At 43.2% G+C, this 56205-nt stretch carries 61 protein-coding genes and 1 pseudogene (1 of these 62 only partly in view); 36 read left to right on the top strand and 26 right to left on the bottom strand.

Annotated elements, in window-relative coordinates:
* On the top strand, positions 1–349 hold the 3' portion of the coding sequence (locus CBI30_RS04130; protein ID WP_088527064.1) for a VOC family protein. 74 nt of this gene lie to the left of the window's left edge; only the last 349 of its 423 coding nucleotides appear in the window; its start codon lies beyond the left edge, outside the window; it ends in the stop codon at positions 347–349.
* A 19-nt stretch (positions 350–368) separates the two neighbouring features.
* Here the strand turns inward: CBI30_RS04130 and CBI30_RS04125 are convergent, their stop codons facing one another.
* The 3 genes from CBI30_RS04125 to CBI30_RS04115 are packed head-to-tail and all read right to left on the bottom strand — an operon-like array spanning position 369 to position 3137.
* Positions 369–1559, bottom strand: coding sequence for a 50S ribosomal protein L11 methyltransferase (locus tag CBI30_RS04125; protein ID WP_088527063.1), 1191 nt, complete (start codon positions 1557–1559; stop codon positions 369–371).
* 3 nt (positions 1560–1562) lie between these two features.
* Positions 1563–2114, bottom strand: coding sequence for a carboxymuconolactone decarboxylase family protein (locus CBI30_RS04120; RefSeq protein WP_088527062.1), 552 nt, complete (start codon positions 2112–2114; stop codon positions 1563–1565).
* Between the two features lie 9 nt (positions 2115–2123).
* A complete protein-coding gene (locus CBI30_RS04115; RefSeq protein ID WP_088527061.1) occupies positions 2124–3137 on the bottom strand; it encodes a tripartite tricarboxylate transporter substrate binding protein in 1014 nt (337 codons plus the stop codon).
* 89 nt (positions 3138–3226) lie between these two features.
* Between CBI30_RS04115 and CBI30_RS04110 the strand changes: the two genes are divergently transcribed.
* A complete protein-coding gene (locus tag CBI30_RS04110; protein WP_088527060.1) occupies positions 3227–3994 on the top strand; it encodes a sulfurtransferase in 768 nt (255 codons plus the stop codon).
* Here the strand turns inward: CBI30_RS04110 and CBI30_RS04105 are convergent.
* Positions 3991–4293 carry an antibiotic biosynthesis monooxygenase family protein gene (locus tag CBI30_RS04105; protein ID WP_088527059.1) on the bottom strand — a complete coding sequence of 101 codons (303 nt, stop codon included), beginning with the start codon at positions 4291–4293 and terminating at the stop codon, positions 3991–3993. The genes CBI30_RS04110 and CBI30_RS04105 overlap by 4 nt on opposite strands.
* Before the next feature lie 83 nt (positions 4294–4376).
* On the opposite strand from CBI30_RS04105, the gene CBI30_RS04100 reads away from it, so the two are divergent.
* Genes CBI30_RS04100 through CBI30_RS04085 form a run of 4 tightly spaced genes read left to right on the top strand, consistent with a single transcriptional unit; the run spans position 4377 to position 7379 of the window.
* Complete coding sequence (locus CBI30_RS04100; RefSeq protein WP_088527058.1) at positions 4377–5351, top strand: D-2-hydroxyacid dehydrogenase family protein; 975 nt, start codon at positions 4377–4379, stop codon at positions 5349–5351.
* Positions 5352–5356: 5 nt separating this feature from the next.
* Positions 5357–5896, top strand: a complete 540-nt coding sequence (locus CBI30_RS04095; RefSeq protein ID WP_088527057.1) for a chromate transporter — start codon at positions 5357–5359, stop codon at positions 5894–5896.
* Positions 5893–6414, top strand: coding sequence for a chromate transporter (locus CBI30_RS04090; protein ID WP_088527056.1), 522 nt, complete (start codon positions 5893–5895; stop codon positions 6412–6414). The genes CBI30_RS04095 and CBI30_RS04090 overlap by 4 nt, the downstream gene beginning before the upstream one ends.
* The gene (locus CBI30_RS04085) at positions 6411–7379 is read left to right on the top strand and encodes a Bug family tripartite tricarboxylate transporter substrate binding protein (protein ID WP_088527055.1); all 969 of its coding nucleotides are present in this window, start codon (positions 6411–6413) and stop codon (positions 7377–7379) included. The genes CBI30_RS04090 and CBI30_RS04085 overlap by 4 nt, the downstream gene beginning before the upstream one ends.
* Before the next feature lie 7 nt (positions 7380–7386).
* Here the strand turns inward: CBI30_RS04085 and crcB are convergent, their stop codons facing one another.
* The 4 genes from crcB to CBI30_RS11105 are packed head-to-tail and all read right to left on the bottom strand — an operon-like array spanning position 7387 to position 8913.
* Positions 7387–7764: a fluoride efflux transporter CrcB gene (crcB, locus tag CBI30_RS04080; protein ID WP_088527054.1), complete on the bottom strand. Its 378-nt coding sequence runs from the start codon at positions 7762–7764 to the stop codon at positions 7387–7389.
* A gap of 10 nt (positions 7765–7774) precedes the next feature.
* Entirely contained in the window at positions 7775–8554 is a 780-nt protein-coding gene (gene ygiD / locus CBI30_RS04075) for a 4,5-DOPA-extradiol-dioxygenase (RefSeq protein ID WP_088527053.1), read from the bottom strand.
* A 9-nt stretch (positions 8555–8563) separates the two neighbouring features.
* Positions 8564–8701 carry a hypothetical protein gene (locus CBI30_RS11160; protein WP_169711246.1) on the bottom strand — a complete coding sequence of 46 codons (138 nt, stop codon included), beginning with the start codon at positions 8699–8701 and terminating at the stop codon, positions 8564–8566.
* 44 nt (positions 8702–8745) lie between these two features.
* Positions 8746–8913 (bottom strand): hypothetical protein, encoded by a 168-nt coding sequence (locus tag CBI30_RS11105; RefSeq protein WP_161492270.1) that lies wholly within the window; start codon positions 8911–8913, stop codon positions 8746–8748.
* Between the two features lie 28 nt (positions 8914–8941).
* On the opposite strand from CBI30_RS11105, the gene CBI30_RS04070 reads away from it, so the two are divergent.
* Positions 8942–9604, top strand: coding sequence for a site-2 protease family protein (locus CBI30_RS04070; protein ID WP_088527052.1), 663 nt, complete (start codon positions 8942–8944; stop codon positions 9602–9604).
* Positions 9605–9695: 91 nt separating this feature from the next.
* Positions 9696–10148 carry a c-type cytochrome gene (locus tag CBI30_RS04065; RefSeq protein WP_088527051.1) on the top strand — a complete coding sequence of 151 codons (453 nt, stop codon included), beginning with the start codon at positions 9696–9698 and terminating at the stop codon, positions 10146–10148.
* Here CBI30_RS04065 and CBI30_RS04060 read toward each other — a convergent pair whose 3' ends face one another.
* The gene (locus CBI30_RS04060; protein WP_088527050.1) at positions 10149–10829 is read right to left on the bottom strand and encodes a cytochrome b/b6 domain-containing protein; all 681 of its coding nucleotides are present in this window, start codon (positions 10827–10829) and stop codon (positions 10149–10151) included. It abuts the gene before it with no gap.
* 44 nt (positions 10830–10873) lie between these two features.
* On the opposite strand from CBI30_RS04060, the gene CBI30_RS04055 reads away from it, so the two are divergent.
* Positions 10874–12079: an MFS transporter gene (locus CBI30_RS04055; RefSeq protein WP_088527049.1), complete on the top strand. Its 1206-nt coding sequence runs from the start codon at positions 10874–10876 to the stop codon at positions 12077–12079.
* A 22-nt stretch (positions 12080–12101) separates the two neighbouring features.
* Here the strand turns inward: CBI30_RS04055 and CBI30_RS04050 are convergent, their stop codons facing one another.
* Positions 12102–13043, bottom strand: a complete 942-nt coding sequence (locus CBI30_RS04050; protein ID WP_088527048.1) for a 3-hydroxyacyl-CoA dehydrogenase family protein — start codon at positions 13041–13043, stop codon at positions 12102–12104.
* Positions 13044–13127: 84 nt separating this feature from the next.
* Between CBI30_RS04050 and CBI30_RS04045 the strand changes: the two genes are divergently transcribed.
* From CBI30_RS04045 to CBI30_RS04035, 3 genes are read left to right on the top strand one after another with little or no spacing between them, the layout of a single operon-like run.
* The gene (locus tag CBI30_RS04045) at positions 13128–14057 is read left to right on the top strand and encodes a 2-hydroxyacid dehydrogenase (RefSeq protein ID WP_088527047.1); all 930 of its coding nucleotides are present in this window, start codon (positions 13128–13130) and stop codon (positions 14055–14057) included.
* Between the two features lie 12 nt (positions 14058–14069).
* Entirely contained in the window at positions 14070–14996 is a 927-nt protein-coding gene (locus CBI30_RS04040) for a dihydrodipicolinate synthase family protein (protein WP_088527046.1), read from the top strand.
* 30 nt (positions 14997–15026) lie between these two features.
* A complete protein-coding gene (locus tag CBI30_RS04035) occupies positions 15027–16778 on the top strand; it encodes a TAXI family TRAP transporter solute-binding subunit (RefSeq protein WP_088527045.1) in 1752 nt (583 codons plus the stop codon).
* Here the strand turns inward: CBI30_RS04035 and CBI30_RS04030 are convergent, their stop codons facing one another.
* From CBI30_RS04030 to CBI30_RS04010, 5 genes are read right to left on the bottom strand one after another with little or no spacing between them, the layout of a single operon-like run.
* Positions 16779–17393, bottom strand: coding sequence for a DUF2946 family protein (locus tag CBI30_RS04030; protein ID WP_088527044.1), 615 nt, complete (start codon positions 17391–17393; stop codon positions 16779–16781).
* 29 nt (positions 17394–17422) lie between these two features.
* A complete protein-coding gene (locus tag CBI30_RS04025) occupies positions 17423–17857 on the bottom strand; it encodes a YybH family protein (protein ID WP_088527043.1) in 435 nt (144 codons plus the stop codon).
* 29 nt (positions 17858–17886) lie between these two features.
* Positions 17887–18924: a lipopolysaccharide heptosyltransferase II gene (gene waaF, locus CBI30_RS04020; RefSeq protein WP_088527042.1), complete on the bottom strand. Its 1038-nt coding sequence runs from the start codon at positions 18922–18924 to the stop codon at positions 17887–17889.
* A gap of 45 nt (positions 18925–18969) precedes the next feature.
* Positions 18970–19161 (bottom strand): zinc-finger domain-containing protein, encoded by a 192-nt coding sequence (locus CBI30_RS04015; protein ID WP_088527041.1) that lies wholly within the window; start codon positions 19159–19161, stop codon positions 18970–18972.
* Between the two features lie 14 nt (positions 19162–19175).
* The gene (locus CBI30_RS04010; protein ID WP_088527040.1) at positions 19176–20099 is read right to left on the bottom strand and encodes a branched-chain amino acid transaminase; all 924 of its coding nucleotides are present in this window, start codon (positions 20097–20099) and stop codon (positions 19176–19178) included.
* Between the two features lie 211 nt (positions 20100–20310).
* Between CBI30_RS04010 and CBI30_RS04005 the strand changes: the two genes are divergently transcribed.
* The 7 genes from CBI30_RS04005 to CBI30_RS03975 all read left to right on the top strand — a co-directional run bounded on the left by CBI30_RS04005 (position 20311) and on the right by CBI30_RS03975 (position 27850).
* Complete coding sequence (locus CBI30_RS04005) at positions 20311–21522, top strand: phosphoglycerate kinase (RefSeq protein WP_088527039.1); 1212 nt, start codon at positions 20311–20313, stop codon at positions 21520–21522.
* A gap of 1 nt (position 21523) precedes the next feature.
* Positions 21524–22960, top strand: a complete 1437-nt coding sequence (pyk, locus tag CBI30_RS04000; protein WP_088527038.1) for a pyruvate kinase — start codon at positions 21524–21526, stop codon at positions 22958–22960.
* 59 nt (positions 22961–23019) lie between these two features.
* Complete coding sequence (gene fba, locus CBI30_RS03995) at positions 23020–24084, top strand: class II fructose-bisphosphate aldolase (RefSeq protein WP_015421964.1); 1065 nt, start codon at positions 23020–23022, stop codon at positions 24082–24084.
* Between the two features lie 7 nt (positions 24085–24091).
* Positions 24092–24988 (top strand): phosphoribosylaminoimidazolesuccinocarboxamide synthase, encoded by an 897-nt coding sequence (locus tag CBI30_RS03990; protein WP_088527037.1) that lies wholly within the window; start codon positions 24092–24094, stop codon positions 24986–24988.
* A gap of 81 nt (positions 24989–25069) precedes the next feature.
* The gene (gene purE, locus CBI30_RS03985) at positions 25070–25564 is read left to right on the top strand and encodes a 5-(carboxyamino)imidazole ribonucleotide mutase (RefSeq protein ID WP_088527036.1); all 495 of its coding nucleotides are present in this window, start codon (positions 25070–25072) and stop codon (positions 25562–25564) included.
* A 4-nt stretch (positions 25565–25568) separates the two neighbouring features.
* A complete protein-coding gene (locus tag CBI30_RS03980) occupies positions 25569–26753 on the top strand; it encodes a 5-(carboxyamino)imidazole ribonucleotide synthase (protein WP_088527035.1) in 1185 nt (394 codons plus the stop codon).
* 2 nt (positions 26754–26755) lie between these two features.
* A complete protein-coding gene (locus tag CBI30_RS03975; RefSeq protein ID WP_088527034.1) occupies positions 26756–27850 on the top strand; it encodes an L-threonylcarbamoyladenylate synthase in 1095 nt (364 codons plus the stop codon).
* Here CBI30_RS03975 and dacB read toward each other — a convergent pair.
* The 5 genes from dacB to CBI30_RS03950 all read right to left on the bottom strand — a co-directional run bounded on the left by dacB (position 27796) and on the right by CBI30_RS03950 (position 31675).
* Positions 27796–29355, bottom strand: coding sequence for a D-alanyl-D-alanine carboxypeptidase/D-alanyl-D-alanine endopeptidase (dacB, locus tag CBI30_RS03970; protein ID WP_206075564.1), 1560 nt, complete (start codon positions 29353–29355; stop codon positions 27796–27798). The two genes, CBI30_RS03975 and dacB, sit on opposite strands and share 55 nt — an antisense overlap.
* A 414-nt stretch (positions 29356–29769) precedes the next feature.
* Positions 29770–29973, bottom strand: coding sequence for a cold-shock protein (locus CBI30_RS03965; RefSeq protein WP_088527033.1), 204 nt, complete (start codon positions 29971–29973; stop codon positions 29770–29772).
* A 398-nt stretch (positions 29974–30371) separates the two neighbouring features.
* Entirely contained in the window at positions 30372–30905 is a 534-nt protein-coding gene (locus CBI30_RS03960; protein WP_088527032.1) for an RrF2 family transcriptional regulator, read from the bottom strand.
* Between the two features lie 264 nt (positions 30906–31169).
* Positions 31170–31448, bottom strand: coding sequence for a type II toxin-antitoxin system RelE/ParE family toxin (locus CBI30_RS03955; RefSeq protein WP_088527031.1), 279 nt, complete (start codon positions 31446–31448; stop codon positions 31170–31172).
* Positions 31448–31675, bottom strand: coding sequence for a ParD-like family protein (locus CBI30_RS03950; RefSeq protein WP_088527030.1), 228 nt, complete (start codon positions 31673–31675; stop codon positions 31448–31450). Before CBI30_RS03950 ends, CBI30_RS03955 begins: the two co-directional genes overlap by 1 nt.
* A gap of 800 nt (positions 31676–32475) precedes the next feature.
* Between CBI30_RS03950 and CBI30_RS03945 the strand changes: the two genes are divergently transcribed.
* Positions 32476–33558 carry an HD domain-containing phosphohydrolase gene (locus tag CBI30_RS03945; RefSeq protein ID WP_161492269.1) on the top strand — a complete coding sequence of 361 codons (1083 nt, stop codon included), beginning with the start codon at positions 32476–32478 and terminating at the stop codon, positions 33556–33558.
* 511 nt (positions 33559–34069) lie between these two features.
* Here the strand turns inward: CBI30_RS03945 and CBI30_RS03940 are convergent.
* Complete coding sequence (locus CBI30_RS03940; RefSeq protein WP_088527028.1) at positions 34070–34909, bottom strand: hypothetical protein; 840 nt, start codon at positions 34907–34909, stop codon at positions 34070–34072.
* Positions 34910–35547: 638 nt separating this feature from the next.
* On the opposite strand from CBI30_RS03940, the gene CBI30_RS03930 reads away from it, so the two are divergent.
* The 12 genes from CBI30_RS03930 (at position 35548) to CBI30_RS03875 (ending at position 46946) form a co-directional block, all read left to right on the top strand.
* Positions 35548–36534 (top strand): site-specific integrase, encoded by a 987-nt coding sequence (locus CBI30_RS03930; protein ID WP_161492268.1) that lies wholly within the window; start codon positions 35548–35550, stop codon positions 36532–36534.
* A gap of 228 nt (positions 36535–36762) precedes the next feature.
* Positions 36763–36870: a winged helix-turn-helix transcriptional regulator gene (locus CBI30_RS11430; protein WP_206075563.1), complete on the top strand. Its 108-nt coding sequence runs from the start codon at positions 36763–36765 to the stop codon at positions 36868–36870.
* Positions 36871–37254: 384 nt separating this feature from the next.
* Positions 37255–38094 carry a 3-deoxy-8-phosphooctulonate synthase gene (gene kdsA / locus CBI30_RS03920; protein ID WP_088527025.1) on the top strand — a complete coding sequence of 280 codons (840 nt, stop codon included), beginning with the start codon at positions 37255–37257 and terminating at the stop codon, positions 38092–38094.
* A gap of 139 nt (positions 38095–38233) precedes the next feature.
* Positions 38234–38941 (top strand): glycosyltransferase, encoded by a 708-nt coding sequence (locus CBI30_RS03915; RefSeq protein WP_088527024.1) that lies wholly within the window; start codon positions 38234–38236, stop codon positions 38939–38941.
* Positions 38942–38950: 9 nt separating this feature from the next.
* Complete coding sequence (locus CBI30_RS03910; RefSeq protein WP_088527023.1) at positions 38951–39928, top strand: KpsF/GutQ family sugar-phosphate isomerase; 978 nt, start codon at positions 38951–38953, stop codon at positions 39926–39928.
* A 14-nt stretch (positions 39929–39942) separates the two neighbouring features.
* Positions 39943–41199, top strand: a complete 1257-nt coding sequence (locus tag CBI30_RS03905; protein ID WP_161492267.1) for a lipid II flippase MurJ — start codon at positions 39943–39945, stop codon at positions 41197–41199.
* On the top strand, positions 41180–42130 hold the full coding sequence (locus tag CBI30_RS03900; RefSeq protein ID WP_088527021.1) for a class I SAM-dependent methyltransferase: 951 nt from the start codon (positions 41180–41182) through the stop codon (positions 42128–42130). The genes CBI30_RS03905 and CBI30_RS03900 overlap by 20 nt, the downstream gene beginning before the upstream one ends.
* Before the next feature lie 181 nt (positions 42131–42311).
* Positions 42312–43154, top strand: a complete 843-nt coding sequence (locus tag CBI30_RS03895; protein ID WP_143744355.1) for a hypothetical protein — start codon at positions 42312–42314, stop codon at positions 43152–43154.
* Between the two features lie 106 nt (positions 43155–43260).
* Positions 43261–44274, top strand: a complete 1014-nt coding sequence (locus CBI30_RS03890) for a hypothetical protein (protein WP_143744354.1) — start codon at positions 43261–43263, stop codon at positions 44272–44274.
* Positions 44267–45073: a hypothetical protein gene (locus tag CBI30_RS03885; protein ID WP_143744353.1), complete on the top strand. Its 807-nt coding sequence runs from the start codon at positions 44267–44269 to the stop codon at positions 45071–45073. The genes CBI30_RS03890 and CBI30_RS03885 overlap by 8 nt, the downstream gene beginning before the upstream one ends.
* Positions 45074–45127: 54 nt before the next feature.
* Entirely contained in the window at positions 45128–46174 is a 1047-nt protein-coding gene (locus tag CBI30_RS11050) for a hypothetical protein (RefSeq protein WP_143744352.1), read from the top strand.
* Positions 46175–46220: 46 nt separating this feature from the next.
* Complete coding sequence (locus tag CBI30_RS03875; RefSeq protein WP_088527016.1) at positions 46221–46946, top strand: glycosyltransferase family protein; 726 nt, start codon at positions 46221–46223, stop codon at positions 46944–46946.
* Positions 46947–47133: 187 nt separating this feature from the next.
* Here CBI30_RS03875 and CBI30_RS03870 read toward each other — a convergent pair whose 3' ends face one another.
* From CBI30_RS03870 to CBI30_RS03865, 3 genes and pseudogenes are all read right to left on the bottom strand, one after another.
* Positions 47134–47895: an EAL domain-containing protein gene (locus tag CBI30_RS03870; protein WP_276207143.1), complete on the bottom strand. Its 762-nt coding sequence runs from the start codon at positions 47893–47895 to the stop codon at positions 47134–47136.
* A gap of 48 nt (positions 47896–47943) precedes the next feature.
* Positions 47944–48249 (bottom strand): annotated as a pseudogene (locus CBI30_RS11355) (GGDEF domain-containing protein); the annotation flags it as partial.
* Positions 48250–48259: 10 nt separating this feature from the next.
* The gene (locus CBI30_RS03865) at positions 48260–48925 is read right to left on the bottom strand and encodes a TnsA endonuclease N-terminal domain-containing protein (protein ID WP_088527014.1); all 666 of its coding nucleotides are present in this window, start codon (positions 48923–48925) and stop codon (positions 48260–48262) included.
* Between the two features lie 697 nt (positions 48926–49622).
* On the opposite strand from CBI30_RS03865, the gene CBI30_RS03855 reads away from it, so the two are divergent.
* Positions 49623–50144 (top strand): hypothetical protein, encoded by a 522-nt coding sequence (locus tag CBI30_RS03855; protein WP_088527013.1) that lies wholly within the window; start codon positions 49623–49625, stop codon positions 50142–50144.
* Positions 50145–50310: 166 nt separating this feature from the next.
* On the opposite strand, the gene CBI30_RS03850 is transcribed toward CBI30_RS03855, so the two are convergent.
* A complete protein-coding gene (locus tag CBI30_RS03850; protein ID WP_088527012.1) occupies positions 50311–51165 on the bottom strand; it encodes a GIY-YIG nuclease family protein in 855 nt (284 codons plus the stop codon).
* Positions 51166–51308: 143 nt separating this feature from the next.
* Here CBI30_RS03850 and CBI30_RS03845 point away from each other — a divergent pair, with 143 nt between their 5' ends.
* The 3 genes from CBI30_RS03845 to CBI30_RS03835 are packed head-to-tail and all read left to right on the top strand — an operon-like array spanning position 51309 to position 55638.
* On the top strand, positions 51309–51617 hold the full coding sequence (locus CBI30_RS03845; protein ID WP_088527011.1) for a hypothetical protein: 309 nt from the start codon (positions 51309–51311) through the stop codon (positions 51615–51617).
* A gap of 33 nt (positions 51618–51650) precedes the next feature.
* Entirely contained in the window at positions 51651–53546 is a 1896-nt protein-coding gene (locus tag CBI30_RS03840; RefSeq protein ID WP_088527010.1) for an N-6 DNA methylase, read from the top strand.
* 22 nt (positions 53547–53568) lie between these two features.
* On the top strand, positions 53569–55638 hold the full coding sequence (locus CBI30_RS03835; protein ID WP_088527009.1) for an HsdM family class I SAM-dependent methyltransferase: 2070 nt from the start codon (positions 53569–53571) through the stop codon (positions 55636–55638).
* 194 nt (positions 55639–55832) lie between these two features.
* Here CBI30_RS03835 and CBI30_RS03830 read toward each other — a convergent pair.
* Positions 55833–56205 (bottom strand): IS30 family transposase (locus CBI30_RS03830; protein ID WP_143744351.1); only part of this gene is annotated, 373 nt, incomplete at its 5' end.

Genomic DNA, 56205 nt, shown 5'->3' with positions numbered 1-56205 from the left:
CACCTTAGGTTGTGCTGAGGGTCGTAGTTCCGATGAATGGATTGATTTTGATTTCTTTGGCCATCAACTGGTTGCTCACCTTGCCCCCCAAGAATGCGGCCATGCATCCTCAAATGAAGTTGACGGACATCAAGTTCCAGTAAAACATTTTGGAGTTGTATTAACAATGCCAGATTGGCATATTTTGGCTGATCGCCTAAAAAATAGCGGCATGAAATTCATCATGGAGCCACAAATACGATTTAAAGGAAAAGTGGGTGAGCAAGCCACGATGTTCTTTTTGGACCCGGCTGGCAATGCTCTCGAGTTCAAGGCCTTTGAAGATCCCACCCAGCTATTCGCCAAATAAAGGGGTCCGCTTTGAGTCTTTACTGAGATCCTAGGCGCCATAGAGAAGTAATTTCAGCAGCTCTTGCAAAGTGCAGCAAGTCAGACTCTTCATCTGATTTTGGATGCTTTGGCTTAGTATCCACGCGGCCCAATACCACCAAGCCTGCATTCTCAATCCAAGAAAGTAACTCATCTCGAGTTCGAAGACCAAGATACTCCGCCAGATCGGAAAGTATTAACCAGCCTTCACCATGAAGTGCCAGATGGTCTTTGAGACCACTCAAGAAGCCTTTGAGCATCTGACTGCTCGGATCATAGACGGCATGCTCTAAGGTAGAGCTAGGCCTTGCAGGCAACCAAGGTGGGTTGCAAACAATTAAAGATGCTTTCCCAGGCGGGAATAAATTAGCCTTTACAACCTCGATCTGAGACTCAAGATGTAAGCGCCCAATATTTTCCTTGGCGCATACAAGGGCTCGCTCATCTAATTCCGTGGCCACAATGTGCTGGACATCGCGCATCGCCAAAATAATAGATAACACTCCAGTGCCAGCGCCAATATCAAATGCAGTGGACTCTTGCTCCATTTGCTTTGGCAATGGCGTATTGCAAACCAATTCAATGTACTCACCGCGAATTGGCGAGAAGACGCCGTAATGTGGATGCACAAAAACTGGCTCTCCCTCACTATCAGCCAAAACAGGCACACCATTCTTACGCCACTCATGTGCACTAATCACGCCCAAAAGCTCACGCAAAGAGACAGCATAAGGCTCACTAACCACTCCGTAAGCCTCTCGACAAGCTAAAGATACATCTGGTGCACGTCGCAATGAAACAGTGTGCTCAGAATTACATTCAATTAAGAGCATCCCCAGAATGCGAGCACGTTGAGACTGAATTAAACGATGTTGATTGAAAATATCAACCGCAGTTTTCTGCGCACTTGTATCGCCAGCTTTATCCACTCGCTTACCAGCGCGCTTTGATTTCTTTGAGGGTTTATCAACCCTACGAACTAAGGCCTGTAGGAGTTGACGGGCGTTCTGAAAGTCGCCCCTCCAAAGAATCGCCGTACCCTCGCATGCCAAATGATAAGCATCATCAGCCGTAAGCAAGTCATCTCCAATAACTACTTTCTTATGGGGAACTATGCCATTTTCAGAATGCCAAATTGCCGAACATGCTTGACCACCCTCCTCCCAGTAAATAACGCTATCTTGGGTCATAACTTATTCAGGAGGATGCTCCTCTGGGTTGACATCTAAGGCAATTAAAAAGCGAGAGACCATGTTGTAGGCTGCAATGACAGTGACCAATTCAACTGCATCTGTATTGCCCAAGGCAACTTGCAGGCGCTTCATCAGGCCGCTATCTACTTTGATGTTGCGAGTCATCTGAAAAGTGAGATCAACCGCATCATTCTCAAGCGCAGAAAAAAGTGTCTGCGGAAAATTGGCTTGCCCAATCAACCGTATTGCTTGTACTTGTTCTTCGGTTCCGCCTGCCTTAATAAAGGGAGGGGCATGATGAAAGAATTCATATTCAGCGCCATTAAGAACGGCCACACCACACATCGCTAGCTCGCGTAGCTTTGGATCTAAAGAAAGATTGTTACGAATCTCTCCAATAAAGTGGTTCCAACCCTTGGCAATCGGAGTGCTATGCAAAAGCATGCGATCTAAATTAATAAACTGGCCTCCACGTCGCTTACGGATCGCAGCCACGAGGTCGGCCGGTTCAGCCAAGTCCATTGGCTGATAAGGAATTAAACGTTCTGACATAAATTTCTCTTACTGAGCATTCTCTTTAATGTTGTTTTCAATAACGAACTTGCCCCAAATTCCAATTTGCTTACCAATAAAATCTTGAGCAGCTTCCGGGGTGCCCCCAACAATTTGAATGCCTTGTGCTTTGAATTTTTCAGCAACCGCCGAGGTTTTCAATGCTTTATTCAAAGCCTTGTTCATCGCATCCACCACTGCTGGAGGTGTTTTACCAGGAGCCAATACCGCCCACCAAGCGGGCGCACTAAATCCTGGGAAGCCGCTCTCAGAAATCGTTGGTACATTTGGCAAGGATGGTGATCTTTTGGCCGTAGTAATTACCAACGGAATCACGCCACCGCTATCAATATGGGGTTTTACTAAAAACTCTGATCCTATTGCCAACTCAACTTGACTACCCAAAGCATCCTGCATCAATGGACCACCACCACGGTAAGGAACGTGATTCCAATCAAAGCTTGCTTGTTTTGCGAGGCGAGCCATTGCTAAGTGCCCCAAGCTTCCGACTCCGATAGAGCCGTAACTAAATTGCTTGCCTGTTTTAGAAAGATCTACCAACTGTTTAAAGCTGGTGATGCCTGATTTCTTACTCGCAACCAAGACCATGGGTGACGTGCCAATCAGAATGACGGGGGCAATATCTTTGATAGAGTCATAGGGAAGCTTATCTTTAAGGCTAGGATTCACGCCATGGGTATCGAATACCACCGCAAAGGTATAGCCATCTGGATCTGAGCGCGTCATTGCAGAAGTGCCAATCACTCCAGAGGCGCCGCCCACGTTCTCCACAATTACGTTTTGCTTTAATTCTGACTGCAAAGCCGGGGCCAATACACGAGCAACCTGATCAACCGAGCCACCTGGCGGAAATACCGCAATCAAACGAATCGGCTTTTGGGTGGGCCAAGTGCCCACGCCTGCATTTTGCGCCAACGCAAAACCACTGACTACCAAGACCATCACTGAGGCTAATAAACTGTTTTTAAAGGCTCTTTTGGCCATTTTTACTAAATCCTGCATGGGATTTGTCTCCTATAAATAAGAGCTCAAGATTAACACTCCTCAAGCCTATTTGCTCGATAATGCTGATCAAGCCTAATGAGAGAAAAATGAAGTCAATTCTAAATATTGCCGCCTATTTATTCGTCAGCCTTGATGATCTACCTGAGCTACGCGCCAAGATGCTTGATGAATGTAATTCTCGCCATCTGAAGGGAACTATTCTCTTAACTGGCGAAGGCATCAATCTATTTCTTGCGGGCAAGACTGATGCATTACGAGGCTTTTTAGATTGGCTACGCACCGACCCCCGCTTCAAACCACTTCAAGCAAAAGAAAGTTGGTCTGAAGATCAGCCGTTTAAAAAAATGCTGATCAAACTCAAAAATGAAATTATCCGGATGAATCATCCAGCGATTCGCCCAGAGGAGGGTCGAGCCAATTTCATTAGCCCCAAGAAATTACAAGAGTGGCTTGATCGTGGCACAGATGATCTAGGACGCCCTGTAGTGATGGTCGACACGCGAAATGCTTTCGAAGTTGAATATGGCACCTTTGAGAATGCGCTGCATTTTAATATCGAGAAATTTACACAATTTCCGGAAGCCATTGCGGCCAAAAAAGAAGGGTTGGCAGATAAAACTTTGGTGAGCTTTTGCACTGGGGGAATCCGCTGCGAAAAATCTGGCCTCTATATGCGTGAAATTGGGATGCAGCACAGCTACCAGCTTGAGGGAGGCATTCTCAAGTACTTTGAGGAAGTCGGCTCTGCTCACTACACCGGAAGCTGCTTTGTATTTGATGAGCGGGAAGCTTTGGAGCCCACCCTAGATTCCATCCCAGTAGAGAACTCCATCCGCAAGAAACTAAAGGTTTAGCCTGACTTACCCACCAAAGTCATGTGCTCCACAAAAGGTGGCTTTACAAAAAATGGACCCACAATAGCGCGCCAATCAGCAAATGCATCCGACCCTCGAAAATCCACCGTATGGTTTTCCAAACTATCCCAGTAAATCAGCAATAAATATCGCGCTGGGCTTTCGATGCTGTGATTGACCTTAAAACCTCGGAATCCTTTTGCCTTGGCAATCACCGTGTTTACGCCACGCAAAATAGCCTCCTCAAACTCAGCACCCTTACTTGGGTCAATTTCTATATCGCAGTGCTCCAAAATCATGGGAATTTCCTTTATCAAAATTGATTAGTAATCGATAGTAAACTCGAACAGAATAATAAATAAATAAATAAATAAAGAGAGACATGGCTAATTTACCTAACATTGTTATCCTAGGGGACTACGAACGCGCCCTTCGTCGCTTCTCCAAATGGGATAGGCTCGAACAAAATTCAAATCTCACAATTCATCATGAGCCATTGCGCGATGAGGCGCTATACCAGGCTGTAAAAGATGCTGATGCCATTGCCATCGTGCGTGATCGCTCGCCATTTAATGAAGCGATGATTGCGAGACTGCCAAAGCTGAAGTTCCTCATGTTTACAGGCAAACGTAATGGCACCCTTGAGGCCTCTTCTTTGGTCTCCAGAAACATCCCTATTGCATGTACTCCTGGTGGCCCATCAACAGAGACCACCGCAGAGTTAACTTGGGCCTTAATCTTGGGCGCCTCTAAACGCCTGATCGAGGAGAACAAGTTAATTTCTACCGGTGGCTGGCGCGATGAACTATCCCTACTACCAATGCTCTCTGGTCAACGACTTGGTGTGATGGGCTTAGGCGCAATCGGTAGTCGAGTAGCGAGAGTTGGTCATGCCTTTGGCATGGAGGTAGTTACCTGGAGTCCACGCATGACACCAGAACGCGCTGCCGCTGAAAATGCCACATCCGTTAGTCTCGATGAACTTCTGAGAACCTCTAAAGTGGTGACGATGCATTTAGTAGCGGGGCCAGGAACCAAAGGAATTATTAGCGCCGATCAACTTGCTTTGATGCGGGCCGATTCTATTCTTGTGAACACCTCCCGCTCAGCATTAATTGATATGCCGGATTTGTGCGCAGCACTAAAAAAGGGTTGCCCTGCACAAGCCGCAGTCGATGTCTTTGATATTGAGCCGCTTCCAAAAGACGATCCCTTACGCAACACTCCAAATCTATTAGTTACACCTCATCTTGGCTTTATCGCAGAGCCTATTTTTGAGACTTTCTCAAATGGCATTACCCAAACCTTAGAGGCCTGGCTCGATCAAAAACCCTTGCCACACCCTTTTAAAATGTAATCACCTTGAAGGCACTTACTCCAACAGAGTTATTTATTTGCTTTAGCAAAATTGGTATGTCCGGTTTTGGTGGAGTATTACCCTGGGCTCGCCGCACCTTGGTGGAGCAAGATAAGGTCCTTAGTTCAGAAGAATTCAGCGCCATTCTCGGGATATGCCAAATTGTTCCAGGGCCGAATATTCTGAATCTTGCCGTATGTATTGGCTCACGTCTTTGTGGAGCTAAAGGTGCCTTTGCCGCAGCGCTTGGTCTGACTCTCGGGCCAATCTGCATTGTCATGTTACTGGCCGTGCTATATCAACATTACAGCAACCTAGAGAGCGTTCAAGGTCTACTCAGGGGCATCTCTGCAGTGGGCGTTGGATTAATTGCCTCCACCGGCATCAAAATGTTGCGTGATGAGTTTCGATACCCTGCAATGCTTTTGGTGGTAGTTTTCACAGTAATAGCTGCTAGTTACTTTCACCTAGGCCTTGGTTGGGTTGTTCTCATCATTTCGCCACTCGCTTTACTTCTAGCCTTCAAGAAGGCTCGCAAGCTATGAGCGTGCTTCTCAGTCTATTCTTAAAACTTTCCACCTTTTCTCTTATTGCATTTGGTGGGGTTAATGCATTACTGCCGAGCCTTTTAAATTTAGCCGTCTACCAAGAGCATTGGGTTGACCTGCAAACTTTTGCCGATTACTTTGCAATTGCTCAAGCTGCTCCTGGTCCAAATTTCATGACCATCACCCTAATAGGATGGCATGTTGGCGGCATTCTGGGAGCCCTACTCGCTACTTTTGCTATTGCTTGGCCATCCTCTATTTTGGTGTACTTTGTACAACGCTTGATCCTTAGCATGAATGACGAACAAAAAAAGAGGGCGATTCAATACGCCGCTGCCGCACTGGCAATTGGACTGGTTCTTTCTTCGGCATGGCAGATTGCATTACAAATAAATCATAGCTATGCTGCATATGGATTGACTCTATTGACTATTGGGTTGACGGTCTTTACCCGCTGGCATCCTTTATATTTGATTGCACTGGGCGCAGCCCTGGGAACAATGGGATTTATATGAAACTCACCTCGCTTCTTTGTACTTCGATCATTGGCTTAATGCTCTCGTCAGCGCAGGCCCAAAACACGTACCCTAGCAAATCTATTAATTTAGTAGTGCCGTATGGCGCCGGTGGTAGCGCAGATTCTCGGAGTAGGCAACTAGCCCAGAAAATGAGTGTGATTCTGAAGCAGCCTATCGTCATTGATAACAAGCCTGGAGCGGGTGGCAACATCGGCACTGAATTTGTTGCAAGAGCAGCACCAGATGGCTACACCATTGGCATGGGAAACTTTGCGCCCCTGGCAGTAAACAAAACACTCTTTGGCACTTTACGCTATGACCCAGAAACTGCTCTTAGCCCGATCATCCTTGTCGAAAAGGGTCCACTAATATTAGTGGTCAACCCAAATTCACAGTACAAAACGATTCAAGATATTGTGACTGCAGCCAAGGCAAAACCAGGCACCCTCACCTTCTCTTCGGGAGGCATCGGAGGCAGCCATCAACTCTCAGCTGAACTCTTTATGCAAAATGCCGGAATCCAAATGATTCATGTGCCCTATAAGAGTGGTTCTGCCGCATTGACAGATCTCATGGCGGGCAACGTAGACATGATGTTTGATCAAATGTATTCAGCTGTCCCGAGTATTAGGGCTGATAAGTTACGTGCTATTGCAATTACTAGTAAGAAAAGGTCTCCCCTCTTCCCGAATTTGCCTAGCTTTGCAGAGCTTGGCTACCCCAAAGTTGAAGTGCTGAATTGGCAAGGATTCATTGCGCCTGCCGGCACACCAAAACCCATTATTGACATCTTAAATAAAGCAGCTAATGAGGCCCTAAAGGATCCACAACTGCGTGAGCTGATGCTCTCTCAAGGCAATGAAATCGGGGGCGGCACTCCGGCTGACTTTGCGGCCTTGATTAAATCTGAAGCCGCTAAATGGAGTGCCGTAGTGAAGGCAGGCAATATTAAGCCCGAGTAAAACAGATTTACTTCAGCGCTTGATAAGTCAGAATACCCAAGAAAGTTAAGGTCAGCGAGCCAACTAAGTGCAAGAGCGCAGTCCCGAGAGCCCAAGTCACTTCGCCGCGCTGCATAAAGCCCACGACTTCAGCAGAAAAACTAGAAAAGGTTGTGAGACCACCCAAAAAACCGGTGATCACAAATAACTTCCATTCGGGAGATAGGCTTGGGTTGTTACCAAAAAATGCCACAGCGATACCCACCATATATCCACCCACCATATTGGAGATAAAGGTTCCCAGGGGAAGTGTTGAGACAAGACCAACTGTCGCCAGATTAAATCCAGCTCTCAGCAATGCGCCGAGACCCGCTCCACAAAAAATTGCAAAAATAGATGGCCACATATATGGATGTTTATTGAATTGAAAAAGTTAGCATGCTGATAGAACCCATCTCCAAACCATTCACCAATACCTTAGATTCTTCACCTTGCTCCTGAAGAGCAAGCGTATATAAGGCAGGCCAATAATGCTCAGAGGTCGGGATCGATAAATGGGCGGCGTCACCAAACCGTTCCCAATGAATCAAAGTCTCATGGTGATTTGCGCTCATCTCAGATACAAAAAAATCATTGAACTCTTTGGCCCAAGGATACGGGGTCGCGCCCTCTTCCCAATGAATAGTTCGTAAATTATGTACAACATTTCCACTAGCCAGAATCAAAATATTTTCATCGCGCAATGGGCGCAATTTTTTTGCCAGTTCGTAATGCTCACTCGCGGACAAAGAGCCATCTAAGCTGAGTTGCACGATAGGCACATCTGCAGCAGGATAGAGGTATCTGAGAACAGACCAAGCACCGTGATCAATGCCCCATTCATTCTCTTCGAGTACAACAGGAATATCTAAGAGTTCTTTTACTCGATCTGCGAGTGCCGGACTTCCGGGCGCTGGATATTGAATATCAAACAAGGCTTGCGGAAATCCACCAAAGTCATGAATCGTTTTGGGTTTGGGCATTGCGGTAATCCATACGCCCCGAGTAACCCAATGAGCCGAGATGACCAAAATGGCATCTGGGCGCTTCAGTGTTTTGCCAAGACTGGCCCAAGCAGCTGTATAGCGATTGGGCTCAATGGCGTACATCGGACTGCCATGGCCAGCGAATACTGCAGGTTGGCGATGGCTAGTCATTAATGCAGATTAACCGAATACGTAACCAGTATGAGCTGCAACCAATGCAAATAAAATAGCTAGGCTAGTAGCGGCTGCCAACATCACAATCAAGGTAATGATCTTTTTGTTGATCTCGTCTTTCGACTCTTTATGCCATTCGTTCATGCTAAATCCTCATTAAACACATCAATTAGTTGCGTAATTATCCACTATCGGCCGCGGCCAGCCTTACGCATCATGGCTTTTCCGCCACCAAAGCCAGCTTGAGGCCTGCCACCAGGGCCTGATGGGCCTTTGGGGGCTGGGGGGCGAGCCGAAGGCTTAGCTACTACAGGCTTAGCCGGGGTTTTTGATTCAGGTTTTTTTTCGTCAGTCACTTTTTGCTCCTATGGATATCATATTGCCATGATTACTGACTATTCTATCCAAGCTGTCGCAATTAATGCGATTCCTTTGATTTTTGCCATTACGATCCACGAAGCGGCGCACGGCTACGCCGCCCGAAAATTGGGTGACAACACCGCCTACATGCTAGGGAGAGTTAGCCTGAACCCACTTAAACATATAGACCCAGTGGGAACCATCCTCATCCCCTTGATGCTGATTTTGACGGGATCACCCTTCTTAGTGGGTTATGCCAAGCCGGTGCCCGTTAACTTTGGACGTCTTCGCAACCCCCGCATTGACTCCATTTGGGTGGCTTTGGCTGGTCCAGGATCTAATTTCATTCAAGCCTTGATTTGGGCAATTCTTCTCATCGGCCTGATTGGATTTGGTGTGGATGAACGCTTTCTGGTTGCTATGTCCCAGGCGGGAATCACCTGGAACCTCGGTCTCCTGGTATTTAATCTTTTCCCACTTCCCCCGCTCGATGGCGGACGCATTCTGGCTGGCTTATTGCCCGCACGCCAATCCATCGCACTGGGAAAGTTAGAGCCTTGGGGCTTTTTTATTGTTCTCGCGCTCGTTTTTACTGGAGTCATTGGCACTCTGTGGATGGAGCCCCTAATGGCGTTTTTTAAGGGCATCCTTTACTTTGTCACGCTCCCCTTGCAAATGATTTTCTAAGGGAGCGCAAGCTGCAAAATTTATTATTCGAGAGTATGCTAATTGGGTAAGTTTTAACCACCTTTATTTACCTAAATTTCTGGAGCCCCTTATGAAACTCAAGCATATTGTTTTGTCTGCCCTTGTACCCACATTGCTAGTAAGCGCAGGAGTTGCTTTTGCTCAATTTAAAAAACCAGAGGACGCCATTAAATATCGTCAGAGCGCACTCACAGTCATGGCCAATTCCTTTGGAAAAATTGGCGCAGTTGTTAAAGGCGAGGCCCCATTTAACAAAGATGAGGTCGCCAAAAACGCAGCTGTTGTTGCAATGATTTCTACCCTACCATGGCAAGCTTTTGGTCCAGGTACTGAAGGTGGCAATGCTCTTCCAGAGGTATGGTCAGATAATGCCAAATTCAAGTCTGCTTCAGAGAAAATGCAACTGGCGGTTGCGAACCTCAACACTGCTGCGCAGTCAGGCGATCAGGATGCGATTAAGAAAGCTTTTGGCACCGCTAGCCAAACCTGCAAAGGCTGTCATGACGACTTTAAGAAAAAGTAATTACTTAGTAATAAAGTAACCCAGAACTACCGCGATCAAGCTCAATAGCAATAGAGCGAACCCGCGTTGTAACCCTCCATCTTTGGAGGCATGACCCAAGTCAGCCAGCAGATACTTTGCCTCCTCACTTGGGTCGATTTCTTTATCGCCTACGATCATTGGCTTAACCAAGTTCTCGCCTTTAAATTTTTGGTAATACAAAATTGCGCAGAGGTGTAGCGCTATCAGAATGATGAGTACTTTTTCATTGAAATAATGGATTGAAGTTAAGAGCTCAACCGTCCTATTTGAAACATGCTTTGCAAATGGCCCTTCAAAAGAAATATCGTCATTTGCAAAAAGGCCAGTGACTGCCTGCAAACCCACCGAAGCCATTAAGGCCAAGACCGATAGGGCACCCAAAGGATTGTGGCCAAGCCCCGCTGTAGTTTTTCCAGATACGTAGCTAAGTAAGCTTTTGGGGCTTGGAACAAAATTGATGAAGCGGGCATGGTGAGAACCAATAAAACCCCAGCAGACTCTGAAGATGATCAAGGCCAAAACGCAGTAACCCGCACGCGCATGGAAATCCATTGCATTACCGCCAATCTTGACAGTAATAAAACTGACAACAATGCAGCTGACTAATAGCCAATGAAATAGTCGAACCGGCAGGTCCCATACACGAATGGTTTTTTTCATACCCTAAGCATAAATGACTAGCCCCATTACACTAAGCAAAATTCATGGAAACCAGTCAAGCCTTTAAAACCCTCCTGCTCTACCGCATTGGTGCGACTCTGAGCTACCAAATCATGATGGTTGCCGTAGGGTGGCATTTATACGAAATCACCAATAGCGTAATTTCTCTCGGTCTAGTGGGGCTGGCAGAGCTCGTTCCTTATTTCATTTTGGCGCTCTATGCTGGGCATGCAGTCGATCACCATTCTAGAAAGCTCATTGCAGCCATCGCCTGCCTACTACATATTGCCGTAGGGTTATTTTTAACCACCATAGCACTGGACTGGCTCACCCCACCTGTACCTTTGATTTATACCGCGGTCGCTTTTTTAGGGTTGGCACGTGCCCTCTTGCGCCCCTCCTATCAAGCTATCTTTGGACAGATTATTCCCAGAAATCAAATGACGCGCTACACCGCCTACGCATCATCTGCATTTCAGATTTGTGTCGTGGCTGGTCCTGGCCTAGGCGGCCTCATGATTGGATTTGCTGGGCTTGAGTGGACCTACGCTTTAGCAGCATTGAGTGGCGCTGTTGGCTTATATGGAATCACCTTCATTCGCATCACCCATGAAAAACCTGAGGGCTTAAGCACCAACTTCTTGAAGAGCTTTTTAGAGGGCTTTCATTACGTTAGAAAGCATGAGTTCATTATTGGAATCATGGTGCTGGATATGTTTGCCGTTCTGTTTGGCGGCGCCGTTTCTATCCTGCCTGCTTTTGTAAAAGAAGTGCTCAATGCCGGTCCAGAAACCCTTGGGATTCTTCGCGCTGCTCCTGCAGCGGGAGCGGTTATTACAGGCATTTACCTAGCGCGCCGGCCCTTACTAGAGGATTCTGGAAAACATTTATTTTTATCAGTAGGCGGATTTGGGCTTGCCATTATCGCTTTTGGACTTTCTAACAACCTTTGGCTGTGCGCACTCTTTCTATTTATTTCTGGCTGCTGCGACTCAGTCTCGGTAGTAATCCGTGGGAGCATCATGCAGTTGACCACGCCTGATCAAATGCGCGGCAGAATTAGCGCCATCAATGGAATCTTTATCGGTTCCTCTAATGAATTGGGTGCACTTGAATCCGGTATTGCCGCTAGCCTCATGGGGCTTGTGCCATCAATCGTCTTTGGTGGAGCTGCAACCATAGCGGTGGTGTTGCTCACCTACCGCTTAGCACCCCACTTAAGAAAACTCAATCTTAAGGATCTCACTTAGGTTTGGTTTAACTTGGCTTGGCTTATTTAATCTCAGGAAGATCTTTTTGAATAATCTTTAATCCAGCGCGCAAGGCATCCTGATAGCGCTCACGCTCGGCCTTCATTGTTTCAGCAGTCCAAGAATAAAAGCCTTCGCCTGTTTTCATGCCCAGCTTGCCACTGGCGATGCGATCACTCAAGCATTTCGCAATCTCGGGAGAATTATTCAGTGTGGGGTAAATTGTTGCACCACCAGCGCCATGAACATCTAGCCCCGCATGATCCCTCTGCATGGCGGGCCCTGCAGCAATATAACGAAAGCCAAAGCCAAAACGTACGGCCTTATCGATATCCTCTAAGCTGGCAATGCCGGCATCGACCATCGCAAAAGCTTCACGTGATAGAGCATGTTGCAAACGATTCGCTAAGAAACCGGGTAAATCTTTTTTAACGGTCACTGGCACCATGCCACAGGCAGTCATTAATCGAGAAAGGCTTTCACCAACCATGGGTGATGTCTTTTCGCTATAGACCACTTCCACGCAAGGCACCAAATGCGCCGGCATGAAAAAATGTAATCCAATCATGCGGGCTGATGTTTTCAAGCCGCTCGCAATGTCGCTAATTGGAAAGCTGGTGCTATTACTTGCTAAGACTGCCTCCGGTTTTGCGTACTGTTCCAGCTTGGCAAATAATTCTTGTTTAATGTCTAAACGCTCGGGGACACATTCAATTACCAAATCTACTTCTGGCCAATCTACTTCCTCCAAGGAGCCAGCAGTGGTGAGTAGGTGCAGGCGATGTTCATAACCTAGATCGATCATGGTGTTTGCAAAATAGTCTGGCAAGAGTGCGCGGCGCTCTGTTGTGGGCTCAACTACCTGAACCGCACAGCCACCGCGTGCACATACGGCGGCCACATCAGCGCCCATAGTGCCGCCACCAATGATGACGACTTTAGTTTCAGCTGGGGTAAATAACATTTCAATTTCTCCTTCGGTGGCAAGATAAGGATTACAAATCCTCTTACAATGCGTTCATTATTCCAATAAAAAAGTAAGTGAGACATGATCCCAGTCAATTCGGTACTGCAGGTCGGACAATTTCCTGAGGTAATGCAGGCGGTTATAGACCAGCGCATAACGCCCGTACACCTTCTCGACCCCAATTCCCCAATACCCGCAGGCTCCTATCAAAGTATTTTGATTCGCTCAAATACAAAATTACCCATTGGGCTTATTGAGAGGCTCCCGCAGATAGGTATGGTGGCTACTTGCGGAGTTGGTTATGACAATCTTCCTATGGAGCATCTCAAGCAAAAAGGTATCAAGGCTAGTAATACTCCGGGGGTTCTTAACGATGCTGTTTGCGAACTGGCAATTGGGATGATGCTCGGCCTATTACGGCGTATTCCAGAGGCGCATGAGTTTGTTAAGAGTACGGCTTGGTCAAACGGCTTATTTACAGTAACCACTACCTTAGCAGGCAAATGCGTTGGGATTGCAGGGATGGGACGTATTGGCCAGGATCTCGCAAAACGCCTAGAGCCCTTTAAAGTCAAGATTGCCTATACCGGGCCATCACGAAAAGACCTCCCTTACGACTACTACCCTGATATCAAGGCATTGGCACGGGTATCCGATGTCCTCATCCTTGCCTGCCCTGCAAGTCCAGAAACAGACAAGATGATCAATGCAGAAGTATTAGATGCTTTGGGGCCCAAAGGTTATCTCGTGAATATTGCGCGTGGTAGCGTAGTGGATGAAGGTGCACTTTTAGTTGCACTGCAACAAAAAAAGATTGCTGGTGCAGCGCTTGATGTTTTTGAAAATGAGCCAAATCCCAATCCCGAGTTCTTAAATATTGATAATGTCTTATTAACACCGCATATTGGTAGCGCAACTTCCGAAACGCGACAATTGATGACAAATTTAGCAATAGATAATTTAGAAGCTTTTTATAATCAACAGCCACTTCTGACCGAAGTTAAAAATTAAATCGGAGTAAGTATGACCATTTCCCTACACCCTTCTACGCTACCTGCGGTGCTCTCGCCGGTATTGACTCCATTTAAAGAAGATGGCAGCCCAGATGCACAAAAATTACTGAAGCAATGCCAATGGCTAGAAGCCAATGGCGTAGGTCAGGCGATTTTTGGAACCAACTCAGAAGCAAACTCCATGTCTGCTCCACAGAAGATGGGCACATTAACAACCCTGATCGAGGGTGGATTAAACCCGGCACATATGATGCCAGGAACGGGTGCCACCTCCATTGATGCCACAGTCAATATGACTCGTCATGCTGTTCAGCACAAATGCGCTGGCGTATTGATGTTGCCACCGTTCTACTACAAAGATGTTACCGATGATGGGCTCTTTGCCTACTTCTCAGAAGTCATTCAAAAGGTGGGTGATGCGAGATTGCAGGTGTATATCTACAACATTCCGCCAGTGACCAAAATTAACTTGAGCCTTTCATTATTAGAGCGTCTAGCCAAGGAATATCCCAAGACCGTCGTCGGCATGAAAGATAGCTCTGGTGATTGGTCATATACAGAGTCCGTAATCAAGCTCTTAGCGCCATCTGGTTTCCGCGTTTACGCTGGTAGCGAAGTGTTCTTAATGCGCACCCTCCGTGCAGGTGGTGTTGGCTGCATCTCCGCCACCGCTAACGTAAACCCTAGGGCAATCGCAGAATTAGCGGCCCACTGGAGAGAATCTGACGCAGATCAACGTCAAATGGACTTGGATCAAGTACGCTCTATATTTGCTCAATATCAAATGATTGCCGGAATGAAAACTGCAGTTGCGCATTACAGCAAAGATTCTGAGTGGTTGCGCGTACGCCCGCCACTCATGCAATTGAGTGCAGACCAGCAAGCAAAGTTACTGGGTGAGTTACAAAAGATTAATTTCAGCATGCCAGGCCTTTAATTAAACAAACGTATAACAGGAGACAAAATAATGAAACTGATCAAAGTTATTGCCGTGTCACTCACCATGTTGTTCGGTGCAGCACAAGCACAAAACATTTCTATTGCAACCGGCGGTACTGGTGGCGTCTACTACCCAATGGGTGGCGGTCTCGCTTCAGTGCTTTCCAGCAAAGTACCTGGAATGTCGGCTACCGCTGAAGTGACTGGCGGCTCAGTAGATAACCTGAACCTCATCGGTACCGGTAAACCTTATGTTGGCTTCTCCATGGCAGATGCCGCTAAAGATGCGAAAGACGGCGAAGGTAAGTTTGCAAACAAGAAGGTGGATTTACGCACTCTCTTAGTTTTGTATCCTAATCTGATGCATGTGGTAACAGTGGACTCCACTGGGATCAAGTCCATGAAAGACCTAAAGGGCAAGCGCATTAGTACTGGTGCCCCAGGCAGCGCTACTGAAGTGATGGCATTTCGTTTGCTGGAAGCTGCAGGCCTTGATAAAGACAAAGATGTGAAACGCGAGCGCTTGAGCGTAGCGGAGTCGGTCAATGCCGTTAAAGATCGCAGCATTAATGCGTTTGCATTGCCTGGTGGGTTTATTGGCTTTCATACGGGGTTATTGGTTAGCGCTGAAACAGATTCAGAAGTAGCTTCAGTTATGGGGCATGAGACGGGGCATGTTTTACAGCGTCACCTGGCACGTCAGATGGATAAGCAAACCACCAATACGATGATTGCTTTGGCAGGCATATTGTTGGGCGCTTTAGCCGCCTCTCGCAATCCAGGCGCCGCTTCTGGTCTGATGCAGGGCGGTCAAGCCGTTGCAGTGAATAACCAGCTCTCCTATTCAAGGGATGCAGAGCGCGAGGCAGATCGTATCGGCTTTCAGATACTGGCCGCTAGTGGTTATGACGTCAATGGCGCACCAGGATTTTTTCAGCGCTTACAAAAAGCAACTGGAATTATGGATAGCGGGGTTCCTTCCTATGTGCGTACTCACCCCTTAACTACTGATCGCATTGCAGACATGCAGGATCGCGCTCGAAATATCGCCAATAGAAATGTACCGACATCGGTGGAGTTTTATTTCATAAAGGCACGTGCCCGCATGGAGCAATCTGGAAGCTCTAGTCAGATGTATGACTTAAAAAATACCTTTGAGGGTTTGAGCAAGCAGTCCGCCCCCGGAAAGCAGATGGAAGGTTTTTATGGGCTTGCATTGGTTGCTCAAAAACAAGGTAAGTTCGATCAGGCTTCAAGCTATTTGCAACAAGCACGCAATCTAGCTAATAGCGCTAGCGCACCTGGATCACCCATTCAGCGGCAAAGCCTTTCCTTGGATATCACTTCCTCTGAGCTGGCTTTGGCCAAAGGAAAAAATGAAGAGGCATTGCACATTGCCCAGGCAACTTTGAAGGCTTATCCACAGTCCTACGCAGCCGGTGCAGCAATGATGAATGCCTATCTCAAGCTAGGGCGAACGAATGATGCGATCGCGTGGTTAAAGGTCCGTACTAGGCTGCAGCCCAATGAGGTAGTGTGGTGGACCATGCTTTCTAATGCTTATGATCAAGCTAAGAATGTACCGATGCGCCATTACGCTCTCGGTGAAAAATATGCCCTTGAGGGTGCTTGGCCTTCGGCAATTGAGCAACTCAAAATAGCTAGATCCTCTGGAGGAGCTGATTTTTATCAAGCCTCTAGCATTGATGCACGCCTTCGCGAAATGCAAAAGCAATATCAGGAAGAGCTTAAGGAGCAGGGCAAGAATATGCCCAGCTAATTAATTGTTTGGCGCCTTGATGAAGTGAAAGCGCTTAGCTAATTCAGAAGAGTGAATAGGTTCAATGATCAGTTTCTTGCCATCCCATTGCCAAGAGCCTCTGAAGCTACAGGCATCCTCTTCTACTTTGGACTGATCTGAGAACAGATCTAAATCATGATCATGTAAGAGGGCAACTGATAGAGATTCTGTCTGAGTGAAGATGTTGGAATCGGCGTGATCAGGCAATGATTGTAGAAATAATCCAGTGATGTAGATATTACCTTTCTCATCACTTAGGGCGCCATGCGGTTTTATTTCTGTTCCGCACTGGGTTAATAGTTGAGGTCCATTTTCACTGGGAATGATTCTGGCAATCCATGGTGTGGCATCCAGGGTGATGAAAACTCTTTGAGGACCATTTTGAAAAAAATATCTTCCTAACGAATCATGGGCGTAATTTCTGGAAATAAATTCATTAAGGGCTACATGTTGAATCGTATTACCAGGCAGTTTATTTGCTTGGGCATACTCATCACGCATGCGCCATTGGCCTCGACGATCTAGTGCCAGCCAGCCAAAGCAATGGGGTACATTGGTCCATTTAATGAGAGACCGCAGTACTTGCTCATCCATGGGGCGGCAATCTTTTCACTGTCTTCTGGTTAATGCAATCCGTGTGGGGTTGATGGCGCATCAAAAGCATCTTCAGTTGAGTGGCTGGCATGGAGATGGGCAATACGCCAACCCTGACTATCTTGCAGTAAGACTAATGTAATGTTGAGAAAAAACGCCGCCTCAATTTGATCTGCTTTGAGATGCACTGCTTCAGTAGTGTCATAAACAGCAGCACCCAAAACAGAGTGACTCATGCAAGAAATCGGCTCAAGAAAGAGGGCTTGCTTGGCTAAAAGACGCTCTAGGCCTGCGCGAATTTCTGCATGGCCACTCAGACGTTGGCCTTCAGGCAGAACGCAGGTAATGGAATCATCATCTAGCCAGATAGCTAAAGCGCCTTTGACGTCACGATGCTTTAATGCATCACGCAATGCTTCCACTACTTCATCGGCATTATGAAAGAGTCTGGCAAGTTTAGACATGGCTTACTTTCTAGTGATTTTCTGCAACATTAATAAAGTGCTTGGATATTTCTCAATATGGTTTCTGGCGAGATATCTTTTAGGCATTTGAGGTGCCCAAGAGGACATTCTCTCTTATGGCAGGGGCTGCACGGCAAGTTGAGCCAAATGACTTTGGCTTTATCCGACAGTGGCGGGGTATGGTGAGGATCGCTAGAGCCAAAAATTGCTACCTGTGAAACCTTTAGCGCTGCGCCAATATGCATTAAGCCAGAGTCATTGCTGATCAACACCTTGCTCATCCCAATTAGCGCAATGGCTTCATCAAGTGAGGTGTTGCCACACCAGTTATGTATCTGAGTGGATTTCTGTGTTTGGGCTTGAATACTGACAGCTAAAGCATGATCCCCTTTGCTGCCCAAAAGAATGACATGGGCATCTGGTTCATTGCTGATTAATTGATCCGCGAGATTGGCAAAGTGCTCAGTAGGCCAGCGTTTTGTGGCACCGTACTCTGCGCCGGGGCAAAGTACATAAATGGATTTCTGATTGATGCAGGCTTCTTCGAGTTTTGTGCTGACCGATTGTTTAGCTACGGGCGATACATTGAGTTTGGGGCTTGCTGGCTTGCTGGCATTAGTCTCTTGCAAATGCTCTAGTGCATTACTGAGTGCAAGGTAATGATCCGCCATTGGTGGGCGATTGATTTTGCTGGGGTTATCTAAGGCAGTATTAATGAGTCCAAAACGCATCTCTCCTCGATAACCAATACGGACAGGAATATTAGCTAGCCATGGAATGAGTGCGGACTTAAGGCTGTTCGGCAATACAAAACAAGCCTGATATTGATTTGCTTCAACTTGCTTTGCTAGGAGCTTACGTAAACCCCATTGCAATTGCTTGTGTTCCAACTTGGCTTCGATAACTTGGCTCACTTCTGCGCAGGCTCGATAGATGGGGGCGACCCATGGACTTGCTAAAACATCAATCTGGCAGTGTGGATAAATAGTTTTGAGAGTCGCCAGCAGTGGCTGGGACATTACGGCATCCCCAATCCAATTAGGGGCAATGATCAGAATACGGTTCATATGAGGTATCCCGATACAGCACCCCGTGCTGGGGTGCTGATAGGCTTAGTGCCCGTGGGGCTCTGTGCCAGGAATGAGTTTGTACTCGGTGCCACAGTAAGGACACTTCGCTTGACCGGTTTTAGCAACATCTAAAAAAACGCGTGGATGTGAATTCCAGCTAGGGGTCTTATTGGTTGGACAATGTAATGGCAAATCTGTACCGCCATTAATCATCACAACTTGAGCTTCACTCATTTTCTGTTTTCCTATTACTTAACGTAAGTCAGCCAAGACTTGTACTGATCATTTCTGCCATAAACCGCATCAAAGTACGTCTTCTGAATTTTCTCGGTAATCGGACCACGCATGCCATCACCAATAGTGCGATCATCCAACTCACGAATTGGTGTTACTTCGGCTGCAGTACCAGTAAAGAATGCCTCATCGGCTGAATACACTTCATCGCGAGTAATGCGCTTCTCGCGTAATTCATATCCAAGGTCTTTGGCGATTTGCATAATGGAGTTACGGGTAATACCATCTAAACAAGATGCAAGATCTGGGGTGTAAACAATTCCATTGTTCACAATGAAAATATTTTCGCCAGAGCCTTCAGATACATAACCCTCTGTATCTAATAACAAGGCTTCATCGTAGCCATTCGCGGTTACTTCTTGGTTGGCCAGTATGGAGTTAATGTAGTAACCAGAGGCCTTAGCGCGAACTAGCGAGGAGTTTACAAAGTGACGAGTAAATGAGGAGGTTTTAACGCGGATACCCTTATTCAGGCCATCTTCACCTAAATATGCACCCCACTCCCAAGCAGCGATAGCGGTATGGATGGTGTTGCCTTTGGGGGAAATGCCGAGCTTTTCGGACCCAATAAAGATAATTGGGCGGATATAGCAGGCTTCCAGCTTATTGCTGTTCACTACATCGATGATGCCGCTGGTGATTTCTTCCGGGGTATAGGGCATATTCATCTGGAAAATCTTGGTTCCATTGAATAAGCGCTTGACGTGCTCAGAAAGGCGGAAAATAGCGGTGCCTTGGGGTGTTTTATAGGCGCGGATACCCTCAAATACCCCCATTCCGTAGTGGAGACTGTGGGTGAGCACATGAATATTGGCCTCACGCCAGGGAACTAGCTTCCCATCGGACCAAATAAAGCCATCGCGGTCGGACATCGACATTTTTTCTACCTTTTAAGTATCTATTAAATTGGGTGAAGCAATTCAGTAAAACGGAGCGTCAGGCCACTAGGGTGCCCCACGCCCTGGAATTCGTCCAAGCCTTTATTGTAGAGCAGGCAGCGCAGCCAGATAGCCCAATTCCTTTGGGGTGCTTAGCTCAGACGATTTAGAATGGAGCATTCCCCATAAACCACTAAATTTACCTATTCTCATGCCGGAATCTCTCTTCAAAGTAAAACGCCTTAGTGACCTAGCTAAAGCAGGCCTCCTAAAGGGAAAACGAGTGTTAATCCGTGCTGACCTCAATGTTCCCCAGGATGATGCAGGCAATATCACAGAAGACACCCGAATTAGAGCTTCTATGCCGGCAGTTCAAATGTGTTTGGACGCTGGCGCAGCTGTTATGGTCACTTCCCACTTGGGTCGTCCAACCGAGGGTATATTCAAGCCTGAAGATAGTTTGGCGCCAGTGGCTGATCGGATTGCCAGTCTCTTAAATCGCAAAGTCCCTTTAATTAGCGATTGGGTCGACGGTGGATTTGAAGTTCATCCGGGTGAATTGGTATTGCTCGAGAACTGCCGCCTCAATGTGGGTGAGAAAAAGAATACTGATGAGCTGGCTAAGAAGATTGCTGCTCTATGTGATGTGTATGTCAACGATGCTTTCGGGACTGCTCATCGTGCTGAAGCAACTACCCATGGCGTTGCAAAATTTGCTCCGATTGCCTGTGCGGGTCCGCTGATGGCTGCTGAATTAGATGCCTTGAGCCGTGCTCTAGCAAGCCCGAAGCGTCCTTTGGTGGCGATTGTTGCGGGCTCTAAGGTGTCTTCAAAACTCACCATCCTCAAAGCCTTGGCTGACAAAGTGGATGAGTTAATTGTGGGTGGCGGCATTGCCAATACCTTCATGTTGGCTAAAGGGTTGCCGATTGGTAAATCACTGGCTGAGCCAGACTTAGTTGACGAAGCTCGAGAAATTATGGAGATCATGGAAAAGCGTGGCGCGCATGTTCCTATCCCCGAAGACGTAGTTGTTGCAAATGAACTCTCCCCATTGGCGCGTGCAAACCGTGTTTCTGCTGATCAAGTAGCTGAAGACGACATGATTTTGGATATTGGCCCTAAAACCGCTGCGCGTTTATCTACCATGTTGGCGCATGCCGGTACGATTGTGTGGAACGGTCCTTTGGGCGTATTTGAAATTGATCAATTTGGCGGCGGCACCAAGATGCTGGCCGCAGCGATTGCACATTCACCAGCTTTTTCAATTGCTGGTGGCGGTGATACCTTAGCGGCAATTGCGAAGTACGGTATTGAGAATCAAGTGGATTACATCTCTACTGGTGGTGGTGCCTTCCTGGAGTTCTTGGAAGGTAAGACCTTGCCAGCTTTTGCGGTACTTGTTGAAAGAGCGAAAGACTAAAATGTTGAGAGCAACAAAGATCATTGCTACCTTAGGGCCTGCCTCAGAAAAACCCGAAGTATTGCGCGAGATGATTCGCGCAGGCGTAGATGTGGTGAGGATGAACTTTTCTCATGGCACTGTTGCTGACCATAAAGCACGTCACGACTTAGTGCGTAGCATTTCAGCAGAAGTCGGTAAGGAGGTTGGCATTATGGCTGATCTCCAGGGCCCAAAAATTCGCGTTGGTAAATTTGTTGATAGCAAAATTCTTTTAAAAGAAGGTGCGCAATTTATTTTGGATGTGGCTTGTCAGTTGGGTAATCAAGAGCGCGTGGGCTTAGATTACAAAGAGTTGCCGCAGGATGTAAAACCGGGTGATCGCCTCCTATTGAATGACGGCTTGGTAGTGCTGCGAGTAGAAAGCGTCCAGGGCGGAGAAATCTTTACTCTTGTAGAGCAGGGTGGTCCACTTTCTAATAACAAGGGCATTAACCGTGCTGGCGGTGGCTTGACAGCGCCAGCATTAACGGAAAAAGATATTTCCGATTTGGATGCGGCGATTGCGATGGGGGTGGATTTTCTAGCGATCAGTTTTCCAAAAGATGGTGCAGATATGGCCTATGCCCGAAAGTTGGCAGATGCAGCTAGTGCAAAGTATGGTGTTGGAAAAGTTCGTACGATCGCTAAGGTAGAGCGTGCTGAGGCAATTCTGCCTGATGCTCTGGATAGCATCATTGCTGAAAGCGACGGCATCATGGTTGCTCGCGGTGACTTGGCAATTGAGGTGGGTAATCCAGCGGTTCCTGCTTTGCAAAAGCGCATGATCAAGCTAGCTCTTGAGGCAGATAAATTCACGATCACTGCCACTCAGATGATGGAGTCCATGATTAATGCTCCAGTGCCAACGCGTGCCGAAGTGAGTGATGTGGCAAATGCAGTATTAGATGGTACGGATGCAGTCATGCTTTCCGCCGAATCTGCTGCGGGTATGTATCCAGTACAAACTATTAAAGCGATGGCCGAGATTTGTGTTGAAGCTGAAAAATCAGATCGCGTCAAGCTTGATACGGATTTCTTAGATCAAACTTTCTCACGCATTGATCAGACTATTGCCTTGGGCGCGCTATTTACGGCCCATCACCTAAATGCCAGTGCGATTGCAGCATTGACTGACTCTGGATCTACCGCAGTGTGGATGAGTCGTCACAATATTCATTTGCCTATCTTTGCTTTAACTTCAAAGATTGCAACGCAACGCGCCTTGAGCACTTATCGCAATGTGTTTCCAATCGGCCTGGACTACACCAAGCAACGTGATACTGCTTTGCAAGAGGTAGAAGATTGCTTGAAGAAGTTGGGCGCGGTGAAGAAGGGCGACATTGTTGTTCTGACCTCCGGTGAGCCGATGGGTGAACCAGGCGGCACGAATTCACTCAAAATTATTCAAGTGAAGTAATTCATTTTTTCAGTATGTATTCAATCATTTATCACTAACATTTCAATTAAGAGACCATCATGGCTTTAGTATCTTTACGACAACTCTTGGATCACGCTGCTGAAAACGGCTACGGCTTGCCTGCATTTAACGTTAATAATTTAGAGCAAGTAACGGCGATCATGGAGGCCGCGCATGAAGCCGATTCTCCAGTCATCATGCAGGCTTCTGCTGGTGCCCGTAAATATGCCGGTGAATCCTTCTTGCGCCACCTGATTTCTGCTGCAGTTGAGGCTTATCCGCATATCCCTGTCGTGATGCATCAAGATCACGGTCAAAGCCCCGCGGTCTGTATGGCTGCAATTAAGAGTGGCTTTACTAGTGTGATGATGGATGGTTCCTTAGAGGCTGATGGTAAGACTGTCGCTAGCTATGAATACAACGTCGATGTTTCCAGGGAGGTGGTGAAGTTCTCCCACTCTATCGGGGTTACTGTTGAGGCTGAACTGGGCGTTTTGGGTTCATTGGAAACCATGCAGGGTGATAAGGAAGATGGTCATGGTGCTGATGGCAAGATGACGCGTGAGCAGTTATTGACTGACGTTGAGCAAGCGGCTGATTTTGTTAAGGCAACTCAGTGCGATGCCCTGGCTATCGCTATTGGTACAAGTCATGGCGCTTATAAATTTACCAAGAAGCCTACAGGCGATATCTTAGCAATCGAGCGCATCAAAGAAATTCATACTCGTATCCCGAATACGCATTTGGTAATGCACGGATCTTCAAGCGTTCCACAAGAATTGCTCGCAGAGATTCGTGAGTTCGGTGGTGACATGAAAGAAACTTACGGTGTGCCAGTTGAAGAAATTCAAGAGGGCATTAAGAACGGTGTGCGAAAGATTAATATCGATACTGATATCCGCCTGGCGATGACTGGAGCTATCCGCCGCTACCTCTTTGAGAATCCAAGCAAGTTTGATCCCCGTGATTACCTCAAGCCTGCGCGTGAAGCCGCCAAGAAGGTGTGTATTGCGCGCTTCAATGCATTTGGTAGCTCAGGTCAAGCATCCAAAATTAAGCCGATTCCTTTAGAGAAAATGGCTGAGCTGTATAAGAGTGGCAAATTAGCCCAGATTGTGAAGTGAGATAAATATGCCAGCTTTGTATGCCACCTCAATTAAGTCCCTGCCTTTGCTCTCCAAAGGAAAAGTGCGTGATGTCTACGCACTCGGTGATGACAAGTTGCTAATGGTCACTACCGATCGTTTATCTGCCTTTGACGTAGTCATGGGTCAGCCCATTCCTGAGAAGGGAATTGTGCTTAATCAAATGGCGAACTTTTGGTTTGAAAAGCTGGCTGATGTTATTCCAAATCATTTGACTGGCATTGATCCTGTTAGTGTGGTGCCTGCTGACGAAGTAGATCAAGTGCTAGGTCGTGCAGTAGTTGCAAAACGCCTCAAGCCAATTTTGGTGGAAGCGGTAGTGCGTGGCTATCTCGCTGGCAGTGGTTGGAAGGATTACAAAGAAACTGGCAAGGTTTGCGGTATTGCATTGCCGGAAGGTTTAGAAAATGCTCAGAAGTTGCCTGAGCCCATCTTTACCCCTGCCGCAAAAGCAGAAATGGGTGAGCATGATGAGAATATCTCTTTTGACAAAGTAATTGAGATGATTGGTGAGAAGTTGGCCAATCAAATTCGTGAAGTCAGTATTCGTTTGTATAAAGAAGCCTCTGACTATGCTGCGACACGTGGGATCATCATTGCTGATACCAAGTTTGAATTTGGTTTAGATGATGCTGGACAGCTGGTGTTAATGGATGAGATTCTGACTGCTGACTCTTCACGCTTTTGGCCTGCTGAAACCTATTACGTGGGCGCAAATCCGCCCTCTTACGACAAGCAATTTGTTCGGGATTGGCTCGAAACAGCCATGGTAGATGGCAAGCTTTGGCCAAAAACAGCTCCCGCACCTGCTTTGCCAGCTGATGTGATTGATAAAACGGCGGAAAAGTACCGCGAAGCCCTGTCTCGTTTAACTAAGGCCTAATTTCCTGGGCCCCTAAAAAGGCTGGGATAATAGCGTCTTAGATAAATTAACTAAGTTAGATTAGGGTATTTGGAGAAGTGGATGAGTAAGAAGCCAATAGTCGGGATAGTGATGGGTTCCAATTCAGATTGGGACACTATGCAACACGCCGCTCAAATACTGGAGCAATTTGGTATCGCTCATGAGGCTAAAGTTCTCTCTGCCCACCGCATGCCTGATGACATGTTCCAGTACGCAGAAAATGCCCGTACAAATGGCCTACAGGCAATTATTGCTGGCGCTGGTGGTGCCGCACATTTACCAGGCATGCTCGCCTCCAAAACAATTGTTCCGATTTACGGTGTTCCAGTTGCTAGCAAGTATCTTCGTGGTGAAGATTCTCTTTACTCCATAGTCCAGATGCCTAAAGGTGTTCCAGTAGCGACATTTGCTATTGGTGAAGCGGGCGCAGCCAATGCAGCTTTGCATGTGATTGCTAATTTGGCTGTTAATGACCCTGCTTTGGCAAAGCAGTTAGAAGAGTTTCGTGCGAAGCAGTCCGATACTGCTCGCTCGATGAATTTGCCGGGATATTAAAAAGATGGTAGATCGCATGGAGCCCATTTTGCCGGGTTCGTATTTAGGAATTCTGGGTGGCGGTCAATTGGGGCGGATGTTTACACAAGCTGCTCAAGCGATGGGGTACAAGGTTTGCGTTCTCGATCCAGGCGCGGACAGTCCTGCAGGCTCCATTGCTGAAAAATTTATTCAAGCTGATTACACCAACTCTGCTGCTCTAAAAGAGATGGCGGGATTATGTAAATCTGTGAGTACCGAATTTGAAAATGTTCCTGCTCAAGCTTTGGATGAGTTGGAATCTTTGGGTGTCTTTGTGGCACCCCGTAGTAGCTGCGTATCTTTAGCTCAAAATCGGGTCGCTGAGAAAAAATTCTTGGCTACCTGGAAAGCGGAGACCAACATTGGCCCAGCGCCTTACTGTGTAGTCGAGCGTGATGCAGATATTGCACATGTACCTCCAGATCTTTTCCCTGGAATTTTGAAGACCGCTCGCATGGGTTATGACGGCAAAGGTCAAATAACTGTTTATGAATCCGCGAACTTGGCTGCTGCTTGGGCTGAGTTGGGTAAAGTACCTTGCGTGCTTGAAAAGCGGATGGATTTAGATTTTGAAGTTTCTGCTTTGGTAGTGCGTGGCTATGATGATGCCGTGGTGGCCTATCCTGTTTCTCAGAATATCCATCGTGACGGTATCCTGCACACCTCAACTGTACCAGCGCCATCACTGAAGTCTCCGCAAGAAAAAAAGATTATTGAAGCCGCTAAAGCGCTCATTCGGAAGATCGATTATGTGGGTGTTTTATGCGTCGAATTCTTTGTGCTTAAGAGTGGCGATATTGTGGCGAACGAGATTGCACCACGCCCCCACAATTCTGGTCACTACACTATGGATGCTTGTGTGAGCAGTCAGTTTGAGCAGCAGGTCAGAAGTATGGCGCGCTTGCCCTTAGGTGATACCCGTTTACTAGCCCCAGTTTCTATGTTGAATCTGTTGGGCGACCTTTGGTATGAGGGTAGCGAAGATAAAGCAAGAGAGCCCGCCTGGAATCAGGTACTTTCTCATCCTGATGCTAAGTTGCACTTATATGGCAAGGCTGATCCACGCATGGGTCGCAAGATGGGGCATATTAATTGTTTGGGTGAATCGCTCAATCAAGCCCGTCAAAATTGCGCTGCTGTCGCTGTTGAATTAGGGATAGAGCCCTAGAAATGTCCAGTGATAGTAGCTCACTGCAATCAGCTGCGGTGATTAATGAGGCAGTGCAATCTTTGCGCGATGGTGGTTTGGTCGCCTTTCCTACTGAGACGGTCTATGGTTTGGGCGCGGATGCGAAGAACCCTGACGCAATCAAAAAGATTTTTACTGCCAAAGGTAGGCCCTCCAATCATCCACTGATTGTTCATTTAGCGGCCCCTGATAAATTCGATCAGGATCAGGTTGATTGGGTTCCGGTACTCGCTCCTTGGGTGAGAGATCTATCAGAAGATGCGCTCAAGCTCATGAATACATTTTGGCCGGGTCCGCTAACACTGGTTTTCAAAAAAGATAAAAGTGTTTTGACTGAGCTTACGGGTGGTCAGGATACGGTAGCGATTCGTGCACCCGCTCATCCCATTGCCCAAGAATTGCTACGTAAATTTAAAGGTGGGGTTGTTGCCCCTTCGGCAAATCTATTTGGCAAGGTGTCGCCAACCAGTGCAGCAGACGTCCGTAGCGAGTTTGAGGGCATGCTAGATCTGATGATTTTGGATGGTGGTGATTGCGAAGTGGGAATTGAATCGACGATCATTGATTTATCTTCGGGTAATCGTGCAGTCTTGTTGCGACCAGGCCATATTACCCCTAGTGAAATTTTTGCCAAAACGGGCATCAAGGTGTACCTGCCTGGAGAGGGTAATGTTGGCGAGCAGGATGTCACTCCGCCAAGGGTATCGGGAAGTCTGCGTGCGCATTATGCCCCGACAACCCCATTAAGAATGTATGCATCAGGAAGAGTATTGGATGCGCTCAGTGAGTTTCCGGATATTAAGTCACGAGTAGCGGTTGCGGTGTGGGATTCAGATTCTTCATTGGGTGAAGATGGGCATCCATCAGTACATTTTGAGGAAGTGATTGTTCCCAGTGATAGCACTACATTTGCAAGTCGTTTATATCGCTCTTTACGGGACCTTGATCAGCAAGGTTGGGATTTAATTTTGTTTCCAGAACCGCCTGTAGGCGAAGAGTGGGATGGCGTGAGAGATCGACTTCAGCGAGCCTGTATTGGTTCCGGACCATCGTCTAGTAGCCACGCCAATAGTTGATCGTGTGCCTCTAAACCTCTCCAAGCGTTGGGGTGGTTAATAAAGGAAGTTACGGCGTACATCTTTCCAGATTTACTCATCACGTAGCCTGAGATTGCCCTGACATCAGCGAGGGAGCCAGTTTTAATGCGGGCTTCAGGCTTTTTCTTCAAATGCAGAAATTTTCGCAAATGTGCCATCAGGCGATTTCTCATGGTGCCATCCGTTCCTGCAATTGGCAGGCTGTTATAAAAAGTATCACCTACAGACAGATTGCGGGCCGCAACGAGTAATTGATTCATGTGCTCCGCGGAGATTACCTCGTTACGAGATAGGCCGGAACCATTTTCAATCACCAGCTCTGGAAATTGCAAGCCCAAGCCCTTCAGCCAACTCTGAATAACAAGCTCACCATTTTCAGTCGTTGCTGGCTTCCCCATTTTTTCCAAAGCTAAGGTCAGCATCAGTTGCCGCGCCATCACATTGTTGGAATACTTGTTGATGTCCAGCACATCATCTGCAAGGGCGATACCTTCAAACTGCAGTAGCAAGCGCGCCGCTAAGGGAACGTTGCTAGATGTTCCAGTGGGCGCTTGCACCCAGGCACCTCCTGCCAATTCCCATGCTGCAGAAAATCCTTGAGTCAAGAAGGTATTAGCATCTAAAGCGACAACGTTGTAGTTCACTCCCTTACAGGCACTAGGGAAGCTGCCAGAGAACTGCGCGATGAGGAGTTGATTGGTGGAGACCCTATCCCCTTCGGGATCTAAGTTAAAGCGAATATTGCTTTTCCAGCTATCGCAGGATTGATCAACCAATTGCATTTGGTTGATCACTTTGAGTTGTGAGAGTGGTGGCGTGTAGCCAATATCAATGAAGTCTGCTGTGCTTGATTTGCCTAGCTGAAAGGAGAGGGTTCTAAAGGCATATAGCAAAGGGTCTGGTGGAACGTTGTAGGCCCGTAAGGATTCACCATCAATGGTGTTGTGCTCCATCACATTGGGAGCATAGGCGCTTCTATCAAAAAATAAATTGCCATCAATTTTTTGAATGCCGAGATTTTTCAAGGCCTTCATCATTTTGGCCAACTCTTCGGGGACTAGTTTTGGGTCACCCGTGCCTTGCAAATAGAGATTACCTTTGAGAGTCCCTTGCCGAATAAGTCCATCGGTATAGAGATTAGTCCGCCAACGATATTGAGGACCCAAGACATCTAGACCAGTAAGTGTGGTCACCAGCTTCATTGTTGAAGCGGGATTCATCGCCTGCTGAGAGCGCCAATCCAATTCTGTTTTAGATGTTATTTTTCCAGGGCGACCTGGCTCAATTTTTACTACGGAAATGCTGATTGCTTCTTTGGGAATTTGGTTTTTTTCAAGGCTGGCAGCGACTGTCTTGGGGATGTACTGCAGCGCAGTCTCTTGAGCAACCAAGTCAGCAGAGTGGGCTTGGGTTGCTAGCAGTAGACCGGCCCATAGGAAATTCAATAGACCGAGGGCGGGGGGCTGGAAAAATTGGGCACGCATTCCCCATAGGATAAACCTTGGTGTTCTTCAAGCGCTTCGCTACTAAGTCCAAGCCTTTACAAGCCTGTACAGCCTGGATTTGGGGCTCATCAGCATTCTCCAATCATTGAATAGCCAGTCTAGGCATGACAGATTGGAGTAGTAAGGGCTTAAGGCTTATTTATTCGCAGGAAGCTACCTACTTACTCACCCATATTAAATAAAGAGCGGGAAGTCCAAGACGGTATGCATCCATCTCAGAAGTCGATGACTGCATAAATCAATAAGTTACAAATTTATAGTCATCTATCTCGAAACCACTTCATCAAATATCTTGGAAATTTTCCCGATTGACGTTGGGCTAGTTCCAGTCAAATTAAGTGCGAAAAAAAACCCAGGAAGAATCCTGGGTTTTTAATAATGATCTAAGGACTATTAAGCTGCTTGGATATTGCTAGCTTGTTTGCCTTTAGGACCTTGAGTAACATCAAACGTTACTTTTTGGTTTTCCTGGAGGGTTTTGAAACCACCCATATTGATTGCGCTGAAATGCGCGAACAACTCTTCATCACCATCATCAGGTTTGATAAAGCCAAAACCTTTTGCATCATTGAACCACTTAACAATTCCGGTCGCCATGCGAACTCCATTACATAAACTTAAAACAACCGTGATGAGGGTGAATACTTTTTAATCAGTCTCGCTCTACAACACGCCTAAATAGGACCTCAAATGAAGCCTACCCCCCAATTGTTTGCCCTTTATGCTTGGGTGTCAAGAGGTTATTTAGAGGAATTGATTTAAAAGGCCATTTATCGTCCGTAATTGAGGTTTAGACCCGCTATTTCAAATAAATCAGTGGGTTAGGAAAAATCTCGCAAAGGGCATTATTGTCAAATCTGCAACATAAATTAAGATTTTTCCGGTTTTCTGCAAAGTAAGTTGAGATTTTTCTTAACGAAACCCACTTAATGACAGGTTTACCGAAGCTTTAGGCAGGCCAATTGCCAAAGAAATCATCAGGAGGCGCTTAAAACCTATTTTTGTAATATAAATTTACCAAAGCTAAAGACAGAGTTTGGCCCTAAGACTTGTGGCTCTTTCCTGCTCGGGATTTTGGCGGGCATCTTAACCGGCTGCTTATGCTCTTGCGCTCTCACTAGTTTAGCCCCAAGGGTCTCAAGAGTGGGGTCAATCTTAATAGGGGTATTAGCAAGAATGTGATGAAGCGTAATTTGCGACATTTGGTTTTGCATTTGCGCCTCTAAATTGACCCATAGCTGTGCGCTAAGGCCGTGTACCAGAGCTTGAGGATCGATCGTAGCGTCAACAATATCTTTAACAGAAATATCCCCTAGTTTTTTCGCTAAAGAGTAGCCACCACCAGGGCCTCGATGACTATAAATCAGTCCGGCAGCCTTGAGTTTGGAGAATATAAGCTCAAGATAGGAGTGAGAAACACCCAGCCTCTTGCTGACAACGGGCAAGGAAATCGCATATCCTCTTTCTGTATGTCCAGCGATGTCGAGCATGGCATCAACTGCAATTTTGCATTTGGCGGTAATTCTCATGAGTTAAATATACCGCAAGCATGAGTAATCCGAAATAATTCATGCGGTTGAGACAAAACCTAATAAAAAAACAAAGACTTATGGTACTCAGGGGTTGAATTGTTGTCGGTAATTGCATTCGAGACCCACTAATTCAAAAGAATCAATTGCTTAATGAAAATCTCGCAAGGTTGCCGCTTGCCAAAGCTGCAACACAACCTGAGATTCTTCCGGTTTTCTGCAATCTAAGTTGAGATTTTTCGGACCTACTGACCACATTTATACCTACTTTTTCAAGTCTCGATAAAAGTTTTCATGGGGGCCTACCGCCTCCAATGTTATTAATTCAACTATGTCATTTACAGAGTAGCCCATCAAAAAAAGCTGGTTTTGGCTATGGAACTTGTAAACATAGAGATTGGCTAAATCGCCTCTTTTCTTTTCGCCAAGAGTTGGGTCCTCAGCTATCTGCAATACCGCCTCATCAACATCAACCACAATATTGTCGTGAAGCTTTTTATAAGAGCGACTAAAACGCCGTGTTTGTAGAACGCCGAACGCCATTAATTCGCCTTGCTCCTAGGGACAAATGGCGTTAGATCATCCCGCGGCTCAGATAGGGAGGCTAAAGAATCGGCTACAAAAGTAACTGGTAGGTCGGGGTTATCTAAAGCGGCTCTACCAACCATCGCCCAAAATTCAATTTGTCCGGCAATGGTTCTGCGCTCAATTTGAGCCTCCGTCTTAGCTTGCTCATATAGTGAATCGTCAATTCTTACAGGCATTCCCATGATATTTCTCCCCTTTGTAACATTTTACTACATTTGTAGTAATTAGGATTTAGTTTGGAGAATCTCAAATTCAATTGCGGACGACAATAGTACTCAGCGGTTGAATCTCATTTTGCTCTGCAAAAATCTCAAGTTGCGTTGCGGACGACATGAATCTTAAGTTGCTATCGTTCGCAGTTTAAGTTGGTACTGTAGATTCCATTAAATTCAATGACTTAGGAAGAATACCGAAATGCCGATTTGGGGCGAATTCGCAGTCTAAGTTGGGAGTTTGCTAACTTTCCGAAGCTTAAGTTGGGATTTTGCTAAACAGACCAAGGAAATTAAGGCTGGAGTAGCCGTTTAATGCAAATAATTAATGAATTAAGATGATTTAGGTAGAAATTAAACGGCAATATAACGCCAATAGTAGACTGGAAAACCGCAATGGAGATGCAAATTGGCGAGGGCTGGATAAAAGGCTTAAAGAAAATTAATGTACTTCTTGGGAGAAATGGTGCCGTTAAGAGTCGATAAGTATGACTGCCTCCCTATCTATTACGGACATTCAAAAAGGCTTTCATTCTTGATTTTGACCGGCAGAGAGCGGCCATTAACAGCCCTTCGGGCATATAAATTTTCCTTAAATTTGACCAATATTGCGGGGGGGGGGGTAACATAAAGACCAGTATTTTGATACTATTTTCTATAACGACTAAATCATTGCGCCTTTGCATAAGCTCACAATGCCTTCTAATCTTGAAAATAAAGTTAATCAACTTGAGCTAGAAAAGCAGGACTTGTCCAGCCTGAATGAGGCAATGAAGAGTCTTATCATTACCAACTCTACGCTCCACCAAAAAGCATTACAGCAAAAAAGCATTGAGTTTCAAAAGGTGCTCGATATTATTCCCAGCATGGTGGGGTACTGGGATAAGGATTTGCTAAATCGATTTGCTAACAAAGCCTATACCTCATGGTTTGGTATTACCCCAGAGCAGATGTTCGGCAAACACATTCAATTCTTGCTTGGGGATGACTTATATCATTCAAACTTGCCTCATATCGAGGCAGTCCTTCGTGGGGAGGCTCAAACCTTTGGCCGCACTATTCCGGTTCCGGATAGCGATGAAGTGCGCTACTCCGTTGCAGAATATATCCCCGATATTCAAGATGGACAATTGCAGGGGTTTTATGTACAAGTTGCCGACATCACAATGCTTAAAAGAGCAGAAGATGCCATCAAGGAGCGAATTGAAGAGGCACATCAAACTGAAGACCAGATGCTCGCGAGCTTAAATGCACTCTCGTTAGTTCGTGATAATGAAACAGGTAATCACGTCATCAGAACCCAGCATTATGTAAAGGCCATCGCTACTCGGTTATTCGCAATGGGGAAATACCCAGATCAAATCAATGAACAAAAGATAGATCTACTCTTTAGGGCTGCGCCATTGCACGATATTGGTAAGGTAGGAATTCCAGATTCGATTTTACAAAATCCTAGCAAGCTCGATGATGATGAGTGGGCTACCATGAAAACGCACACCACCATTGGTGAATCAGTATTATCCGCAGCTAATCTGCAATATCAAAACAAGAAAACAATTATCGGTACTGCCATTAAAATTGCCGGTGGATATCACGAGCATTGGGATGGTTCGGGCTATCCGCGAGGCTTAGTTGGAGAGGCAATTCCGGTGGCTGCCAGAATTATGGCTATCGCAGATGTGTACGATGCACTGGTGAGTAAGAGGGTCTATAAACAGCAATGGACTCACGAGCAGGCAGCGTCAGAGATCATTTCTATGCGTGGTACTAAGTTTGACCCTGTGATTGTTGACGCCTTTATCGCAGAGCAGAATAATATTTTGGAAATTGCTCAGCAGTATCGTGATGCTTAGGCTATGCCGATAGTCCGCTATGGGTCGGACTCTGACTGTTAGCCTCACCCGATGCGACGGTCTGCTTAACAACGAATAGCTGCCTGATCAGCGCAACCAAAACAAAGCAGGCTGGCTACCGATGGTGATGAGTAACCCTTTTAGCTGCAATACGTAGTTAGCATGAAGTCCAAAGAGATCTCTTTGCAGCGGTGCGCCAAAGATTAATAATTCAGCACCTTGTAACTACTCATTAGATCTGATGCATCTGCACCAAGATCATTCCGGAATTTATCCGTTGGCCTTATTTGGTTGACACTTTGTAGGCAAAAAGTGGTCAAAAATCGATAAAAAAAGAAAAGGCTCTCAAGAGTGAACCTGAGAGCCTTATAGATACTGGTGGGTCGGGCGAGATTCGAACTCGCGACCAACGGATTAAAAGAAGTTGTGGCTCTTCAAAAGCTCATATAAATCAACGGTTTGTAGGTTCAAAAAGTCACTGTGCGATTGAGTGTGCGATTGGAAAAGTAATTTAGGTGACCGAATCATCATTATTTTTGGTCTGTATCTGTATCCAAGACCCCCTTTTAGGGCTTACATGCCGCTCAATTACAAAAGCCTTTGATTCATTGATAGGATTGATTGCTAATTTATTAACAGTTGGTGCGGTTACCCATTCATTTACAGTATTAACAAGCGCCTTATGTTTCGATGGGTCGGTTGGAATTGGGGGAGACTCAATTAATAAGTTCGGTGAGTGAGTTGAAAATATTTCTCGAATGATGCCGTTTGATGACTTTGGCAACGATCTTGCAAAGCTATAGATCCCAGTATTTTTAATTTCATCCGATAAGCTCTTGTAGTAAGAGTCCAGAGTATTCAAATCTGATTTTAGAGTTTGACCCCATATAAATGTTTGATCTTTTCTTAATAGAAATGGTGCACATCGCTGATGCAACTTATCTGAGGAAACAAATATATGGCAAAAAGGGGCATAAAAGAAGTATGCAATATCAACTTGATTCGTTGCTCTGTCTGCTGAGATATGTCCCGCACTTACGGCTAATGAGAAAAATATGACTACCTTGAGAATATGGGCGGCATAAGGCGAAAATTGACATAGATTTGGTTTTTTTGATTTCTTCCAGCGAGATTTAATTTGAAGTTTTAGCCCATCTGGTACGCCAAGAATTTCAAGAGCAGAATCAAATCTCGCTGACGTTTTTGTGAATTCAAGAATCAACTTATTGCTCAGGTTATCTACTTTTTCTAAGGATCTGGTATCTGTATTTTTAAGTGATCCGAATAAACCCTGTTTAATTTCATTTAAATTTATTCCAGCAATTTGAGCCCGCCATTCCCTCGCATGCAATCGCTCAAGATTTGAATATTGTTTTTTATTCCAGCGACGAAATGCTTTTGATTAATCCGCTTCTTTAAGGACAGTCCCGACCTCACCATGTTTGATTACGTGAATTGCATTTGCAACAGGAATATGGGGTCTAAGAGATACAGAGTGCCCCAATAGGTCATTTAAACAAAGGGTTTGGTGGAAGTGGCATGGAGTGCCAGCCATCTGAGGGGTTTTGATCGCAAGAGAGGAAAGATGATCTTCAGGAGATAAGCCGTTTCTTGGCTTGCTTTCCAGGTCTGCTAGGCATTCAATATAAAAAAGAGGTGTGATTATTGAATAAAAGAAGTGGTCAAACCAAACGGACTCGTCTAGATTGAGGCTTTGTAAGAAAGATTTATCAAAAACTGTTATGGGACCCATGTTTGTAAGGTAGCACGAATATGACCGTTGCCTAAAACCTCACTTTTCCACTCATTTCTTTGGTTTTTTTGAGCGTTACTTAAAGTAACGCTTGCACCCATCGCTTTTTTATCCTCCAACATCTATTGGTCTTTAAGACCATATATTTTTTGCGGTGCATAGGCTCATCTTTTTTTGGTTGACTCTGTTTCCATCTGAAGTAACTATGTAATTTAATTATTAGATAGGAGATGGGTATGAATGCAATTGAGGATGTCAAGGATAGCCTAGCCGTTCAGGGGCTGAAAAAGGTCTTGAAAAAGATTGAAGATGCCTATTCACCTAATACGCTAAGGGCCTACCGGGCTGATTTTCTAGAATTTATTCATTTTTGCGAGAAACGTGAATTATCTTCAATACCAGCCAACTATGAGTCGGTTGCCTTATTCGTTGATGCCAATGTCGATAGAGGGTGCAGCATTAATTTCATTAAACGAAAAATCAGTGCGATTGCATCTATTCATAAATTTTCTCGTTTACCTAATCCAGTGCAAGATATCGATGTTCAGTTGGCCTTACGGCGTATGGCTAGAAAAAATGGACGAATTAACAAGCAAGCTTATGGCCTTAATAAGAAATTATTTGATGACCTCATGCAGGCAGCTGGAAATGACATATTCGGCATTAGGGATAGAGCACTTTTGCAATTGGGTTATGCCAGCTTATGCAGACGTCATGAATTGGTGCAACTTCTGGCTGAGGATATTAAATCCAATGAGGATGGCTCAGTGCTGCTTCATCAACGTAGTGGTAAGACGGATACTGAGAAACGTGGGCGCTGGATTTATTTGCCACCTGACGTCTGGGATTATGTAAGGACATGGTTAGAGGCTGCCAATATTAAAGAGGGCCCGATCTTAAGAGGTATTACTAGGGGTGGGAAAGTGATGTCTGAAGCTTATGGCCCAGGCGCAATCAACCGGACTTATAAGCGATTAGCAAGAAGAGCGGGATTTGATGAAACATTGGTAGCTGAGCTCAGTAGTCACTCAACCAGAGTGGGGGCGGCGCAAGAGCTATTAAGATCAGGCGCATCTCTGTTACAGGTGATGCAGCGAGGAGGATGGGGATTGCCTCAAAGTGTGCTGAAATATGTAAAAAATGCCGATATGATTTATGAATACCCCACCTGGCGAAAAAAGCATTTCGAATCTACGGGCCAATCCTCTGCAATTGAGAGGTAAATCACGTTATGAGCGGGGTGTTTTGAGTCTCGCATTCCTTAAGTTCAGGTTAACCATGGGTAGCGTTCTTTTTTTGAACAAAAACCATCTAAATGTTATAATCAAATTAGTGATTTTTGAGAATATCGATAGTCAAGACTAAGTCTTAATGGCATTAGCGTTCTTACATTTATTAAATGATTGGCTATTGCGGCACACATGACATCAGATGAAATTCAATTTTAAGTTTTGCATGCAATTGAGCAAAACCCAAAGCTGAGACAACGGAAGCTGGCGAAAGCGCTTGGGGTAAGTCTAGGTAAAGCGCATTATTGTATTAATGCGCTCATTGATTAGGGCTTGGTCAAGATGGGTAACTTTAACCATAATCAAAAGAAACTAGACTATGCCTACTTGTTAACCCCGAAGGGTATCAAAAGTAAAGCTTTGCTCACTGCCCACTTTCTACGGCGTAAGATGGCTGAGTATGAAGAGTTGCGTAAAGAGCTTGGTTTGCCCCCCATTACCTGGAATGAAAAGTCTAATCACTTTTTTAAAATCTATCTTGAAGGGTTCATTCAATAATAAGTGCTGATACTAGCTAATAATGGTTCGAGGAAGATTTAGACGCGCTTATAGCTCGCCTATGCTTCACTTCGGGCAGGAAATTTTTAATTTTTTGCACTAGGGATTTATGACTAAATTCAAATTACCGCTACAAAAGAATAACTTTAGTAGGTCATCGTGAGGGTGGGTAATTATCTCTGCTCAAATGAGTCCCCTATGATGCTTTTTGGAGGGGTAAATGTTTTAGAATCAAGAGATATGGCTTTTAGCGTGTGCGAAGAGTTTGTTAGGGTTACCAATAAATTAAATATCCCATTTATTTTTAAGGCGAGCTTTGATAAGGCAAATCGATCCTCAATTCATTCTTATCGCGGGCCGGGCCTAGATATAGGCCTCAGGATGCTTGAGGATATTAGGCTGGGATTTGGGGTTCCAGTACTGACGGATGTTCACGAACCATGGCAAGCTCGACCAGTCTCCGAGGTTGCGGACGTGCTGCAGCTTCCTGCATTTTTAGCGAGACAAACTGATCTTGTTGTCGCTCTTGCAAAAACAGGAAAGCCTATAAACATTAAGAAACCACAATTTTTAAGTCCCCAGCAGATTAAAAATATTATTGACAAGTTCATTGAGGTTGGCAACTCAAATTTAATACTTTGTGATCGCGGAACTAGCTTTGGTTATGACAATTTAGTAGTTGACATGTTGGGGTTTGGTGTAATGAGGGAGGTATCTGGCAATTTGCCAATTATTTTTGATGTTACACATTCGCTGCAACAGAGGGATCCTATGGGAATTTCATCTGGTGGCCGTAGATCTCAAATTGGAGATTTAGCTCGAGCTGGCATGTCTGTGGGTTTAGCGGGTATTTTTTTAGAGGCCCACCCAAATCCATCTAAAGCGCTATGTGATGGACCGAGTGCTCTGCCGTTAAACAAGATCGAGCCTCTTTTGATGCAAATTAAGGCGATTGATGATTTAGTCAAGTCATTTGATGTCTTGGACATAAGGTGAGTAAATGAATATGGATCATTATCTGCTTTATTTCATACTATATAGTTGTAATAAACATTTTATTTGTGCCAAAAAGTAGTTTACGAAGTCCTGAGCGGGGCATATTCCAGTTGGGCATATAAATTTCAAGGAGTTATTAATGAACAAAGACGTAATAAAGGTTTTTATCGGTTACGATCCAGTTGAATCTATAGCTTGGCACGCTATGACTTCTTCAATATATGAAAAAAGCACTCGCCCAGTAGCTATTATTCCTGTCAATATCAGAAATTTAAAGGGTATTTTTACGCGGGATAGGGATCCAAAGCAGTCTAATGAGTTTTCAATTACCAGATTCTTGGTTCCATATTTATGTGGTTATGAAGGATTCGCAATCTTTTTTGATTGCGATATGCTCTTAAGAGTTGATATAGCTGAGATATTTGACGTTCTTGATCAGCAACCTAAAAAAGCTCTGTATGTTGTAAAGCATACTTATGAGCCGCGTAACGACATCAAATATCTAAATACTGTTCAGTATAAGTACCCAAGAAAAAATTGGTCATCCGTTGTTTTATGGGATTGTGGACATAAAAAAAATCATATTTTGACGAGTGATTTTGTGAATCATGCATCGCCAATGGATCTTCATCGCTTTACTTGGCTGGATGATGATGAAATTGGTGAGCTTGATGTGCGGTGGAATTGGCTTGTAGGTGAATATGACTCGCCCCCAAATGATGTTAAGAATATTCACTGGACAGTGGGTGGCCCATACTTTGATGAATATAAAAATTCAGATTTTTCAGATGAATGGTTTTCTCAGAAAGATCGTTTCAATTTTTGTCAACAGCGACCTAAAAGTTGATGGTAAGTTATGAATTCATTTAATGCTGTTCAAGTGGCAAGAGAGGTGCTTAATATAGAAATCGATGCTCTAAAGCATTCTTGTGATTCAATCGGTGAGGAATTTATACGTGCTGTAAATATACTCAGCCAGGCATCAAGATCGGGGCGAATTATTGTTATGGGCATGGGTAAGTCTGGGCACGTTGGAAAAAAAATGGCAGCTACCCTTGCCAGTACTGGTTCCCCCGCTTTTTTTGTGCATCCTGCCGAGGCTGGCCATGGCGATCTTGGTATGATCACAAAATTTGATGTTGTAATAGCAATATCACAATCGGGTAAAAGCGAAGAATTACTAAGGGTGATTCCATACTTTAAGCGAAATCAAATAAAATTGATTGCGATGACCGCTGATTTGCTCTCTCCGCTGGCCAATTTCGCTGATGAAGTTATTTGTACCGATGTTCCTAAAGAGGCCTGCCCCCTTGGCTTGGCACCAACTGCAAGCACAACTCTTGTCTTGGCTCTTGGCGACGCTTTAGCTATATGCCTGCTCAAGAAGTCAAACTTCAAGGAGAGTGATTTTGCTGAAACTCATCCACACGGCGCCTTAGGTCGACGATTGTTGCTTGGCGTCCGTGATGTTATGTCGGAAATAAACGATGATCTCTTTGTATTGCCAAGCACTGTGATAAAAGCTGCATTGATTAAAATGTCTCGAGGCGAGATGGGCTTTATCATTGTTGTTGATTCGGATCATAGGCCGATCGGCGTTTTCACGGATGGGGATTTGCGAAGATGTCTTGATAGGGATATTGATATTAAGACTACCCAAATATCTGATGTGATGAGTTGCACTTTTGTTTCCATAAATCATAATCAGCTTGCTGTTGCTGCAGTTTCGCTAATGGAGCTCTCCAAGGTATCCGCATTACCAGTATTGGATCAACAAGGTCAATTGATGGGGGTAATAAGTATGCGTCAATTATTACAGGCTGGTGTGGTTTGAAGAGGCAGGCTTTATTGGCTTTTATTGTTGCATTACAGTTGGCTGCTACTTTTAGTACTCAAATTATTGTTGTTCGCTTTATTGGTATTGGGGTTCAAACCGATGCTTTCTCTGCTGCTTTGACAATTCCAGCAGTTCTTTCTGCAATATTAATTGCCGCGCTTCAAAGCGTTTGGCTTCCAAGATTTTCAGCGGAGTCCAGTAATAAAGAGTTGTGGCGTGATAACCTTAAGGTTGCCTTGGGGCAGTCGATGCTTTTATCTGGTGGAATTTTTATACTTGCAGTTGGAACAATGCAATGGTGGCTACATTATATTTTTCCAGATTTTTCAATTGCTCAACTAAGTTCTGCGATAACTCTATCAAGCATTCTTTCTATTGCCTCAATTTTTAATGTTTTATCATCAATTCTAGTGATAGCATTTCGCAGTCAATCTCGTTTCTATAAGATTGAAATTATTGCCCTTTTAGGCACAATTTTTTCATTGATAGCCCTCTTTTATGTTATTCCGATATGGGGGTTGGTTGGTGTAGCACTCATTACTTTAGGTCGATCTCTAATCATTTTTATTATTCAAATGGCGTTTCTGGGGTGGCCCTCTATATCTGTCGGAAGAGGGTATAAAAGTTGTAAAACCTGGAGGTTAATGGGTCCAGTATTTGCAGGTGCAATTATTTATAAAACGTCGCCTTTGGTCGATAGATTCTGGGCTTCACAAAGTTCAATTGGCGGGCTGACATTGTTTAATTTGGCTCAAATGGCCGTAGGCGCACTAGCTATAATGCTTGAACGCTCAATCTGCGTGCCAATAATATCTCGCTTTGGTTACTATGTTGCTAATAGGGATTATAAGGAGCTGAAATCAAGTTATCGATTTGGTGTATTTCAGATAACTTTAATTTCAATATTATTTGTATTTGCAATGATTTTATTAAAAGACCCATTTATAGAAATTATCAAATTTATTCTGAATGTTAATATAGACGATGCCAGCAACATATGGTGGCTCTGTTTGTTATATGTCGGATATTTACATGTTTCTGCCTCTGGAGGGTTGCCTGTAGCAGTCCTTTATTCACTTAATGATACTAAAACCCCGTTTATAATTGGTATGATCGGATTTATTGCTAGTCTGTTTATAAAGGCATTCAGTTTTATACTGTTCTCTTTGCCGGGTTTAGTTTTAGCAACATCCATTTATTATATTTTGAATATGGCGTTTATGTGCTGGATTTGCGAAAGGGGTATTAATGCAAGAAATTCCCAATGAAGTAATGCTCGAGGATGTCGAATGTCCAAATGGGTGTAATTCCGAAGATGTGTTTGTTTTAAGTGGTCAAGACATGCTTCATGGTCTTCCAGGGCTGTATTCAATATATCGTTGCAGTCAATGCGGCCTTGAAAGAACAACCCCAAGACCTACGGCGTCAACCATTGGATATTATTACCCAGATAATTACGCCCCCTACCAAAATAGTGCAACATCATTTTCTAATAAAAGAAGTCGATTCAAGCGTGGCGTTATATCTTTTCTTGGGCTTAATTCACGTAAACTCCCATCAATTCCTCTTGGAAGAATGCTTGAAATAGGGTGTGCTTCTGGGGCATATATGGAGCATGCTCGTCAGCTTGGATGGGTCGTAGATGGAGTAGAGTTTTCAAAATCTGCGGCTGAGGTTGCCAGAGCTAAGGGATTTAACGTTCAAAATTGTGCAGTTGAGGAGATGGATCCACCATTAGCTCCTTACGAAATCATCGTTGCTTGGATGGTGCTAGAGCATTTGCATAGGCCGGTTGAGGTACTTCAAAAACTTCGCTCTATGATTGCTCCATCCGGATACCTTGTAATTTTAGTTCCAGATATGCACTCCCTTAGTCGAAAAATATTCAAAGGACGTAGCTACGATAATCATCTGCCAGCACACTTATTCCACTTCAGTAAAAAATCACTTGTGCATACCTTAGAAAAAGCCGGTTGGAGCATAACAAAAATTTTTTGGCAGAGAAATGCTAATACCTTGTTATGGAGTTTTCAATATTGGGCTGAAGACAATAAAAACAAATTTCTTATTAATATTGCCAAGTGGATGAGAGTTTCCAATGAGGCAAAATTTTTAAGGTTAGCCTTAGCCGTCACCCTTGGGTTTACACGTCAAAGTGGTCGAATAGAAGTCTGGGCGCAACAGTCAATAAATAATTGAGTAATGGTAGATATTTTTTTTTTGGCCTCATACAACTAACTTAAATGTTGCTAGCTTTAGACTGCGTTGTTATAGGATTTCACGATTATTTAATGATAAAGGTATATCGAGTATCTACGGTACTAAACTAGCTGCCAATAGCCCGATTATCATTCTTTCTAAGCGCTATGATTCCTCGTCCTTGGCTGTTGCAATGAGGTCTAAGGCTAAATACGGATCCAAAATTATTTTGGATATATGTGACAACCATTTCATCTTTGATGAGACCAATTTAGAGGCCGTCAAAAAGTCGTTTCAATTAAAGGCTGCGATAGCTCAAGTTGATCATTTGATTGTCTCTTCTAATTATTTAAGAGATCGGGTGACTGAAGAGTGTGGTGCAAATATTGAAATAACTATAATAGGTGATCTTGTAGAAGAGCCTAATATAGGATATTGGTATAGTTCATTTCTAAATCCTATCGCCAGCCTTCAATATTTTAAACTCAAATACTGGTTGCAAAATCATACCCCTAGTAAAAAAACGAGATTAGTATGGTTTGGAAATCACGGTGGAAATTATAGTGAGGCGGGAATGGTTGATTTGCTGAAAATTAAAGATTTACTCCATGATCTGCATAAAAAATTTCCACTATCACTAACGGTTGTTAGTAACTCACGTAAAAAATACGATCAGCTAGTATCCAATTGGTATATTCCCACTTTTTATACACCATGGAATCGCAATAATTTTTCGCGCATTATTAAATTGCATAGCACTACTGTAATTCCAATAACCCCGAACAAATTTACATTATCAAAAACTGAAAATCGAGTTACTACAGCTTTAGCTCATGGTCTTCAAGTGGTTGCTGATGAAATCCCTAGCTATACTAAATTCAGTCAATATACATATCTCAATCAATGGCAGGATGGTTTAGTGAATTGCTTTGGCGAAAGAGGGCGCAGTCTCCGTGAGTTTGACTTCTCCCACCATAATCAAGCGATTGCATTTAAATGGTTTGATCTGTTCGATAGTCTATAAAAATAATCTCCCTACAATTCTTAGAGCTATTCATTTAGTGTTAGTTTTTTAATAATCCCAGGCGAAAAACATAAAATTTTGAATAAAAATTCCTACAATAGTTGGATTGCAAGAGCTTTTAGGCGCAACAAACGCATGCCAGGATTTATTGTCCGCTTATATGTTTATAAATTTTTTAAATCTTTTTTTTGTCATTTTTTTTCTTAGTAAAATTAGGGAATATACAAATAATAACTTTTCAGATAAAACCCATATAGTTTACAATGCAAATAAAAAAAACATAAGATACTTCAAAATTAATAATTTGAAGAATGCAGTTTTCTTAGTAAAACATTCTGATCGTAAAGATTTCCTAAAATATGGCTTTTCTGTTGTCTCTATAGAGCCTATATATTTTTTCTTAAATTTATTGGGGCCGCTAGGTATTTTAGTATTTAAGAAATTTTTATTTTGTAAAGATATTATTCTAAATAGTGATTATGGTTTAGATGAGTTTTTATTATTGAATTTTTGCTCTAAACATTATTCAAAATCAATTTGCATTCAGCACGGCTTATTTCCAAGTCATAATAATAATGATTTAGATGGGCAATTCTGTGATACAGTTATCGTTAAATCTATTGATCAAGTGAAAATTCTTAGATCTACAGGCTACAATAAAGAAATTATTATTTCAGACGAATTATTTGAATTATTTCCATCAGGTAATGTATCCGCATGGAGAAGCAAGGGTTCTCCTATAATTTTTGTGGGTAGTGGATATTTTGCTAATAAGACTCTAAGAAGTGAATATATGGCTTTTCTAAGAGATTTTTGCGAAATTTTTTCTTATGCTAATTTGATATATAGGCCACATCCTAGGGAGGTTAATCACTTGCCATCTGAAATATTTTCACTTTTTGATGTTAACAATTCAGAACAATCTTCATTGGTTGAATCTGGGAATTTTGTTTTTGTTGGTATTAAGTCTACCCTTTTAATGGAGGCTCATTACTCGGGACGAAAATCTTTTTTAATTGAAAACATAAAATTTCCAACTTACTTTGATAAAAATATAATACCTACATTTTCATCATTAATTGATTTAAATAATGAAATATCAAAAATTATTTATGAATAAATTTGATTATTTAATACAATTTATTTTAGATAAAAAAAAATCAATAAAATATTCTATATATAAGAATGAATTAAATTTTAATGAAAATTTTTCTGAAAATTTAATAATTATTAATGACTTTTCTGGATATGGTAATTGTAGAAAGAAAAATTACAGAGGACATGAATATTTTTGCACAAGAAATAAAATAATTGAAATCATTAAAAATGTTTCTTGTGATGTAATTTTAGTAATTTCTTCAGATATTAATAATAAAGATAATATTATTAATATTTTAGAATTATTTGAACAGTATTGTAAAGTAATTCTTATAACCAATAATGTTGGTCAAGATATTGGAAGTTATGCTGCTGGAATTAAGTTTTGTAAAGATAAAAAAATCACATATAAATCTATTTGTCTTTTAAATACTTCACAATATTTAAGTTCGACTGAATTGCTAGGATTTATTAACTACCCAGTTGATAAAAATGAGATGCTTGGTATTTCTTATGGGATTGGACCTAAGTTTAATTTGATAAAGCATGTACATTTGCAAACTTACGCCCTCAAAGGGGATTTTTTTCAGATCTCAAATATTTTTCAAATTATTTGCCCAGATTTAAAATTTTATAATAGCAAATACAGAATTATTCTATATGGTGAGGTTGCAATTTCTAAGATCGCACTATTAATGAATATAAAATTATTTATATTATTTTTAAATTCAAAAATTTCAATTGAAAATAAAATTTCTCTATCCCACTACGATCATAGAGATAAATTTTTTATAGATAATCATCTAAATATAAAAAATTGATTTCAATATTTCTATTCATACATTGTATATTTATTCATTAATTTTATTAAAAATATGAAATCAAGCTACTTATTGTTTCTATTAAATAATAAAATAATTAATTCTAATGAAATACTTAAGTTTTCATTAATTTTATTTATTGTGTATCTATATTCATCTTACTTTATACATACACCAGATTATGATAATTATATTAAAGACTGGTTTGATTCTGATGCTTATTTTCTTTGGTTTGCTGATCCGATAGCAAGAATTTATTATTCATTTTTTGGTATCAATTCATATGAAGTTACTACAGCTATTGCTCTCCCCATTTTACTTTTTATATTAATCTCTATTGGAATTAATCTAAGATTTGCATTGTTAATTCTTATTATGCATCCCATAGTCTATTCCTCCCTTATAAATCCACGTTATTTTTTTGCTATTACATTTGTTTCAATATCAATTTTATTTCTTATTAAAAAGAGATATATGTTATCAATGCTATTTTTTATTTTTGCTATTAGTATTCATCTAGCCGCAGGCATTTTTTTAATCCTTCTTTATTTGATTTATATTTTTATTAATAAAAAAATTAAATTTTATTTTTATGTAAAATTATTTATTCTGACAATATTAATAATCATTTTTTCAGAGTTTTATTCTGATATTTTAGCTTTGTTTGATTACAGAACTAAATTTGCTTTCATAACAGATTCCGGGGAAAGTAAGCCTTTATTACATTTCTATTATTTTGTAATTCTTTTTTTATTTTTACATAAGTTTAGATATAAAATTGATAAAGATTGTAAATCTATTCTTTATGGAATAATTACTTTTGCATTTGTTTGTTTATTAATTTCTTTTTTCATGTATAACCTTTTATTATCTAGAGTTTTACATGGACTTTCAATTCTGTCTATTTTCTTCTTTTTTAGGGGTTTTTTATCATATGGCATTCCACCTTTGATCTTTATTTCATTATTATTCCCGATTTCAATTTATATGACTTTATCCGGTTTTTATTTTGAAAATTCTAATTTATATCTGATTTTATTAATTTTTTTATTTTTTGCGTATTTGCCATATAAATTTTCTTTTTCTTTAAAATCTTCATAATTTTTTTTAGTTACGTACATAACTTCTCCTCTATTTTTAAATATTAATGGCTAATCCACTCATTACTTTTTCTATTGTTAGTCATGGTCAATCCATTCTAATATCTAATTTGCTTTCAGACCTTTCAAAATTAAAAAAAATTTATTTTGAAGTTATTATTACGGTTAATATTCCTGAAGATTTATCACTTTACGAGGGTTATTCATTTCCAATTTTTATCATTAATAATTTTTCTCCCAAGGGGTTTGGAGATAATAATAATACTGCTTTTTCATACTCAAATACCCCTTGGTTTATTATTATTAATCCTGATATACGAATTCAAACCATTAATATTTTTTCACTATTAACAGTTTTTCAAAATCAAAACATTGCTGCTGTTGCTCCACTTATCCTTTCATCAGATGGTCAAATACAGGATAGTTTTAGACGCTTTCCGACTCTATATATTCTTGTAAAAAGGTTTTTTTTAGGTCTTAGAGGTCTCGATTACAAAGTCATGACAAACCCATTTCCTGTTGATTGGATTGCTGGTATGTTTATTATTTTTAGGAGTAGTTATTATGCTAAAGTTGGAGGGTTCGATCAGAATCGTTTTTATATGTATTTCGAAGATGCGGATATTTGTTATAGATTTTATAAGTTAGGATTTAAGGTATTTGTTGACCCTTCAGAGCATGTTTTTCACGATGCTCAGCGTTCAAGTAGGCGAAATTTAAAGTATTTCCGTTGGCATTTAATTAGCGCCTTTCGTTTTTTAACTGGTAAATAGTTTTTTTACTATATAAATTTCACTCACATATTTATATTTTCTTTCACTCTTTTGCTTTATCGACTAGATTTATACGGGGGAAATGGCCCCTCTCTAGTCAATTACAGTCGTTCAAAACGGAGTATTTGGAGGGTCCTGACCGTCTCAGTCCGACCCAAAGCGGACATTTACTATCCACAGAAAATCATCAAAATTTAAGACTATCAACAGGCTGACCAAAATACCAGCCCTGAAAATAATCGCAGCCTTTTGAGAGGAGCCACTCAAACTGTGCTTGGGTCTCGACCCCTTCAGCAATCACTTTTATCCCAAGCCCTCGAGCCAATATCAGGATATTAGTAGCGATAGCTTCATCATCAGAGCTAACGCCTAAGCCCGCAACAAAGGACTTATCAATCTTCAAATATTGAATAGGGAGTTTTTGTAAATAGGTCAGCGAAGAAAACCCAGTGCCAAAATCATCAAGAGCAAATCTCACACCTTGCTTATTAAGAAACAGCATGACTTCAATCGCTGCATCTATATTCCCAATATTAATACTCTCAGTGATTTCAAGATGAATCCGATTCATTGGAATATGAAATTGCTCACAACTAGCAATAAATTTCTTAGCAAAACCCAAGTTCATCAACTGATGGGCGCTAATGTTGATCATGACATCAGGCTGCTGATCATTTTCTGGGGAATTCCAAAGATCTTGATTGCTGAAAATATTTTCAATAATGATATTACCTACTTCAATAATCAAACCATTTTTTTCGGCAAATGGAATAAAGTCATCCGGCATGACTATTCCGAATTCAGGATCGTTCCAACGCGCTAAAGCCTCATAGGCAACTACGTCTTGATTGCGATCGACTACTGGTTGATACACGATCGATATTTGTTTTAATGCGCAGGCATTCTTTAAGCGAGCAAAATAATTACTTTTTTGCTTAAATTGCTCCATTAAACCAAGGTCAAAGAAGCGATGGCTGAGATGTGGATCACTCTTGACTGCATACATGGCTAAATCGGCATACTTCAAAATATCATCAAATTGGCTCTCTTGATCTCCAAATATAACGATGCCAATACTTGCCTTGGCTTGAACATAAACTCCATCACCCAGATCATGATGCTCAATGAACCCCTCTAAAATACGCTCAATCGCTTCTTCCAGTATTTTTTTGGCATCTGCAACAGTAGTGCCAATCTCTTCAAACAAGATTAAATACTCATCCCCACCAATACGGGCAACGATATCTTTAGGACGAATTGCCTTCTGTATTCGGGCGCCAAACTCTTTCAGAAGCACATCTCCAACGTGATGACTATGGTTTGTTGGGTAGGCTCACATAGGCGTCTTTATTGAGGGGCTTAGACCAATCAATGGATAAATGCTTTTGTGCGATGAGTGTGTATATCTCCCCAAGTCCAACCTCGGTCAGATTCATCAGCTCTGATATGGCAATTGGTGCATTGCCCATGAGTTGACAGACGGTGCTGGCAAGATCACCCCGAATATTGCTGGAGACGTATCTAAAAAGTAACTTAATGCTATTAAATCGAGGCAGATCCTCTATTTGGCTGTCAACGCAAAATCGAAAGATCTGAGATTTAGGTAGAAAGTGATTTGCAATCGCAGTGTGGATATCTAGTGCCTGGTCGCTAAACATAAAGCGCAGACTTTTGATTTCAATAACCAGTTCTCTGCCTTGCGTGGTTTTGATCAAAAAATCAGGCGTATAACTCCTTTCCTTGCCAAGACTGTCTTTGTAATCTTCGGTAAAGGGCTGAGAGAGAATGGTCTGCACATCATGACAAAGAGCAAAGGTTGGAATGGCATATCGCTCTAGATAAGACTCCCACTGAGCGGCATATGGCGTGATACCAGCAATAAATGCTCCCCCAGTAGTTCGAAAAGGGGATTTCTTGATGAGGTTGCGAGCGGGTCCAGCTTCTTTTGCCTTGGTGGGTTTAGGTTTGTGTTGCGTCATAGCATCTCCAGTAACTAAGCTGAAACATCAAAACGCGTTAAATCGGCGCATTTCTCCTGTGTCAGCTCAAATTGAGCTTCAAAAAATTGACTTTGTTTTTGAGATTGGAGATACTGTGGTTTCAAGACAGCAGTAGATCCAAGCATACAAAAAAAGTCAGATAGACCTTTAGGTTGATTCTGGCTTTTTACATTTCTAGCTCCTTACCCCTTCTATTTTGTCGAGGGGCTTTTGCGTGAGACTCATTTGCCACTGCACTAAATCGCTAGTGAGTGCATACCAATCTCTCCTTTTGGGGATCTTAAAGATTTTGATTGGAATTTCATTTCTCTCATTAGCCAGCCGAAAGGCGCCATAGGATTTAAATCCTAGTGCTAGGTAGAGGTCTTTGCCACCCACCATCGAGCCATATCTATCCATCAAATCTTTTAATAAATTATTCTCAGTTATTGCCATTTAAAGCCCTTTTAGGTTCGAACTAGTGTGCCCTTGATCTAAAATGAAAAAAAGGCTCAGTAAATAAATATTCAAGTGACCCCATTTCTAATGCCAAAAAAAAGCAGGTGGACAGCCCAAAACCTCTTATGAAAAGGCCCGCATCCAGATTTGGTATGAAGAAATTAAAAGCAGGGGCAATCCAAAAGATGGTCGATTAGATAAACTCTTTGTTTGGCGTACTCCTCGTTTAAAAGGGGATGTGCAGCCTAAAATCTTTGCCAATATTAGAAAATTCCAAAGATACCCAAAAGGTCTGGATACACGCTGGAGAGACATCGATGAGATAGTCTTAGCCGTTGAAAGTGATCCACAATTTCAAGGCACCACAGATCTCTTTAATGCCGATCTTTGGGGTCTGTTAGAAATCAAGTCCATTACTGAAGTGCAAATTTACGAGCGCATTGATCGAGTGCTTATTCAAAATGACCTAGAGCGTCGGCCTCAAAAAGATATACCAGGATATAAGAAGGCAATAATGGTAACTAGGTTTTCATCGAGCTTTGATGAAGCATTTAAATGGTCGATGGAAGGAATTTTCCCGATGACAAGGGGATATTTAGAGCTTCTTCACGGCATGCATATGAAAACTATGCGACTTCCATTCCCATTGGATGCTTTTCCAGTTAAGAGTCCATCCTTAGAAAAATATTTAATTCTCAAGCTTGGAGATTTTGGGAGGGAATGTTATTCAGACTTAATAAAAAAAAATCAACAATATTGAGATTATTGAAGGTCAAAAAGAAAGTGGCAGTTCTGCTAAACGTAAATGGGGAATTACATGGCCCATTTGCAAAGCTGGGCAGGTACCAGTTTTAAAGGGTTTTTCAACGCAATGAGCGCCCCTCTCTAATTAATGCGCTGAAAAGATATTGATTACTATATTAGTTTTATTGCCGCTTAATCGCATCAAGCGTTTTGCCTTCTTTATTCTTCCACTCCAGCCAACCATTGGCTGATCTACCCATTAAAGATAGTGCGGCCATACTGGGAGAGCGAAACAAATGGTCTTTCTCAAAGATGACGGAATTGGCTTCAACACGAGTAACCCCAGCATTCATTAGGCGCTCTCGTAATTTAGACCCAGCAGTATCCTGCATTGAAGGTACGTTTTCTATACGCCCAATTGAGCCTTTTAAAACGACAAAGCCTTCTTCAGTGTAAAGTCCCCGCCCATTTGCGCCAGACCCAGCGCAGTAAAAAACTTCATCCTCATTTTTATTTGAAGCGGCTTTGGATAGGGACTCAAAAATAGGATAGCCCAAGGTTGCTAATAGCACGCGAGATGTTTCATAAATTTCATGGCAATCAGCCTCTAATGGCGCAGGGGTATGGGGACGAGTGCCGGGATTGCCATTTTCTAAACGATATCTGTCGGCTGCCTTAGCTTCTTTAATGGATAGCCACTCCAAAAATAGAGCATGTGTTTGAGTGAGGTTATTAGTTAACGACACAAGGACCAAAGCTTTATTCCAAAAATCTTTTGCTTGATTGTGCTGGGTAATTCTTGTGCCAACGTTACCTGATTGGCCTACATAAAGCTTGAGCACATCCCCATCGTCCGATTCACCACTTAAAAAATAGAGACCCACTTGTCCGGCCTCGGGCATTTTTAGGAAATCAGACACCAAGCTGCGGGGCACTTCAATCACGCGGACTATCCGTGTGGTGATTTCTGCTACGCGAATGCCCCTGGGGTCCCCAGTGGGAAGAAATATTTGAATGGTTTTTGGCGAGGTTTTCATATTTAAGGCCTTTGAGGGGTATAGAACAAAGATAAACCTAATTTTTACTTACATCAGTGGGTTGTGAAAATACAACATATCTAATCATTGACATTTATTTCTTAGATGTACTAAACTGAGTACGTTGCTGAAAAGGAGGTTTTATGCCAATGGTCTCAAATGCAAATTATGACTCTATGTCCCGCCGGAAGATTGAACTTAGTCGCCACGCTAATAAGCGTGCGCAACAACGTGCGATCCCTCAGGAGTGTGTTCCATTGATTCTTGCTTATGGCGAACGCTCTCATGACGGTCAAGGTGGAATCCGCTACTTATTGACTGAAAAGGCAATGGCCAGTCTGGGTCGCGCCATCGGACATAGTCAACGGCTTGATACGCTTGCTGGATGCTATGCAGTTGTGAGCGCCGAAGACAAAGAAACCGTCATTACCCTCGGCCACAGGTATAACTAAGTCTAAGGACTTCAATTAAAAGGCATTAATAGAATGAATTCTAATTATGAAAACCCCGCTGCCATTGCATTGGTAGAGCTCATGGATCTGAGTCGATCAAACCGCAATATAGAAGATGCGTGGCTATATGCCTTAACTTGGTTAGCCGCCTGTCGTCTAACGCCCGCAAATAATATTGGTGGGGCTTCTGGCATTAATGGCTTACTTTCCCGAGAGACATGGGACCGTACTACATATAGCGCTATCCCAGTGGAGGCCAAAAATCTAATTTGGGGTTCTAAATCAGATTCCACTAGTGAATCGACTGAGCGCACACAAGCCTTAAGCATTGTTACAAAGTTGATTGAGAAAACTAATGGCCAGTCTTGGGATGTTATTGATGTGCCCTGGAGCATCACTGGTTCTTCGCGCATAAACTTTTTGGGAGGGCTGACCCCCGAACTTTGCGACTTACTTTTTACTGGAATCGATGCGAAGACTGGTGACAAAATTTGGATTCCGTTTGACCAGAGCGGGCAACTTGTAATAAGAGCAGTTAGAAAAGGTCTCAAGGTGGTAGCCGATGGACCAGGCCGTCAATCGCAACTCCATCTAAAGCTACTTTTAGCTATTGAGAGTGCGGACCACACAAATGGAGGGTCAGTTGATTTCGAAGTGGGGACAGAAACTAACAGCCGAGAATTAAATGCGGAGTTCTTAATCGCCACCCCCCCATTCGGCATGAGAATTCAGACTGGGGCTGGCTGGCATCAATGGGAGGGAGCCAATCTAGATCAAATTGGCGGTGATGGCATTTATCAAAGACACGGACCATTCATTAAAGTGCAGCTGGACCGAAGCGATAGCTGGGCTGTGGCGGCATTTTGGCCGAGGATTTCAAGGCGAGCGGTTTTTCTAGTGTCTCCCAATGTCCTTTTTGCCAAGGGGCAAGAGCAACGGCTCCGAGAAAACCTGTTACTCAATGAGGGCGGGTTGTCTGCGGTAACGATGTTGCCAACTAGGCAATTGAGTATGACGAGTATGGCGTCAGTCATTCTCCAGTTGGATCGGAATAGCCTTGAGAGACAAGTGCGCTTCACTGATGCCACTGAGATGACGATTGAATCTAAATCAACAATGAAGTTCTCGCGTATTTTGGATTTACCTAGGGTCGTTTCGCTGATGAGCGGCAAACTCGAAGATCCTAAAACTTCCATCACGACTGGGTATGAAGAAATTGCAATGCAGGACTTCAATCTTGTCCCTACCCGCTACCTGCGACAGTCACTTACTGGCCCACGACGTCCTCTTGGGGTGCTGGTCGAAGTCATCCGAGCACCCGTTACATCAAAAGACCCAACGGCATTGACTATCCAAGAGGCGGGGTTTCCTGAGTTAGATAGATGGCGCGCAGTTTCAGGGCCGTTTTCTAAAACTACGTCGATTAACGTAAGAAAATTAGAAGAATCCATGCTGAGGGAGGGTGATATCTTGCTCTCAATAAAAGGCACCCTCGGCAAATCAGCGCTAATTGGACGTGTGCCCACCGTTGATTCATCTTTTCAGCATACCGCCATGAAGCAGTATGGCGAACCAATCTTTACAGAAATTACACTGTCCCCAGTGGTGCCTTCGCAAAGTTGCATTGCCTTACGGGTCGCTGATCCTGGTATTAGCCCATTGCAATTATTCATGTATCTGCGGTCAGATGATTTTAAAAATCAGATTGACTCCCTTAGGGTTGGAGCAAGCGTGGCTCATGTCACACCCAGAACTTTGATGAATGAGATTAGGGTTCCGATTCCGGAGAAATCAGAATTAGATAACTATCGCCAAAAATATGACGAGTTGTGTGATTTGGAAGTATCCATTGAAATTGCAGATCAACGGATGGTCGAAATCCGAAATAGCTTATGTCCAGTTCATGCCAATCTTGGCACTAATCAGTAATTAATTTAATCAAAATAATCATATGAGTATCCTTCAATACGAATCCAAAATTTGGGCAACGGCTGATCTACTTCGCGGATCAGGCATTAAAGAGTCTGAATGGCCATCATTTATGATGCCGTTTTTTGCGCTGACCATGATTGAGAGTCGGCTGGCACGAATGTTTGATGAACTCAAAGCTGAAATTGGCGATGCTGCATTTGCCAAGATTCAGAAAGATGACTTGTACAACTTGATCAAAGATAAGGGCCAGGGCTACAACATCTTTATCTTTGAAAAAAATCAATCGCTCATTGATATTTGTAAAAATGATAAGTCGTTTGAGATTGATTTCGACGCATATTTAAAAGGTTTTGATGGTGAAACCAAGGATCTATTAGGCGTTGATGCAGGTGAGGGCGAGAAATTTCTAGATATTAAAGGGGTCATAACCAAACTAAAAGCTAAAAAAGTTTTACTTGGTTACACAAAGCTCTGGGCCGAAATCGACCTTAAGCCCTTCAATAACTCCGAGATCACCACGCTGGAAGAGCATATTAAGCGAAAGTGGGCAGACATTTCTGCAGAAACCGCCGGAGAGCAATATACCCCGGACGATGTGATCGCACTGATTGCCGAAATCATCGCCTCCAAAATCGAAGAGTCAGACACGCTCCTCAAAATTTACGACTGCACCTGTGGCGGCGGCAATATGTTGTTTGGGGTCGAAGACCGCATCAACCAGAAGTTCAAACGCCTTACTCAAACTTACGGCCAAGACTGGAACGACGCTCTTTATGCCTTAGCCAAGATTGAAAGTCGCTTTCGTCCAGATGCAAAAATTGAACATGGAAATACCCTAGTAGAAGACAAGTTCGACAATGAGGAGTTTGACGTAGTCATTGCCAATCCACCATATGGCGTTAGCTGGAAGGGTTATGAAAAAGACATCGTCAATGATAAGACTGAGCGTTTCAAGTTTCTCCCATCTATCTCTGATGGGCAGCTGCTCTTTATGCAGCATCTCATCTCTAAGCTCGATAACGTCGGTATGGGCGTTGTTGTTCATAACGGCTCCTCTTTATTCAGTGGGGATGCCGGTACAGCCGAAAGTAATATCCGAAAATGGATGCTTGATAGCGATATCGTTGAAGCTGTCATTCAGCTGCCAACTGATGAGTTCTTTAATACCGGCATCTACACCTATTTGTGGATATTGAATAAAAATAAGCAAGCGCATCACAAAGACAAAGTGATGTTGATCAATGCTAGCGAAAAATTTAAGCCTCTGAAGAAAAGTAAAGGCTCAAAACGAAAAGAAGTGGACGAAGCCAGCCGTCTTGAAATCGTAGCCACGCTCACGGCCTACCAAGACAATGATTACGCTCGAGTTTTTGAAAAAGAGTTTTTCTACTTCAATAAACAAGCCATCATGTTGACAAATATCGATGAGCAAGGCAGAACGTTTGAAGCATGCTTACCAATGAAGGAAGATAAGTCTGGCCAGTTGAAGCGCTTGGATTCTTTAGAGCTAGTACCAACCAAGATTGCACAGGGTGAACTTGAGCAGACCGAATTCGCTATTGCAGACTTTGATCCATCTGAACATACTTCTTTGGAGGGCTATTGTACGGAGATCATTAAACCGAAAATTTCTCAGCTTAACTATAAAGAGCAACCTTTGGTGATCACTACATACGATGCTAGATACTATTACGATGCAGATCAGGAAACCCTTATTAAGGAATTCGAAGGCAAGAAAGAAGCTCTCGGCTGTGGCAAGATAATCGTATCTGCAAAATATAAGAAGGCAACGAAGAAATCAGCTGAAAAAATTGAAATCAGCGTTGAGTTAACTGCTGATTACCAAAAAGACTATGAGATTATCCCTTTCCAAAAAGATGTAATAGCAAACCAGGCTGCTATTGAAGCCTTCATGGAGCGCTACATCAGTAAACCGTTTGTGTATTTGGAGAACGTGGTTGGCGTGGAGCTGAACTTTAATAAGATTTTCTACAGGCCCGAAACTATGAAACCTTCAAGCGAAATAAAATTAGAAATATTTGAATTAAGTAGAGGGTTAGCAGCGCTTGAGGCGGAGTTAAAGCTATGAGAGAGATCAGTCTTGGTCGGCATTCAAAAAATAAGGAAAGTGGTGTGGACTGGATTAAATCCATTCCAAGTCACTGGAAAATAGTAAGGCTCAAAGACGTTGCATATATCAATTTAAAGGCATTGTCCGAAAGAACCAATCCTGAGTACGAATTTGAATATGTTGACATTGGGAGTGTTACATATGGGGCGGATTCAAACACGAAGTGCAACACGGTTTAAAGATTGCATAAAGACTTCACTTGGTGTTTTAAATCCCAAGCGCTTTCTGGGTCGGTTGTTTAATTGATCTTGGATCATTCTAAGCTCCTCATCCGTTACGGTTGATAACTGTCTTTTCTTGGGGATGTATTGCCTTAGCAGTCCATTGAAGTTTTCATTCGATCCCCTTTGCCAGCTAGCAAAAGGATCGGCAAAGTATGTGGTGCTATTTAATGCAGCATCAATTTTGCTGTGTCCTGCAAATTCCTTCCCGTTGTCAAAAGTAATAGTTTTGACCAGTGGGGCTAAGGGACTCAGTTTGTTAATGATGGCGCTACCTACTGAATCAGCAGTTTTATTGATGACT

The sequence above is a fragment of the Polynucleobacter aenigmaticus genome (assembly GCF_002206635.1).
Classification (GTDB): domain Bacteria; phylum Pseudomonadota; class Gammaproteobacteria; order Burkholderiales; family Burkholderiaceae; genus Polynucleobacter; species Polynucleobacter aenigmaticus.
Note: the sequence above shows the minus strand (reverse complement) of the source record. Positions and strands in the feature narration are given on the sequence as shown.

Coding starts and splice junctions, on each gene's coding strand:
- CBI30_RS03865 (WP_088527014.1), bottom strand. CDS start 48,925: ATGACGCAACACAAACCTAAACCCACCAAGGCAAAAGAAGCTGGACCC.
- CBI30_RS03980 (WP_088527035.1), top strand. CDS start 25,569: ATGGTAGATCGCATGGAGCCCATTTTGCCGGGTTCGTATTTAGGAATT.
- fba (WP_015421964.1), top strand. CDS start 23,020: ATGGCTTTAGTATCTTTACGACAACTCTTGGATCACGCTGCTGAAAAC.
- CBI30_RS03915 (WP_088527024.1), top strand. CDS start 38,234: ATGAACAAAGACGTAATAAAGGTTTTTATCGGTTACGATCCAGTTGAA.
- waaF (WP_088527042.1), bottom strand. CDS start 18,924: ATGAACCGTATTCTGATCATTGCCCCTAATTGGATTGGGGATGCCGTA.
- CBI30_RS04045 (WP_088527047.1), top strand. CDS start 13,128: ATGATCCCAGTCAATTCGGTACTGCAGGTCGGACAATTTCCTGAGGTA.
- CBI30_RS04125 (WP_088527063.1), bottom strand. CDS start 1,559: ATGACCCAAGATAGCGTTATTTACTGGGAGGAGGGTGGTCAAGCATGT.
- CBI30_RS03850 (WP_088527012.1), bottom strand. CDS start 51,165: ATGAAAACCTCGCCAAAAACCATTCAAATATTTCTTCCCACTGGGGAC.
- CBI30_RS03945 (WP_161492269.1), top strand. CDS start 32,476: ATGAAGAGTCTTATCATTACCAACTCTACGCTCCACCAAAAAGCATTA.
- CBI30_RS04115 (WP_088527061.1), bottom strand. CDS start 3,137: ATGCAGGATTTAGTAAAAATGGCCAAAAGAGCCTTTAAAAACAGTTTA.
- CBI30_RS03840 (WP_088527010.1), top strand. CDS start 51,651: ATGAATTCTAATTATGAAAACCCCGCTGCCATTGCATTGGTAGAGCTC.
- CBI30_RS04030 (WP_088527044.1), bottom strand. CDS start 17,393: ATGGATGAGCAAGTACTGCGGTCTCTCATTAAATGGACCAATGTACCC.
- CBI30_RS04040 (WP_088527046.1), top strand. CDS start 14,070: ATGACCATTTCCCTACACCCTTCTACGCTACCTGCGGTGCTCTCGCCG.
- CBI30_RS04065 (WP_088527051.1), top strand. CDS start 9,696: ATGAAACTCAAGCATATTGTTTTGTCTGCCCTTGTACCCACATTGCTA.
- CBI30_RS03910 (WP_088527023.1), top strand. CDS start 38,951: ATGAATTCATTTAATGCTGTTCAAGTGGCAAGAGAGGTGCTTAATATA.
- CBI30_RS03870 (WP_276207143.1), bottom strand. CDS start 47,895: ATGGAGCAATTTAAGCAAAAAAGTAATTATTTTGCTCGCTTAAAGAAT.
- purE (WP_088527036.1), top strand. CDS start 25,070: ATGAGTAAGAAGCCAATAGTCGGGATAGTGATGGGTTCCAATTCAGAT.
- CBI30_RS03835 (WP_088527009.1), top strand. CDS start 53,569: ATGAGTATCCTTCAATACGAATCCAAAATTTGGGCAACGGCTGATCTA.
- CBI30_RS11050 (WP_143744352.1), top strand. CDS start 45,128: ATGAAATCAAGCTACTTATTGTTTCTATTAAATAATAAAATAATTAAT.
- CBI30_RS04085 (WP_088527055.1), top strand. CDS start 6,411: ATGAAACTCACCTCGCTTCTTTGTACTTCGATCATTGGCTTAATGCTC.
- CBI30_RS03900 (WP_088527021.1), top strand. CDS start 41,180: ATGCAAGAAATTCCCAATGAAGTAATGCTCGAGGATGTCGAATGTCCA.
- CBI30_RS03930 (WP_161492268.1), top strand. CDS start 35,548: ATGAATGCAATTGAGGATGTCAAGGATAGCCTAGCCGTTCAGGGGCTG.
- CBI30_RS04090 (WP_088527056.1), top strand. CDS start 5,893: ATGAGCGTGCTTCTCAGTCTATTCTTAAAACTTTCCACCTTTTCTCTT.
- CBI30_RS04055 (WP_088527049.1), top strand. CDS start 10,874: ATGGAAACCAGTCAAGCCTTTAAAACCCTCCTGCTCTACCGCATTGGT.
- CBI30_RS04010 (WP_088527040.1), bottom strand. CDS start 20,099: ATGTCGATGTCCGACCGCGATGGCTTTATTTGGTCCGATGGGAAGCTA.
- CBI30_RS03975 (WP_088527034.1), top strand. CDS start 26,756: ATGTCCAGTGATAGTAGCTCACTGCAATCAGCTGCGGTGATTAATGAG.
- CBI30_RS03955 (WP_088527031.1), bottom strand. CDS start 31,448: ATGGCGTTCGGCGTTCTACAAACACGGCGTTTTAGTCGCTCTTATAAA.
- CBI30_RS03960 (WP_088527032.1), bottom strand. CDS start 30,905: ATGAGAATTACCGCCAAATGCAAAATTGCAGTTGATGCCATGCTCGAC.
- CBI30_RS11160 (WP_169711246.1), bottom strand. CDS start 8,701: ATGAACGAATGGCATAAAGAGTCGAAAGACGAGATCAACAAAAAGATC.
- CBI30_RS04035 (WP_088527045.1), top strand. CDS start 15,027: ATGAAACTGATCAAAGTTATTGCCGTGTCACTCACCATGTTGTTCGGT.
- CBI30_RS03875 (WP_088527016.1), top strand. CDS start 46,221: ATGGCTAATCCACTCATTACTTTTTCTATTGTTAGTCATGGTCAATCC.
- CBI30_RS04100 (WP_088527058.1), top strand. CDS start 4,377: ATGGCTAATTTACCTAACATTGTTATCCTAGGGGACTACGAACGCGCC.
- CBI30_RS04005 (WP_088527039.1), top strand. CDS start 20,311: ATGCCGGAATCTCTCTTCAAAGTAAAACGCCTTAGTGACCTAGCTAAA.
- CBI30_RS04070 (WP_088527052.1), top strand. CDS start 8,942: ATGATTACTGACTATTCTATCCAAGCTGTCGCAATTAATGCGATTCCT.
- pyk (WP_088527038.1), top strand. CDS start 21,524: ATGTTGAGAGCAACAAAGATCATTGCTACCTTAGGGCCTGCCTCAGAA.
- crcB (WP_088527054.1), bottom strand. CDS start 7,764: ATGTGGCCATCTATTTTTGCAATTTTTTGTGGAGCGGGTCTCGGCGCA.
- dacB (WP_206075564.1), bottom strand. CDS start 29,355: ATGCGTGCCCAATTTTTCCAGCCCCCCGCCCTCGGTCTATTGAATTTC.
- CBI30_RS03990 (WP_088527037.1), top strand. CDS start 24,092: ATGCCAGCTTTGTATGCCACCTCAATTAAGTCCCTGCCTTTGCTCTCC.
- CBI30_RS04105 (WP_088527059.1), bottom strand. CDS start 4,293: ATGATTTTGGAGCACTGCGATATAGAAATTGACCCAAGTAAGGGTGCT.
- CBI30_RS03965 (WP_088527033.1), bottom strand. CDS start 29,973: ATGGCGACCGGAATTGTTAAGTGGTTCAATGATGCAAAAGGTTTTGGC.
- CBI30_RS04060 (WP_088527050.1), bottom strand. CDS start 10,829: ATGAAAAAAACCATTCGTGTATGGGACCTGCCGGTTCGACTATTTCAT.
- CBI30_RS04110 (WP_088527060.1), top strand. CDS start 3,227: ATGAAGTCAATTCTAAATATTGCCGCCTATTTATTCGTCAGCCTTGAT.
- CBI30_RS04120 (WP_088527062.1), bottom strand. CDS start 2,114: ATGTCAGAACGTTTAATTCCTTATCAGCCAATGGACTTGGCTGAACCG.
- ygiD (WP_088527053.1), bottom strand. CDS start 8,554: ATGACTAGCCATCGCCAACCTGCAGTATTCGCTGGCCATGGCAGTCCG.
- CBI30_RS04025 (WP_088527043.1), bottom strand. CDS start 17,857: ATGTCTAAACTTGCCAGACTCTTTCATAATGCCGATGAAGTAGTGGAA.
- CBI30_RS03845 (WP_088527011.1), top strand. CDS start 51,309: ATGCCAATGGTCTCAAATGCAAATTATGACTCTATGTCCCGCCGGAAG.
- CBI30_RS03885 (WP_143744353.1), top strand. CDS start 44,267: ATGAATAAATTTGATTATTTAATACAATTTATTTTAGATAAAAAAAAA.
- CBI30_RS04015 (WP_088527041.1), bottom strand. CDS start 19,161: ATGAGTGAAGCTCAAGTTGTGATGATTAATGGCGGTACAGATTTGCCA.
- CBI30_RS03950 (WP_088527030.1), bottom strand. CDS start 31,675: ATGGGAATGCCTGTAAGAATTGACGATTCACTATATGAGCAAGCTAAG.
- CBI30_RS04050 (WP_088527048.1), bottom strand. CDS start 13,043: ATGTTATTTACCCCAGCTGAAACTAAAGTCGTCATCATTGGTGGCGGC.